The sequence below is a fragment of the Natrinema saccharevitans genome, from assembly GCF_001953745.1.
Taxonomy (GTDB): domain Archaea; phylum Halobacteriota; class Halobacteria; order Halobacteriales; family Natrialbaceae; genus Natrinema; species Natrinema saccharevitans.
In genome coordinates this window covers 1,836,500-1,890,648 of sequence record NZ_LWLN01000001.1, presented here as the reverse complement: position 1 = coordinate 1,890,648, position 54,149 = coordinate 1,836,500, and the positions used below count along the sequence as shown (strand labels likewise).

At 67.7% G+C, this 54,149-nt stretch carries 57 protein-coding genes and 1 tRNA gene (2 of these 58 running past the window's edge); 25 read left to right on the top strand and 33 right to left on the bottom strand.

Annotation, left to right across the window (positions count from 1 at the left end; translation table 11 throughout):
• The 4 genes from A6E15_RS09610 to A6E15_RS09595 all read right to left on the bottom strand — a co-directional run.
• A protein-coding gene (locus A6E15_RS09610; RefSeq protein WP_076145808.1) for a helix-turn-helix domain-containing protein crosses the window boundary here: on the bottom strand, positions 1-571 show its 5' portion. It extends 95 nt beyond the left edge of the window; 571 of the gene's 666 nt are visible here — the first part of the coding sequence; it begins with the start codon at positions 569-571; its stop codon lies beyond the left edge, outside the window.
• A gap of 132 nt (positions 572-703) precedes the next feature.
• The gene (locus tag A6E15_RS09605; RefSeq protein ID WP_076145806.1) at positions 704-1,636 is read right to left on the bottom strand and encodes an ABC transporter permease; all 933 of its coding nucleotides are present in this window, start codon (positions 1,634-1,636) and stop codon (positions 704-706) included.
• Entirely contained in the window at positions 1,633-2,586 is a 954-nt protein-coding gene (locus tag A6E15_RS09600; RefSeq protein ID WP_076145804.1) for an extracellular solute-binding protein, read from the bottom strand. The genes A6E15_RS09605 and A6E15_RS09600 overlap by 4 nt, the downstream gene beginning before the upstream one ends.
• A gap of 249 nt (positions 2,587-2,835) precedes the next feature.
• Positions 2,836-3,387, bottom strand: a complete 552-nt coding sequence (locus A6E15_RS09595; protein WP_076145802.1) for a molybdopterin-guanine dinucleotide biosynthesis protein B — start codon at positions 3,385-3,387, stop codon at positions 2,836-2,838.
• A gap of 276 nt (positions 3,388-3,663) precedes the next feature.
• On the opposite strand from A6E15_RS09595, the gene A6E15_RS09585 reads away from it, so the two are divergent.
• Positions 3,664-4,548: a universal stress protein gene (locus tag A6E15_RS09585; protein ID WP_076145798.1), complete on the top strand. Its 885-nt coding sequence runs from the start codon at positions 3,664-3,666 to the stop codon at positions 4,546-4,548.
• Positions 4,549-4,780: 232 nt separating this feature from the next.
• Here A6E15_RS09585 and A6E15_RS09580 read toward each other — a convergent pair.
• A tRNA-Lys gene (locus A6E15_RS09580) sits at positions 4,781-4,854 on the bottom strand.
• Positions 4,855-5,084: 230 nt separating this feature from the next.
• Between A6E15_RS09580 and A6E15_RS09575 the strand changes: the two genes are divergently transcribed.
• Positions 5,085-6,539 (top strand): DHH family phosphoesterase, encoded by a 1,455-nt coding sequence (locus tag A6E15_RS09575; RefSeq protein ID WP_076145796.1) that lies wholly within the window; start codon positions 5,085-5,087, stop codon positions 6,537-6,539.
• A gap of 22 nt (positions 6,540-6,561) precedes the next feature.
• Here A6E15_RS09575 and A6E15_RS09570 read toward each other — a convergent pair whose 3' ends face one another.
• From A6E15_RS09570 to A6E15_RS09525, 10 genes are all read right to left on the bottom strand, one after another.
• Positions 6,562-6,855 (bottom strand): PRC-barrel domain-containing protein, encoded by a 294-nt coding sequence (locus A6E15_RS09570; RefSeq protein ID WP_076148291.1) that lies wholly within the window; start codon positions 6,853-6,855, stop codon positions 6,562-6,564.
• Between the two features lie 90 nt (positions 6,856-6,945).
• Positions 6,946-7,716, bottom strand: coding sequence for an enoyl-CoA hydratase/isomerase family protein (locus tag A6E15_RS09565; RefSeq protein ID WP_076145794.1), 771 nt, complete (start codon positions 7,714-7,716; stop codon positions 6,946-6,948).
• Between the two features lie 87 nt (positions 7,717-7,803).
• Positions 7,804-8,946, bottom strand: a complete 1,143-nt coding sequence (locus A6E15_RS09560) for a phosphotransacetylase family protein (RefSeq protein WP_076145792.1) — start codon at positions 8,944-8,946, stop codon at positions 7,804-7,806.
• The gene (locus A6E15_RS09555) at positions 8,943-11,054 is read right to left on the bottom strand and encodes an acetate--CoA ligase family protein (RefSeq protein WP_076148289.1); all 2,112 of its coding nucleotides are present in this window, start codon (positions 11,052-11,054) and stop codon (positions 8,943-8,945) included. The genes A6E15_RS09560 and A6E15_RS09555 overlap by 4 nt, the downstream gene beginning before the upstream one ends.
• Before the next feature lie 543 nt (positions 11,055-11,597).
• Positions 11,598-12,617: a metal ABC transporter permease gene (locus A6E15_RS09550; RefSeq protein WP_076145790.1), complete on the bottom strand. Its 1,020-nt coding sequence runs from the start codon at positions 12,615-12,617 to the stop codon at positions 11,598-11,600.
• A gap of 2 nt (positions 12,618-12,619) precedes the next feature.
• Entirely contained in the window at positions 12,620-13,357 is a 738-nt protein-coding gene (locus A6E15_RS09545; RefSeq protein WP_076145788.1) for a metal ABC transporter ATP-binding protein, read from the bottom strand.
• Complete coding sequence (locus A6E15_RS09540; RefSeq protein ID WP_076145787.1) at positions 13,354-14,382, bottom strand: metal ABC transporter substrate-binding protein; 1,029 nt, start codon at positions 14,380-14,382, stop codon at positions 13,354-13,356. The genes A6E15_RS09545 and A6E15_RS09540 overlap by 4 nt, the downstream gene beginning before the upstream one ends.
• A gap of 237 nt (positions 14,383-14,619) precedes the next feature.
• Complete coding sequence (locus A6E15_RS09535) at positions 14,620-15,042, bottom strand: hypothetical protein (protein ID WP_076145786.1); 423 nt, start codon at positions 15,040-15,042, stop codon at positions 14,620-14,622.
• 279 nt (positions 15,043-15,321) lie between these two features.
• Complete coding sequence (locus tag A6E15_RS09530; protein WP_076145784.1) at positions 15,322-16,488, bottom strand: YhjD/YihY/BrkB family envelope integrity protein; 1,167 nt, start codon at positions 16,486-16,488, stop codon at positions 15,322-15,324.
• 62 nt (positions 16,489-16,550) lie between these two features.
• A complete protein-coding gene (locus A6E15_RS09525; RefSeq protein ID WP_076145783.1) occupies positions 16,551-17,510 on the bottom strand; it encodes a carbohydrate kinase family protein in 960 nt (319 codons plus the stop codon).
• 98 nt (positions 17,511-17,608) lie between these two features.
• Here A6E15_RS09525 and A6E15_RS09520 point away from each other — a divergent pair, with 98 nt between their 5' ends.
• The gene (locus A6E15_RS09520) at positions 17,609-18,739 is read left to right on the top strand and encodes a hypothetical protein (RefSeq protein WP_076145781.1); all 1,131 of its coding nucleotides are present in this window, start codon (positions 17,609-17,611) and stop codon (positions 18,737-18,739) included.
• A 59-nt stretch (positions 18,740-18,798) separates the two neighbouring features.
• On the opposite strand, the gene A6E15_RS09515 is transcribed toward A6E15_RS09520, so the two are convergent.
• The gene (locus A6E15_RS09515; protein WP_076145779.1) at positions 18,799-20,268 is read right to left on the bottom strand and encodes an aldehyde dehydrogenase family protein; all 1,470 of its coding nucleotides are present in this window, start codon (positions 20,266-20,268) and stop codon (positions 18,799-18,801) included.
• Between the two features lie 205 nt (positions 20,269-20,473).
• Here A6E15_RS09515 and dpsA point away from each other — a divergent pair, with 205 nt between their 5' ends.
• Positions 20,474-21,019, top strand: a complete 546-nt coding sequence (gene dpsA, locus A6E15_RS09510) for a DNA starvation/stationary phase protection protein DpsA (protein ID WP_076145778.1) — start codon at positions 20,474-20,476, stop codon at positions 21,017-21,019.
• Positions 21,020-21,131: 112 nt separating this feature from the next.
• Here dpsA and A6E15_RS20905 read toward each other — a convergent pair whose 3' ends face one another.
• Entirely contained in the window at positions 21,132-21,299 is a 168-nt protein-coding gene (locus tag A6E15_RS20905) for a hypothetical protein (RefSeq protein ID WP_175607232.1), read from the bottom strand.
• 186 nt (positions 21,300-21,485) lie between these two features.
• On the opposite strand from A6E15_RS20905, the gene A6E15_RS09505 reads away from it, so the two are divergent.
• From A6E15_RS09505 to A6E15_RS09495, 3 genes are all read left to right on the top strand, one after another.
• Positions 21,486-21,809: a hypothetical protein gene (locus A6E15_RS09505; protein WP_076145776.1), complete on the top strand. Its 324-nt coding sequence runs from the start codon at positions 21,486-21,488 to the stop codon at positions 21,807-21,809.
• Positions 21,810-21,868: 59 nt separating this feature from the next.
• On the top strand, positions 21,869-22,384 hold the full coding sequence (locus A6E15_RS09500; protein ID WP_076145774.1) for a macro domain-containing protein: 516 nt from the start codon (positions 21,869-21,871) through the stop codon (positions 22,382-22,384).
• A gap of 178 nt (positions 22,385-22,562) precedes the next feature.
• Positions 22,563-22,985, top strand: coding sequence for a universal stress protein (locus A6E15_RS09495; protein ID WP_076145773.1), 423 nt, complete (start codon positions 22,563-22,565; stop codon positions 22,983-22,985).
• Positions 22,986-23,086: 101 nt separating this feature from the next.
• Here A6E15_RS09495 and purM read toward each other — a convergent pair whose 3' ends face one another.
• From purM to A6E15_RS09480, 3 genes are all read right to left on the bottom strand, one after another.
• Positions 23,087-24,079: a phosphoribosylformylglycinamidine cyclo-ligase gene (purM, locus tag A6E15_RS09490; RefSeq protein WP_076145771.1), complete on the bottom strand. Its 993-nt coding sequence runs from the start codon at positions 24,077-24,079 to the stop codon at positions 23,087-23,089.
• 63 nt (positions 24,080-24,142) lie between these two features.
• Positions 24,143-24,772, bottom strand: a complete 630-nt coding sequence (locus A6E15_RS09485; RefSeq protein WP_076145769.1) for a zinc metalloprotease — start codon at positions 24,770-24,772, stop codon at positions 24,143-24,145.
• On the bottom strand, positions 24,769-26,541 hold the full coding sequence (locus tag A6E15_RS09480; RefSeq protein WP_076145768.1) for a TraB/GumN family protein: 1,773 nt from the start codon (positions 26,539-26,541) through the stop codon (positions 24,769-24,771). Before A6E15_RS09480 ends, A6E15_RS09485 begins: the two co-directional genes overlap by 4 nt.
• A 159-nt stretch (positions 26,542-26,700) precedes the next feature.
• Between A6E15_RS09480 and A6E15_RS09475 the strand changes: the two genes are divergently transcribed.
• Positions 26,701-27,150: an acyl-CoA thioesterase gene (locus A6E15_RS09475; RefSeq protein WP_076145766.1), complete on the top strand. Its 450-nt coding sequence runs from the start codon at positions 26,701-26,703 to the stop codon at positions 27,148-27,150.
• 129 nt (positions 27,151-27,279) lie between these two features.
• On the opposite strand, the gene A6E15_RS09470 is transcribed toward A6E15_RS09475, so the two are convergent.
• From A6E15_RS09470 to A6E15_RS09455, 4 genes are all read right to left on the bottom strand, one after another.
• Positions 27,280-27,507, bottom strand: coding sequence for a hypothetical protein (locus tag A6E15_RS09470; protein ID WP_076145763.1), 228 nt, complete (start codon positions 27,505-27,507; stop codon positions 27,280-27,282).
• Positions 27,508-27,558: 51 nt separating this feature from the next.
• Entirely contained in the window at positions 27,559-28,344 is a 786-nt protein-coding gene (locus tag A6E15_RS09465) for an HAD-IIA family hydrolase (RefSeq protein ID WP_076145762.1), read from the bottom strand.
• A 44-nt stretch (positions 28,345-28,388) separates the two neighbouring features.
• On the bottom strand, positions 28,389-28,793 hold the full coding sequence (locus tag A6E15_RS09460; protein WP_076145760.1) for an SHOCT domain-containing protein: 405 nt from the start codon (positions 28,791-28,793) through the stop codon (positions 28,389-28,391).
• A 93-nt stretch (positions 28,794-28,886) separates the two neighbouring features.
• The gene (locus A6E15_RS09455; protein WP_076145759.1) at positions 28,887-29,825 is read right to left on the bottom strand and encodes a hypothetical protein; all 939 of its coding nucleotides are present in this window, start codon (positions 29,823-29,825) and stop codon (positions 28,887-28,889) included.
• Between the two features lie 130 nt (positions 29,826-29,955).
• Between A6E15_RS09455 and A6E15_RS09450 the strand changes: the two genes are divergently transcribed.
• From A6E15_RS09450 to A6E15_RS09440, 3 genes are all read left to right on the top strand, one after another.
• Complete coding sequence (locus A6E15_RS09450; protein ID WP_076145757.1) at positions 29,956-30,384, top strand: hypothetical protein; 429 nt, start codon at positions 29,956-29,958, stop codon at positions 30,382-30,384.
• Between the two features lie 45 nt (positions 30,385-30,429).
• Positions 30,430-30,879, top strand: a complete 450-nt coding sequence (locus tag A6E15_RS09445; protein WP_076145756.1) for a hypothetical protein — start codon at positions 30,430-30,432, stop codon at positions 30,877-30,879.
• A gap of 93 nt (positions 30,880-30,972) precedes the next feature.
• Positions 30,973-31,440, top strand: a complete 468-nt coding sequence (locus tag A6E15_RS09440) for a hypothetical protein (protein WP_076145754.1) — start codon at positions 30,973-30,975, stop codon at positions 31,438-31,440.
• 42 nt (positions 31,441-31,482) lie between these two features.
• Here A6E15_RS09440 and A6E15_RS09435 read toward each other — a convergent pair whose 3' ends face one another.
• The gene (locus tag A6E15_RS09435; RefSeq protein ID WP_066298705.1) at positions 31,483-31,665 is read right to left on the bottom strand and encodes a DUF7501 family protein; all 183 of its coding nucleotides are present in this window, start codon (positions 31,663-31,665) and stop codon (positions 31,483-31,485) included.
• Positions 31,666-31,868: 203 nt separating this feature from the next.
• On the opposite strand from A6E15_RS09435, the gene A6E15_RS20355 reads away from it, so the two are divergent.
• A complete protein-coding gene (locus A6E15_RS20355; RefSeq protein ID WP_139326586.1) occupies positions 31,869-31,997 on the top strand; it encodes a rubrerythrin-like domain-containing protein in 129 nt (42 codons plus the stop codon).
• A gap of 55 nt (positions 31,998-32,052) precedes the next feature.
• Here the strand turns inward: A6E15_RS20355 and A6E15_RS09430 are convergent, their stop codons facing one another.
• On the bottom strand, positions 32,053-35,103 hold the full coding sequence (locus tag A6E15_RS09430; protein ID WP_076145753.1) for a disk-shape morphogenesis protein volactin: 3,051 nt from the start codon (positions 35,101-35,103) through the stop codon (positions 32,053-32,055).
• Positions 35,104-35,438: 335 nt separating this feature from the next.
• Between A6E15_RS09430 and A6E15_RS09425 the strand changes: the two genes are divergently transcribed.
• From A6E15_RS09425 to A6E15_RS09410, 4 genes are all read left to right on the top strand, one after another.
• Complete coding sequence (locus A6E15_RS09425; protein ID WP_076145751.1) at positions 35,439-36,950, top strand: phosphoenolpyruvate carboxykinase (ATP); 1,512 nt, start codon at positions 35,439-35,441, stop codon at positions 36,948-36,950.
• Positions 36,951-37,166: 216 nt separating this feature from the next.
• The gene (locus A6E15_RS09420; RefSeq protein WP_076145749.1) at positions 37,167-37,358 is read left to right on the top strand and encodes an HEWD family protein; all 192 of its coding nucleotides are present in this window, start codon (positions 37,167-37,169) and stop codon (positions 37,356-37,358) included.
• Positions 37,359-37,422: 64 nt separating this feature from the next.
• Positions 37,423-37,728, top strand: coding sequence for a divalent-cation tolerance protein CutA (gene cutA / locus A6E15_RS09415; protein WP_076145748.1), 306 nt, complete (start codon positions 37,423-37,425; stop codon positions 37,726-37,728).
• An 89-nt stretch (positions 37,729-37,817) separates the two neighbouring features.
• A complete protein-coding gene (locus A6E15_RS09410; RefSeq protein WP_006181600.1) occupies positions 37,818-38,306 on the top strand; it encodes a 50S ribosomal protein L11 in 489 nt (162 codons plus the stop codon).
• A gap of 169 nt (positions 38,307-38,475) precedes the next feature.
• On the opposite strand, the gene A6E15_RS09405 is transcribed toward A6E15_RS09410, so the two are convergent.
• Entirely contained in the window at positions 38,476-39,024 is a 549-nt protein-coding gene (locus A6E15_RS09405; RefSeq protein ID WP_076148287.1) for a hypothetical protein, read from the bottom strand.
• Between the two features lie 336 nt (positions 39,025-39,360).
• Here A6E15_RS09405 and A6E15_RS09400 point away from each other — a divergent pair, with 336 nt between their 5' ends.
• The 4 genes from A6E15_RS09400 to A6E15_RS09385 all read left to right on the top strand — a co-directional run bounded on the left by A6E15_RS09400 (position 39,361) and on the right by A6E15_RS09385 (position 42,794).
• On the top strand, positions 39,361-39,993 hold the full coding sequence (locus A6E15_RS09400) for a 50S ribosomal protein L1 (protein ID WP_076145746.1): 633 nt from the start codon (positions 39,361-39,363) through the stop codon (positions 39,991-39,993).
• Positions 39,994-41,037 (top strand): 50S ribosomal protein L10, encoded by a 1,044-nt coding sequence (locus A6E15_RS09395; RefSeq protein WP_076145744.1) that lies wholly within the window; start codon positions 39,994-39,996, stop codon positions 41,035-41,037. It begins immediately after the preceding gene.
• A gap of 18 nt (positions 41,038-41,055) precedes the next feature.
• Positions 41,056-41,400, top strand: coding sequence for a 50S ribosomal protein P1 (gene rpl12p / locus A6E15_RS09390; RefSeq protein ID WP_076145743.1), 345 nt, complete (start codon positions 41,056-41,058; stop codon positions 41,398-41,400).
• A 155-nt stretch (positions 41,401-41,555) separates the two neighbouring features.
• Positions 41,556-42,794 carry a tripartite tricarboxylate transporter permease gene (locus A6E15_RS09385; protein WP_076145741.1) on the top strand — a complete coding sequence of 413 codons (1,239 nt, stop codon included), beginning with the start codon at positions 41,556-41,558 and terminating at the stop codon, positions 42,792-42,794.
• Between the two features lie 24 nt (positions 42,795-42,818).
• Here the strand turns inward: A6E15_RS09385 and A6E15_RS09380 are convergent, their stop codons facing one another.
• Positions 42,819-43,673: a BtpA/SgcQ family protein gene (locus A6E15_RS09380; RefSeq protein ID WP_076145739.1), complete on the bottom strand. Its 855-nt coding sequence runs from the start codon at positions 43,671-43,673 to the stop codon at positions 42,819-42,821.
• A 116-nt stretch (positions 43,674-43,789) separates the two neighbouring features.
• On the opposite strand from A6E15_RS09380, the gene A6E15_RS09375 reads away from it, so the two are divergent.
• A complete protein-coding gene (locus A6E15_RS09375) occupies positions 43,790-44,908 on the top strand; it encodes an NADH:flavin oxidoreductase/NADH oxidase (RefSeq protein ID WP_076145738.1) in 1,119 nt (372 codons plus the stop codon).
• A gap of 30 nt (positions 44,909-44,938) precedes the next feature.
• On the opposite strand, the gene A6E15_RS09370 is transcribed toward A6E15_RS09375, so the two are convergent.
• The 3 genes from A6E15_RS09370 to A6E15_RS09360 all read right to left on the bottom strand — a co-directional run bounded on the left by A6E15_RS09370 (position 44,939) and on the right by A6E15_RS09360 (position 46,664).
• A complete protein-coding gene (locus A6E15_RS09370) occupies positions 44,939-45,727 on the bottom strand; it encodes an HpcH/HpaI aldolase family protein (protein WP_076148285.1) in 789 nt (262 codons plus the stop codon).
• A 78-nt stretch (positions 45,728-45,805) separates the two neighbouring features.
• Complete coding sequence (locus A6E15_RS09365) at positions 45,806-46,369, bottom strand: thioredoxin family protein (protein WP_076148283.1); 564 nt, start codon at positions 46,367-46,369, stop codon at positions 45,806-45,808.
• A gap of 70 nt (positions 46,370-46,439) precedes the next feature.
• Complete coding sequence (locus tag A6E15_RS09360) at positions 46,440-46,664, bottom strand: hypothetical protein (RefSeq protein WP_076145736.1); 225 nt, start codon at positions 46,662-46,664, stop codon at positions 46,440-46,442.
• A 117-nt stretch (positions 46,665-46,781) separates the two neighbouring features.
• Between A6E15_RS09360 and A6E15_RS09355 the strand changes: the two genes are divergently transcribed.
• The 4 genes from A6E15_RS09355 (at position 46,782) to A6E15_RS09340 (ending at position 51,310) form a co-directional block, all read left to right on the top strand.
• On the top strand, positions 46,782-47,387 hold the full coding sequence (locus tag A6E15_RS09355) for a hypothetical protein (protein WP_076145734.1): 606 nt from the start codon (positions 46,782-46,784) through the stop codon (positions 47,385-47,387).
• A gap of 70 nt (positions 47,388-47,457) precedes the next feature.
• Complete coding sequence (locus A6E15_RS09350; protein ID WP_076145733.1) at positions 47,458-47,943, top strand: Lrp/AsnC family transcriptional regulator; 486 nt, start codon at positions 47,458-47,460, stop codon at positions 47,941-47,943.
• A 2-nt stretch (positions 47,944-47,945) separates the two neighbouring features.
• Positions 47,946-49,103 carry a pyridoxal phosphate-dependent aminotransferase gene (locus tag A6E15_RS09345; RefSeq protein WP_076145731.1) on the top strand — a complete coding sequence of 386 codons (1,158 nt, stop codon included), beginning with the start codon at positions 47,946-47,948 and terminating at the stop codon, positions 49,101-49,103.
• A gap of 350 nt (positions 49,104-49,453) precedes the next feature.
• On the top strand, positions 49,454-51,310 hold the full coding sequence (locus tag A6E15_RS09340; protein WP_076145729.1) for a sensor histidine kinase: 1,857 nt from the start codon (positions 49,454-49,456) through the stop codon (positions 51,308-51,310).
• Positions 51,311-51,312: 2 nt separating this feature from the next.
• On the opposite strand, the gene A6E15_RS09335 is transcribed toward A6E15_RS09340, so the two are convergent.
• Together A6E15_RS09335 and purL are read right to left on the bottom strand one after the other, a co-directional pair.
• Positions 51,313-51,897, bottom strand: a complete 585-nt coding sequence (locus tag A6E15_RS09335; RefSeq protein WP_076148281.1) for a response regulator — start codon at positions 51,895-51,897, stop codon at positions 51,313-51,315.
• A gap of 124 nt (positions 51,898-52,021) precedes the next feature.
• A protein-coding gene (gene purL / locus A6E15_RS09330) for a phosphoribosylformylglycinamidine synthase subunit PurL (RefSeq protein ID WP_076145727.1) crosses the window boundary here: on the bottom strand, positions 52,022-54,149 show its 3' portion. Its footprint extends 17 nt past the window's final position; only the last 2,128 of its 2,145 coding nucleotides appear in the window; its start codon lies off the right edge, out of view — the gene reads right to left on this strand; it ends in the stop codon at positions 52,022-52,024.

Sequence of the window (54,149 nt, the reverse complement as noted above, 5' to 3'; positions counted from 1 at the left end):
ACAGGGCCTGGTGGGAGATGCCGAGTTCTTCGGAGAGTTCCTGCATCGAGACCTCGCGCGGGATCTCGAAGTAGCCGTGATCGATGGCCGCGACCAGCGTTTCGTACTGGCGGGCCGTCAGGCCACACTGGGAGTGGCTCTCCTCCGCGAGGTCGAACAGGCGGACGATCGTCGGCGTCACGTCGTCGTCGAGTCGGTCGTAGAGCGAACTCACGCTCTCGCGGTCGACGACGCGGATGCTGAGCAGCCACGTGCCGTCCGCGGCCGAGGCGCTCAGGACGGTGCCACCCTCCTCGAGGACGATCTCGAAGGGGTCGACGGTGTCCGGCTCGAACTCGATGTCGTAGAGCCAGCGGTCCTCGTCGCTGCTGATCAGGGAGTACCGACCGATCGCGTCGGCCTCCTCGAGCGCCGCTTCGATCTCGGACTGCGAGGGCCCCGCCAGCCAGAGCCCGTGTCCGCTCGAGGCGATTACCCGTTCCATCTCACACGTCAGGGAGGGGACGGCCTCGAACAGCTGACCGGTTCCGGTGCCGTCGGCCGGGATCTCGATGTCTGCGATGGATGTCATGAGTCTCGTTTCTCCGTACAGCGACGACGGCTATAACCCCACTTCCAAAGCACTTAGAAGCGGTTAGAGCGAATTACACGCGATCCGATCGTTTTCGTTCGAACTCGGCGGAAGCGCCGCCGTCGCCGTCGATCAACTCCGACGAGGGGTGCCGACCAGCAACTGCACGGCGACGACGACGATCACGGCGATCGCGAGCAAGGCGAGCGCGATCGGGACGATGGCGTCGATCCCGCGAGCGATGAAGGCGACGCGGATCCGGGTCGGCATCGTCCGCGGCGTGTACGCGACCATCATCGTCGCGCCGAACTCGCCGATCGCCCGGACGAACGTCAGGACGATCCCGGCGGCGATGGCGTTGCGTGCAAGCGGCAGCGAGACCAGCCGTATCGTCCGCAGTCGGCCGTATCCCATCGTTCGCGAGGCCTCCTCGAGGCGGGGGTCGACCCCGTCGAAGCCGGCGCGGGCGGTGACGACGAGAAACGGCGCGGCGACGAACGTCTGGGCGAGGACGACGCCGGCGACGCTGCCGGTCAGCGGCAACCCCACCGCCGCGGCGGCGGCCCCGATCGGCGTGTAGCGGCCGACGACGGTCAACAGCATGACGCCGCCGACGATCGGCGGGACGACGAGCGGCAACAGGACGAGTGCCTCGACCAGTCGCTTCCCGCGGAACGAGGCCCGCGAGAGGACGTAGGCCAGCGGCACGCCGAAGACGGTCGCGACGGCCGTCGAGACCGGTGCCGTCAGCAGCGACGTCGCGATCGCATCGCGGACCGCGGGATCGGCGAGCCCGGCGACGACGTCGACGCGCCGACTCCGGAACAGGAAGGCCGCGAATGGGACGACGAAGTACGCGAGCAACACCGTCCCGAGCAACGCGGGGACGGCCAGCCCGCCGGCGGTCCACGGTCGACGGACGCCGAACCAGCCGTGTCCGCCGCTCGAGACAGCCCGGCGCTCGCCGTCGTCGTTCGACGGATCCTCGGGCTCGCGGTCCGAAGCGGACCCGCGACCGCGATCGGGGACCGACGCCCGTTCGGGCTCGCGGCTCGAGGCGGTCACGGCGAGATCCCCTCCGGCGGATCGCCGTGGAACCGCGGCACGTCGTCGTCCACCCGCAGGCCGTGGTCGGTCAGCAGGGCCTCGTTCTCGAGCAAGAAGGAGACGAACGCCCGGCCGGCGTCCGGATCGTCGGCGTCGGCCGGGACCGTCGCGTTGTAGACGACGGGCGACCCCGTAACGGTGTGGCCGCGTTCGGTGGTGTAGCTCGCCTGCGCGTACCGGTCGGCGCGGGTGCGGCTCCCGAAGTTGTAGGCGTCGTCCAGCCGGCGGACGGCCGCGTCACGCTCGGTCGCCATGTTGCGGTAGGCGACGGCACAAGCTCGGTCACCGTTCTCGAGTCCGGCGAGCAGTCGAGGCTCGTCGGCGACGTGGGCGACGCGGTCGGCCATCGCCGCCCGGAACCCCTCGAGGCCGTGTTCGCGTTCGGCGAGTTCGAACAGGAGCAGCGCCCGGTAGCCAAGCGGGTCGACGTCGGGATCGCTGATCGCGATCTCGCCGTCGTCGGCGTCGGCGAAGACGTCGTACCACGGTTCGCCCGCCGCGAGCCGCTCGCCCAGCGTCGTCGTCGGCTCGTACGCGACGACGACCTCGTTGGCCGCGAACGTCGCGTCCCAGTCGACGTGGTCGGGATAGAGTCGGTCTCGGAGGAGGGCGACGTCGGCCCCGATCACGACATCGGGGTGTTTCGTCCCGTCGACGACCAGCCGCAACACGGCGTTCGTCCCGTAGTACTCGCCCGCGTAGCCGAACTCGGCGTCTGTCTCGAAGGCCGGGCCGACCCCGTTCTCGAACGCGGCTGCCAGGCTGCCCGCGGCGAGGACGCGGACCTCGTCGGCGGTGCCGAGACAGCCCGCCGTCCCGACCAGCCCCGCCGTCAACCCGCCCGCCGCGGCGAGTAGCGTCCGACGGCTCGTCGGGCCCGCCCCGTTGGTGTCGCCCTGACTTCGCATACGCTCCCTTCGAACACCACCGTAAACATAACTGGTTTCAGTTCTTATATTGTGGGAAAACAATCGAATATGGTTACGTGGCGTCGGCGAGCCGAACGGCGACGGCCGCTCGCGGCTTGCCGGTTCCGACCGCTTTACCGGACCGACACGCCAATCCGGTCTCTCGAATCGGCCGGATTCTCGCCGCTGTGTCCCGGGATACCTACAGGAGTTCGCAGTCGCGCCGGCACAGACTGACAGCGGTCCGTCTCAGTCCCCCGACTTGTTCGACCGCCGTCCACCAGTCGGTACCGCGAGCCCCGCGAGCGAGCGGATCGCCGCGAGGAGGTCGTCGATCGGGTCGTCGCCGCGGCCGACGACGGGCCCGCCGACCGCTTCCGGGTCGCGGTCCCCGACGAGAATCGTCGGCAGCGGCGCCGCGGCGAATCCCTCGACGATCACGGTGTCGTAACCCCGGTCGGCGAGGCGCTCGAGGGTCCGCGAGAGCGCCCGCAGTTCGGGGTCATCGGTCTCGAGCAGCGGTTCGTCACCGGTCGGTTCGGGTGGGTCCCGTTTCCCGCGGGTCGAGATATCGAAGGTGAGTTCCGGCGTGACCCCGACGACGGTTTCGGCACCGGCGCTCCGGTGGCGGTGGGTGTCCGTGCCGGGCGTGTCGATCTCGATGTCGTGGTGGATCGACTTGACCGTCGCGACGCGGCCGTCGGCGGCCAGTTCCGGAATCAGTTCCTGGACGAGCGACGTCTTGCCCGCGTCGCTCGGGCCCGCCAGACAGACGACCCGCAGCCTCGAGTCCTGACTCATACGTGTCCGTTTCGGACGGGGGTATAAGCCCCGTTTGGACCGGCTCCGGTTCAGTCCGTCCTCTCGCCGTCCCCGAGGTCGAACAGCCGGTTCGAGGCCTCGATAACCGCGTCGTCGCCGTCGCGGGCTCGCTTTCGCGGATCGCGCCGAGGTCGACGACCGTGACGGCCGTGACCGACTCGTGATTGGACGTCGTGTGCGTCTTTCTCCAGTATTGACCGTTCAACGTCGTATTCGACCCAAGGGTATTGGGACTCATGACACGAAGTAACACGCATGGGAAACGCAGACGAATCTCGACCGATACTGGTCGCGATCGGTAACCCCGACCACGCAGAGCAGTTGGTCCGAACAGCCGGCGATCTCGCCCGGGTAACGGATGGCCTCGTGCAGATCGTTTCCGTGATCGCCAAAGCCCGCAACTCAGCGTTTTCCCTGTATACCGATGAGACGATTATCGGGCAGTACTCGGGAACCAGTCAGGATATACTCGACAAAGCAACGACAGTCGCCCCTGACGATGTCACGGTAACGGGTGAGCTAATCGTCAGCCGATCGGTCGTTGATGGGATACTCACAGCCGTTGGGCAGACCGATGCACGCGCGCTCGTCGTGGGCTGGCAAGAGCGAAAACGCCGAACGGATGCCGTCCTCGGTACTACTATCGATCGACTCATCGAGCGGACACCGTGTGATCTCTATGTCGAACGAATCGGACAAGCGGCGAGCAGCGTCGATTCCGTTCTCCTGCCAGTGGCTGGCGGGCCTCACGTCCGTCCGGCAGCATCCGTAGCGAAGGCGATTGCTGCTCGCAACGATGCCGCCATACACCTCTTGTCAGTCGCCACTTCCGAGACGGACCTCGAGAGCGTACGCGAGTACATTGCAAGCGCACAACTGCAGCTCGAAGAAGCGCCCGGCCCCCAGGTTCGGACTGAGTCGGCGATTCACGGAGACGACGAGACGGTCGAGAGGATTATCGACGCCGCTAGTGATCACGACGTGATCGTTTTCGGAGCGACACGCCAGGGAACCTTGCACCGCCGTCTCGTTGGTTCGGTTCCGCGGACAGTCGTCCACCGAACTGACCGAACCGTACTTCTTGCCCGTGCTGGTGACGTTATCGACACTTCTGCGAACCGCTTCTTGCCGTGGGTTTGATAACGAAGCCGCCCGTTCCGACAGTGACGGCTTCTGTAGCTGACAGGTGACCGTATCAACCCGACGCCTGATTGCGATTAGTCCGTACTCCACGTCGCTAGCGCAGAAAGCGGGCCGGGCGCGATTTGAACACACGGTCGGACGTGCTCACTCCGTTGCGCGCGACCTCCCTGCGTTCAAGTCCCGACGGTTCCGTTACCTGTCGCTCACGGACTTGTTCGCGACAGGAAAGCGGGCCGGGCGCGATTTGAACACGCGACCGTCTGATTAAGAGTCAGACGCTCTGCCGGACTGAGCTACCGGCCCTGTACCTCCGACTTTCCGTCGGTCGTTAAAATACGTTTCCCTTGGTCGGTGCCATGGCAGTGATCCACGGGCGCACCACCTCGAGTCGTCCGGGTGGCTCTCGTACGGATGCGGTGTCCCGGTATCCGACAGGACGGTCGCAGGGACACCGGCACTGGCTGACAGCGGGCCGTCTCAGGACGTACCACTCTTCGGGAGGGTTAAGTGCGGTGGGTCCGACCACTCGGGCAATGAGTACGGGGGTTACGATCTCGTCCATCTCCGATTACGCTATCTTGGGTTGCGGAAGCGTGGGATACGCCGTGGCGGAGGAACTCGTCGAACAGGGCAAGGACGTGCTGATCATCGACCGCGACGAGAGCCGCGTCGAGTCGCTGCGCGATCAGGACTTAGACGCCCGCCGGGCCGACATCCGCGAGCCCGAGGCCGCGGAGTTGGTGGCCGACCGGGACGTGGTCCTCATTCTGGCCTCCGACGTCGAATCGAACAAACAGGCCGTCGAACACATCCGCGCGGCCGACGACAGCCAGTTCGTCGTCGCACGCGCGAGCGACCCCGTCTCCGGCGACGAACTCTCCGAACTCGGGGCCGACATCGTCATCAACCCCTCCTCTGTGATCGCCGAGTCCGCCCTGCGGGCACTCGAGTCGGGCGAACTCGAGTACAACGCGGGCAAGTTGGCCGACCTCGTCGAGGAGACGGCGACGCGGCTGGCGATCGTCACGCAGGACAGCCCCGACCCGGACTCGATCGCGTCGGCGGCGGCCCTGCAGGCGATCGCCGACCACCTTGGCATCGAGTCAGACATCATCTATCTGGGCGACGTGGGCCACCAGGAGAACCGCGCGTTCGTCAACCTGCTGGGGATCGATCTGGTCCAGTGGGACGAGATCGAGGACCACTCGGTCTACGACACCGTCGCCCTGGTCGATCACGGCACCGCGGGCGAGATGGAACTGCCCGTCGACATCGTCATCGACCACAACGAGTCCGAATCCGAATCGGAACCCGAGTTCGTCGACATCCGGCCGAACATGTCCTCGACGTCGACGATCATGACGAAGTACATTCAGGAGTTCGACATGAACGTCTCCGAGGAGGTCGCAACCGCCTTGCTCTACGGCATCCGCGCGGAGACCCTGGATTTCAAACGCGACACGACCCCCGCCGACCTGACCGCCGCGGCCTACCTCTACCCCTTCGCGAACCACGACACCTTAGAGCAGGTCGAGTCGCCGTCGATGTCCCCCGAAACCTTAGACGTCCTCGCGGAGGCGATCACCAACCGCGACGTCCAGGGGAGTCACCTCATCTCGAACGCCGGCATCGTCCGCGATCGCGAGGCGCTGACCCAAGCGGCCAGTCACCTGCTGAACCTCGAGGGCGTGACCACGACGGCGGTCTTCGGCATCGCCGACGAGACGATCTTCCTCGCCGGCCGCTCGAAGGATATCCGCATCAACATCGGGAAGGTACTCGACGACGCCTACGGCGAGATCGGCGAGACGGCGGGCCACTCGACCCAGGCCAGCGCGGAGATTCCGCTGGGCATCTTCACCGGGATCGAAATCTCGGAGGACACGCGCGATACGTTGCTCGAGCTGACCGAAGAGGCGGTCAAGCGGACGCTGTTCGACGCGATGGGCGTCGAGGGCGGGGGAAGCGAAGGCTCGAACGGAAGCTAAGCGCCGCGAAACGGAACCCCGATCAGGCCAGCAGTTCGTCTTCTTCCTCGTCGGGTTCGCGAACCCGTTCGACGACGTCGTTGATCAAGACGATGTCGCCGACCGAGCGGACCCAGCGGTAGGGAACGATGATGCCCTGCCCGGTTCGGGCTTCCTCGGCGAACAGTTCGCCGTTCAGGTTCGCAAGCGCGAGACCGGAGACGGCCTGGCCGTCGATGTTCAGGCGGAGATCCTCGACTTCGCCCACGAAGACGCCGTTGTTCGAGTAGACCTCGCGGCCGACGAGAGAGGTGATCTCTTGGGGTGTATCGTCCATGTCTGGCTCCATGCGGGGCGGACTCTTAATTCTTGGTCAGACGTGACAGTCACCGAGTCCAACGTGACCGACGGCGGCTCGAGCCTGCCGTCACTCGTAGTCGGGTTCCCGGCCCTCGCGGAAGGCGGCGACGGACTCGGCGAAGTCCGGATGGCGAACGCACTGTTCGTCGAGCGCGTGCCGATACGCCCGCCCGCGGGCGATCTCGTCGGCCCGGTGTCGAACCATCGCCCGCTTCGTCTGCGCGACCGCGTTCGGACTCCGCTCGGCGATCCGTCTCGCGACCTCGCGGACCGCGTCGTCGAGTCGGTCCGGGGCGACGACGCGACTGAAGAGATCGGTGTCGGCGACCGCCTCGGCCTCGAGGACGCCGCCGGTGAAACACAGCTCTCGGGCGAGTCCCTCGCCGAGTTCCTGACAGAGGCGCTCGAACGGCGGGACGATCCCCATTCGGATCTCGGCCGGACAGAGCGTCGCGTCGGTCGCGGTGATCCTGATATCACAGGCCATCGCGAGTTCGTAGCCGCCGCCGTAGGCCGGGCCGTTCACCCGTCCGATGATCGGGACCGACACGCCCTCCATGCGGGCGTAGAGCGCCGAGAAGGAGTCGAGGTAGTCGATCACGGCGTCGGGGTCGTCGGCTCGAGCGGCGAAGACGTCGACGTCGGCCCCAGCCGAGAACGTCCCGCCCGCGCCGGTGACGACGATCGATCGAACGGCGTCGTCCGCCGCGGTCGCCTCGATGCGATCCCCGAGGTCGGCGATGACGGCCGGTGACATCGCGTTGCCCGCGTCGGGGCGGTCGATCGCCACGGTCGCGTACCGATCCGCATCGTCGTGAGAAACGGTAACGTCAGTCATCCGTACGGGTCGACTGCGGCCAGCGACAAAAGCGAACCGTCCGAGCGGCCGCGACCGGCGGTGGGAGCGGTCCCGGCGGCTCCGGATTTACTCGAGGATCGAGTCGATGTCGGCGTGGTCCGACAGCAGTCGCTGCATGCGGTCGACGGTGTCGGCGGTGTGGGTCCGGCCGCTGCGGACGACGTCTTCCGCGCGCTCGACGGTGGTCAGCGTGTCCGTCCGGACCGACAGGATCGGGACACCCTTCTCCCGGGCCTGTCCCGTGATCGCGCCCGAGGGCCGATGGCCGCCGGTGAGGATGAGACAGCGGACGCCGGGGGCCTCGAGCGCCGCGGTGTGGATCTCGGCCCGGTCGCCGCCGGTGATGACGGCGGCGTCTCTCGTCCGGCGGAAGTGTCGCAGGGCGCTGTCTCCCCCCATCGCGCCGACGGTAAAGCGCTCGACGTAGTTCTCGGCCCCGTCCGCCACGAGCGTCTCGGCCCCGAGTTCGTCGGCCAGGTCCGCGACGGTCACGCCCGACAGTTCCCGTTCGCTCGGGAGGATGCCGTAGACCGGAATCCCCCGCCCCTCGAGGAACGGGACCACGTCCGTCTCGAGCCCGTCGTAGGCCGCGTCGGAGACGTCGTTGAAGACGACGCCGGCGAGTCGGTCGCCGAACCGGTCGGCGGCGGCGATGACGTCGTCGACGTCGGCCGGAATCTCGTAGGGGGCGACCAGCAGGACCCGGGCGTCGAGCAGTTCCGCCACGTCGGGGTCGGCGAGGTCGACGATGCCGCCGACGTCGTAGCGGCCGCCGCCCTCGACGAACAGTCGGTCGTGATCGGCCGATAGCGTCTCGAATGCCTCCGTCACGCGCTCGCGGAGTTCGGCGTCGTCCTCGCGGCCGCGGATCGCCTGCTCGATAAACGTCGGCGAGTAGACGACCGGCTCGAGGTCGTGGAGTTCGGCCTCTAACTCAAGCAGGTCGCGGGCGAGCAGCGGGTCCTCGTCTAGGGTCTTCCCGACGTTGCTCTGGAGGCGGGTTCCCTTCGGTTTCATGTAGCCGACGCTGTCGCCCGCGTCGGCCGCGAGTCGGGCCAACGCCAGCGTGATCGCCGTCTTGCCGGCGCTCTCCGCGAGGGAACTGACGAGCAGCGCGTCGGGGTCGCCGCGAACGGCGGCGGTCGCGTCGTCGGTGTCGGTGGTCGTCTCGTTGTCAGCGGTCGTGGGGTCGGGGTCTGGATCGGTCATGGGTCTGTCGTGTCGAGGTCGTCCGGATCGACGGTGAGCCGCAGGTCGATCGCCTGTACGCCATCGGGGCCCGCCACGAGCGGGTTGATATCGAGTTCGAGAATCGACGGGAAGTCGGTCACCAGCTGCGAGAGCCGCTGGATCGTCTCGACGACGCCGTCGACATCGGCCGGCTCGCGGCCGCGAGCGCCGCGCAACAGCGGCGCGGCCTGAATCTCGTCGACCATCTCGCGGGCCTCGCCCTCGCCGATCGGCGCGACTCGAACCGACGTGTCCTCGAGGATCTCGACGAAGATGCCGCCGAGTCCGAACAGGACGAGCGGGCCGAACTGCGGGTCGCGGTTCATCCCGACGATCGTCTCGGTCGACGCCTCGAGGTCGAGCAGCTCCTGGATCTGGACGCCGACGATCGTCGCGTCGGGCTGGTAGTTTCGCGCCCGCGAGACCACGTCCTCGTAGGTGTCGGCGACGTCCGCGTCGCTCACGCCGACCCTGACGCCGCCGATGTCGGACTTGTGAGAGATGTCGGGGCTGACGATCTTCATGACGACGTCGCCCTCGATCGACTCGGCGACCTCGCGGGCGCGATCCGGGTCGTCGACGATCTCGCCCTGTGGCGTCGGGATCCCGTAGGCCTCGAGCAAGTCCATCGACTCGACCCCGAGGCGGTTGTCGTCGCGGCGTTTCGTCCGAGCGAGGATCTCGCGGGCGCGCTCGCGGTCGACGTCGAACGTCGCCGGTTCGTCGATCGTCCGCTCGCGGATGTCCCGGAACCGCGCGAGCGCGTCGAGTCCCGAGACCGCACGCGAGGGGTCGAAGTAGTTCGGAATCCCGGATTCGCGCAGTCGCTCCTCGGCGTCGCGGGCCCGCTCGCCGCCCATCAGGCACGTGACGACCGGCGTGTCGTGGGTCTCGAGCTTCTCGATGACCGTCTCGGCCAGCTCGTCGTAGGAGAGGACGGCGGTCGGCGCGGCGACGACGACCGCGCTGCCGACGTTGGGGTCCTCGAGGGCGATCTCTAATGCCTCGCCGAATCGCTCGACGTCGGCGTCGCCGATCGCGTCGATCGGGTTGTAGACGTTGGCTTCGTCAGGCATCGCCGCGGCGAGTCGGTCGAACGTCCCGTCCGCGAAGTCGGCCATCTCGAGTGTCGAGTCGCCGACGGCGTCGGTGGTGAGGACGCCGGGGCCGCCGGCGTTGGTGACGACGGCGACGCCGTCGGACTCGGGTTCCGGCAGCCCGGCCAGCGCCCGCGCGGAGTCGAACAGTTCCTGCACCGAGCGGGCCCGGAGGACGCCGGCTTGCTCGAGGCCGGCCTCGTAGGCTCGTTCGCTGCCGGCGATCGCGCCGGTGTGTGAGGAGGCCGCCTGCGCGCCGGCGTCGGTGCGGCCGGACTTGACGAGGACGATCGGGGTGTCGGCGGTGACCTCGCGGGCGGCCTCGAGAAAGTCCTGCCCGTCGTCGATGTCCTCCAGGTAGCCGATGACGACGTCGGTGTTCGGATCCGACCCCCACTCGCGGACGAAGTCCGTCTCGTCGAGGACGGTCTTGTTGCCCAGCGAGACGACGTCACGGAAGCCGATCCCCTGTTCGTTGGCCCAGTCCAGCACGGCGGTGATGAACGCCCCGGACTGACTCATGAAGGAGATCGAGCCCTCGCGGGCGTCCTCGGGGCCGAAGGTGGCGTTCATTCCGTTCGCGGTGGCCATGATTCCGAGGCTATTCGGGCCGACGACGTTGAGATTGCGTTCGGCGGCGATCTCGCGCAGTCGCCGTTCGCGTTCGGCGCCCTCGCCGCCCGTCTCCGAGAAGCCGGCCGTGATGACGACGACGTTCTCGGTGCCGGCGTCGGCCACGTCCCGAATCGCCTCGATGACGATATCGGGCGGTACTACGACCACCGCCAGATCGATCGGCGGCGCGCTCGTCGCGTCCTCGTAACACTCGAGCCCGAGGACCGTCTCGCGCGAGGGGTTGACCGGAACGACCTCGCCGTCGAACCCGTCTCGCAGGTTCTCGAGGATCGCCCGACCGACCGCGCCCTCGCGGTCGGTCGCGCCGACCACGGCGACGGTCTCGGGATCGAAGAGTGCGGATAACCGTCCCATCGCTCGATGGTTGGCCGGGTAGCGTGTTAAGGATACGGCGTGTTCCCGCCGTCCGGTACCGCGCGTCGAAACGCCGCGCTCGAGGGGAGAGCGTCCCTCGGGGCGGTCGGAACCGGAGCCCCGATCGTCGCGGGACGACCGTCCGACCGCGGCGACCGTCGCCCCGAGCCAGTAACACAGCACCAGCCCGCCGTACAGCAGGAAATGAACCGGGCTGTCCGCCGTCACGACCGCCTCGAGCAACGCCATGCCGACCGCGTAGGCGATCACACTGCCGGCGACGAGATCGGCGAGCGGGACCGTGAGACGGACGGCGGCGACCGCGCCGCCCCCGCCGGCGAGCAACGCGACGAGCGCGAGGGTCAGTGGCTCGCCCAGCACGTCCGCGACTCGAGTCCAGTAGACGTCCCCGGGCGGCCAGAGGACGTAGCCGAGGGCGAACGCAAAGACCGCGCTCGCGAGGAGGTTCCACGAGCGGCGTCCCATACGCGATCGTCGACCCGAGAATACGTAGAGGCTGTGGCTGAGACCCACGCTCGAGACTCAGCGCGTCGAGATCGCAGCCGTCGAGCGACTCGAGGCGAGGATCGCGAGCAGGTAGCAGGCGATGGCGACGACGACGATCGAGCCGCCGGTGGGCAGCCCCTGCGAGATCGAGAGGGCGAAGCCGCCGACGACCGCGACCTGTCCGACGAGGATCGACAGGGTCAGCGTCTCGCGGAAGCTGTGGGCGACCTGCGTCGCGGCCGCGACGGGCACGACCAACATCGCGGCGACGAGGATCACGCCGAGGATCTGCATCGCGCCGACGACGACGACGGCCGTCATCACGATCAGCAAGGTGTTGTACCAGGTGACGTTGAGCCGCGCGACGCGGGCGGCCTGCTCGTCGAAGGTGATGAAAAGCAACTGTTTGTAGGTCGCGACGGTGACGAGGACGACGACGACGCTGATGACGGCCATCAGCCGCGCTCCCGAGGGGGTGACGACCGAGATGTTCCCGAAGAGATAGCCCTCGACGTTGAACCCGGTCATTCCGCGGCCGTAGCTGATGATGAGCGTCCCGACGGCGAAGCTCCCGGTCAGCATGATCGCGATCGGCACGTCGCCGTAGGTGTCGGTCCGCTCGGCCAGCCACTGGACGCCAAGCGCCCCGAGGATGCCGACGACCAAGGCGACGAGCATGAGCGAACCGCTCCAGCCGGTCATCGAACTCACCACGAGCCCGACGGCGACGCCGGCGAACGCAGTATGTGCCAGCGTCTCGCCGATCAGGGCCATCTCGCGGTGGACGAGATAGGTGCCGACAAGCGGCGCGACGACGCCGATCAGGATCCCCGTCGCGATCGAGCGCCACATGAAGGGATGGTAGAAGACGTTCGTCCCCAGGTAGTGATCGAGCCACCAGCCCGCGATCCGGGCCTGATCGTAGATCACGTTCACGACCGGATACGAGCGGAGCGCGTCGATCGCCAGCAGGCCGACCATCGCCACCGCGAGGACCGCGGTCAGGCCGATCCCGACGCGCTCGAGCCGTCGGCGAAGGGGAGAGCGAGTCGACATGGTCAGTGGTGGTGGTGAACGACCTGGCCGCTCGCGCCGTAGGCCTCGGTCAGGGCGTCGCTTTCGACGAACGATTCCGTGTCGCCGTGGTGGTAGAGTTCGGTGTTGATACAGGCGATCCGGCTCGCCCGATCGGTGACCACGCCGATGTCGTGTTCGATCAGGATGATCGTGATCCCCTCGTCGTTGAGCGACTCGAGCAGCTGGTAGAAGGCGTCGCGTGACTCGGCGTCGACGCCGACGGTGGGCTCGTCCAGCGCCAGCAGGTCGGCCTCGGAGGCCAGCGCCCGCGCGATGTAGGCCCGCTGGCGCTGGCCGCCCGAGAGCGCGTTGATCTGTCGGTCCGCGAGGTCGGTGATGCCGACCGTCTCGAGGGCGTCGTCGACGGCCGCGTGATCCGCGTCGGTCAGCCGGCCGTGGCCCGCGTGGGCGAACCGACCCATGGTGACGACCTCGCGGACGGTGACCGGCATCGAGCCGCCGCCGCTGGTCGCCTGTTGGGAGACGTAGCCGATCCGCTCGCCGTCCTCGAACGACGACACCGGCTCGCCGAACAGCTCGATCGAGCCGCTGTCGGGGCTGCGCAGCCCGAGCATGAGCTGCAGCAGGGTCGTCTTGCCCGAGCCGTTCGGGCCGATCAGTCCCAGGAAATCGCCGTCCGCGACCGTCAGCGAGACGTCGCGGACGGCCGGCTGCTCGCCGTAGGCGAAGGTCACGTTCTCGAGGTCGACGACGGTCACTGTGCGTCTAATACCTCTCTGAGCGCGGGGAGGTTTATTTCTTCCATTTGCTCGCGGTACCCCCAGCCCTCCTCCTCCCACGTCGAGAGGGTTCCCGAGAGGTGGCTCAACGGCATCGCGTCGGTCGCGTTGCTGTCCCGCAACAGCGTCTCGACGAGCTGGGGATACTCGTCGTCGGGCGCTTCGAAGGGGTCGTAGAGGACCGTCTCGATCCCCTCGTCGTCGATGAGCGAGATCGTCTCGGATATCTCCCCCGACGACGGCGATTCCTGGGGCGAGACGCCGACGGGCGTGTGCAGCTCGAACCCGTATCGATCCTGCAGATAGGTAAAGGAGTCGTGGCCGGCGAAGACGGCGGTCCGGCGGTCGGCCGACTCGAAGAGGTCCTGCAGTCGCTCGTCCAGCGACTCGAGGTCGTCGACGTACGCCGCGGCGTTTTCCTCGTAGGTGTCGGCGTTGTCCGGATCGGCGTCGGCCAGCCCGGTCGCGATCGTGTCGACGATCTCCCCCGCGATGACGGGGTCGAGCCAGACGTGGGGGTCGTAGTCGGTCTCGTCGTGATCGTGGCCGTCGTGGTCGTCGCTTCCGTTCTCGTCGTGATCGTTCCCCTCGTGCCCCCCGGTGTCGACCTCGTGGCCCCACCCGAGGAGTCGGTCTTCCAGTCCCTCGAGGCCGTCGATCACCGCGACGGTGTCGTAGTCGGACTCGAGCGTCGCCGCGAGGTCCTGGGCCCACGAGAACTCGGGCGTATCGAGGTAGACGAAGGCCCCAGTGTCGGCGACGTTTCGGGTGAGGTCCCCGCTCGGTTGCCAGCCGTGGCCGGCCTCACCGGTGCCGACCGGGTTCTCGAAGTCGATCGCGTCGCCGCTTACTCGCTCGGCCCAGTCCCAGAGGGTGAAGAAGGCCGCGTAACCGGCGTCGATCTCGGCGCTCGCCGGGTCGATATCGTCGAGACAGCCGGCGATCGCTCCCGTCGCGACCGTGCCGGCTCCCGCTTTCACCAGCGCGCGTCGTGTCAGCTTCATACCCGAACGTCGGTCCGTCGGGGTATAAGGGTTATTATCTCACTATCCTAGATTATTAACAATCGGCGTCGTTGACGGCGTCTGTTAGCAAATCGTGGTGGAATAGCGATCCGAGTTACTAGCGGCGAGTCGCGGACGGTGAGCGTCGCGTCGGTCAGACGGCCCGCTGTAAGTCATTTCCGGTGCGACCGCAGGCCGTGTCGCGGTCGCACCGGTACATCGGTACAGCAAACCGTATCACTCGAGCGAGACGGCGAGTTCGACCCCGTCGCGGCGGCGGTAGGCGGGCGGGTGGGCCGGCTCGGAATCGCGGACCACCTCGAAGGCGTCGAAGCGGATCACCAGTCGGCCGGGATCGATTGTCGCCCGGAGGACGGGGCCGCGGCTCGTCACGACGACGTAGGGCGGTCCCGCGACGGGGCGGGCCCGCAGTTCGTGGCCGGTCGCGTCGACGGCACCGGCGAGAACGCCGGGCAGGCGCTCGAGGATGCCGGTCTCCTCGAGCGCCCGGTGGAGCCCGTCGGTGACGGCGTCGACGTCGGTGGTCCGGGCGGTATCCCAGGGCTCGGCGACCGCGTCGGCACAGGCGTCGATCGCGCTGACGATCGACGCGTGGTCGCGCTGGACGTACCGCCGGGCGGCCCGGACTGGATGGGACACGGGTTTCGGTGGGGTGGGGAGCCACTAATGCGTCTCGACTCCGTTTTCGAATCTCGGATACGACTGGCTGAGTGGTGTTTTGGACCGGGAGCGTCGAGAACGGTGTCCTGCTATCGTGGCAACACGGAGAGACCACACCCTCCCCAGCCGATTCGCTCGCGCAATGTCATCGGCCACCCTCACTATCGTTCGGGCGGCCGACAGCGCGCGCCACCGCAATATGGATCTGTCAGTCCGGAGCGAGACGGAAATTACCTCGGAACTGTGTGCCTATCAGTCCTATTCGCTCCGGTCCTCGAGGACGCCGACGTTCAGCGTTCGGACTCGCGAAAGCACGCCGCGCAGTCGCCCCCGCCACGACGAGCTGCGGCTGGACGCGAGTTCGCGCCGGAGCCGTTCGTTTTCCTCGGTGAGGGCGCGGTTTTCGGTCTCGAGGGAGTCGACCCGCGACTCGAGGTCGTCGACGCGGTCCTCGAGCCGGTAGCGACGGCTGCGCTGGGCCTCGCGGTCGTTCCGTAACTGATCGCGTTCCCGCCGCAACTCGGCCAGTCGCGCCTCGAGGCGCTCGCGTTCGCGCCGGCCGTCGTCGACGAACGGCTCGCGCTCGGCGTCCTCGGGGATGCCCTCGAGCGACTCGTCCTCGCTCTCGTCGGGATCGATGTCGATGTGGCCGGAGTGTGTCGCGTTGACGACGGCCCCGACCAGCAGGATCAGCCCGCCGAAGTACAGCCACGTGAGCAAGAGCAGGATCGCGCCGATCGGGCCGGCCGAGTCGGAACTGCTCGAGACCGCGACGTAGACCTGAAAGAGCGACTGGAGAAGCGCCCAGCCGACCGCGGCGACGACGACGCCCGGCAGCACCTGGCGGACGGAGAGGTCGGCGTCGGGAAAGCGGTAGTACATCGGGAGGAACGCGATCGTCAGCCCGACGACGAGCAACAGCGGGTTCAACAGTCCGAGGAAGGGGATCGTCGGGAAGAAGGCAAAGGCGATCGTCGTCAGGGCCGCGGCGACCAGCGCGACGCCGACCGCGCCGAAGACGACGGCCCCGTCCTGGAGCTGATCGACCAGCGAGTTCTCGTCGGTCGTGGCGTAAATCTCCGAGAAGGCGGTGTCCAACCCGCGGAAGATTTTCAGCGACCCCCACAGGAGCGCGACGAGTCCGATGATCGAAGTCCCGACGCTGCCGGTGTCGCCCTCGATCCCCTCCTCGAGCAGTACCTGGCCACTCTCGGGGAGAAAGCCCTCGGTGACCGACGACACCTGCTGGGCGAGCCCCTCGCCGCCGACGAACGCGACGAGGAAGAACACGAGGATCAGCAGCGGGAGCAGCGAGATGAAGGCCTGATACGCGATACTGGCCGCCATGAACGTCACGTTCTTCTCGCTGATCCCCGTCACGACCGACTTCGCGAACGGGACCGCGCCGCGGACGTTGATACCCATACGCGTTCGTCCGACGCAGTTCCGGATACCACTCCGGCTTGCAACCACACGGGCCCAGCGCGTCACTCTCCCTCGAGCAGCGCCGCGACCTCGTCGCGGGTCGGCAGCGCGGTCATTCCGCCTCGGCCGGTGGTCGCCCGCGCTCCGACCGCGTTCGCGAACGCCACTGCGTTCTCGAGGTCGTCGCCGTCTCGCAGGGCGGTGATCGCCCCGGCGACGAAGGCGTCGCCCGCGCCCGTGGTGTCGACGGCCTCGACCGCGAATCCCGGATGCTCGACCGTCGCCGCCGGCCACGGTGCGTCCGCGCCCGCGACCGCAACCGCGCCCTCGCTGCCGCGGGTGACGAACGCGGTGTGGACCGCCCCCACCTCGACCGCGGCTCGAGCGAGCGCCGTCGCGGACTCGCCCTCGAACCCGAGCGCCTCGAGTTCCGAGACCGTCGCGAGACAGACGTCGACGTGTGCGAGCGCGTCCCCGACCACGCTCGCGACCGTTCCCTCGTCGGGCCACAGTTCCGGCCGCAGGTTCGGATCGGACGAGACGGTGCAGTCGGCGGCCGCGGCCCGCTCGAGCAGGTCGAGCGTCGCCTCACGCGCGGAACCGCTCGAAAGGGTCACGCCGCCGGCGTGGACCCACTCGCAGTCCGCGAGCGTCGCGTCGTCGATCCGCCCCGGCTCCAGGCGGGTATCCGCGGTCCCGTCCCGGTAGAAGGTGAACTCGCGGTCGCCGATCTCGTCGTGAGTCACGAACGCGAGGGTCGTCTTCGCCCCGGAGTCCCGCTCGACGAACCGGTCGGGAATCCCGTAGTCGGCCAGCGTCCGCTCGAGATACCGACCGAACGGGTCATCGCCGACGCGGGTCCAGAACAGCGGTGGCTCCTCGAGGCGGACGAGCGCGACGGCGACGTTCGCCGGCGCACCGCCGGGGCGGCGTTCGAAGCCGGGGACGTCCTCGAGCGACCCCGCTCGCTCGGGGACGAAATCGATGAGCGTTTCGCCGGCGACGAGGACGTCGTGGGGCATGCCCGCGTCTTCATCCGCAACGGCGTAATTCCTTCGCCGTTCGTCGGCGGGATCGGGATAGTTATATATGCCAATGATTTCAAATCGCAGCCATTAGTATGGAACGCACTCACCGACGGAAACTACTCGCGACGACCGGCGCGGGACTCGCAGCGTTCGGTGCCGGGTGTCTCGGCAGGTTCGGCGGCGAAGACGACGAGAGCGACGACGCCGAGTCGCCGACCGAGGACGGCGACTCGACCGTGACGCCGCTCGAGCGATGGGTTCCGACGTCGGGAAGCGAGGAACTGCTGTTTCACTACCGCGATCTCACCGCGCTCGAGACCTACGAGGACGCCCTGCAGGCGTCCGTAATCGAGGCCGTGCCGACGCTCCCGGACGGCGACAGCGCCGCGGTGGTCGAAGCGGCCGCCGACGGGACGGACGCGATCGACTCCGTTCTCCGGTTCGGCTCGGAGGGCGTCGTCGGCAACGTCGTCGTCGACGGCTCGTTCGACCCCGACGCGCTCGAGACGGACGGCAGTTCGTCGGTCGGCGAGTTCGAGACCTTCGGGCGCGACGATGTCTCGGTCGCCGTCTCCGAGGAGACGATCGTCGTGAGCCCGGCCGACGGCGCGGCCCTCGAGGCGATCCTCGCGGCCGGTATCGAGGGGGCCGATCGCCGGATCGATTCGCACGGGAACTTCGCGCAGTTGGTCGACCGAGTCGGCGACAGCACGTTCCTGTGGGGCGAATACGAGGGACGCGACGATGGTGTCGGAGCCGTCTTCTCGTGGGAACTCGGTGCCGAGCGGGCGGCGTATTCGGGGATCGCCGTCTACGCCGACGCCGACGGGACGGACGAGTTCGAGGACGCGATGGCGGATCGGTCCGCCGACCTGACGGTCGAAACGGACGGCAACGTCGGCGTCGCGACGAGAGTCGTCCCGGTCGAGGAGTACGAGTATCGGGACTTGTTCGCCGAACGCGGAAGCCAGCCGACGGAGCCGTACGCGGGGGTCAGTCTCGATACCGACCGGAAGCCGAACGCTGTCGTCGTGATGTATCACTCGAGCGGCACCGCCGATCGGGTCGAGGTGCGCGACGAGAGCGGGGTTCGCGTCGAGTTGACCGAGGTCGGCCAGGCCGAGACGATCGAGTACGAGTCCGGGACGTCGGCGACGATTACCGTCGTCGCAGTCAGCGGCGACGAGGAGAGCGTCCTCATGACTGAAACCGTCTCGTTCTGAGAGGCGGCGGGCGCTTGAGGCGGGGACGGAACGGACAGAAACCGATAGCGGCCGGTCGACTACAGTACGATGCTCTTCTCGCGCATCATCGCGTGGATCGAGGCGTCGATCCCCTCGCGGCCGATTCCCGAGTCCTTGTTGCCGCCGAAGGGGACGTCGCCCAGCCCGTGGCTCGGCGCGCCGTTGATCCGGACCGCGCCGGCGTCGATGCGCTCGGCCATCCGCATCGCGCGCTCGTAGTCGCCGGTGAAGACCGCGGCGTCGAGCGCGAGGTCGGAGCCGTTCGCGATCTCGAGGGCCTCGGCTTCGTCCTCGAAGGTCGTGATCGCGGCGATGGGACCGAACTGTTCCTCGTCGACGAGGCGGGCGTCGCGGGGCACGTTCGCGAGCAGCGTCGGTTCGAAGAACTGATCGGCCAGTTCGTCCGGGACGCCGTCGGGCGCGCGGCGGCTGCCCCCGCGGACGATCTCCGCACCCTTCTCGACGGCGTCGTCGACGAGTTCGGCGACCCAGTCGGCCTGGTCCTCGCTGATGAGCGGGCCGACGGCGGTGTCCTCGTCGAAGAGGTCGCCGGCCTGCCAGGCGTCCATCTGGCCGTCGATCAGGTCGACGAGGTCGTCGTGGATCGACTCGTGGGCCAGCACCCGCGAGATCGCCGAGCAGCGCTGGCCGGCGTACTTGAACGAGCCCTTGGCGCAGTCGCCCGCGACGTCGGTCAAATCGGCGTCGTCGAAGACGACGGCGGGGGCGTTGCCGCCCAGTTCCATGTGGAGGTTGATCATGCCGCTCTCGCGGGCGACGTGTTTGCCCGCGCCCGAGGAGCCGGTCATCGCGATCGCGTTGATGCGGTCGTCGCCGGCCAGCAGGTCGCCGATCTCGCTCGCTTCGCCGGGGACGAAGTTGAACGCGCCGTCGGGGATCCCGTCGACGCCGGCGATGACGTCGGCGAGGATCGCCGCCGACACCGGCGTCTTGCTGGCGGGCTTGAGCAGGACGCTGTTGCCGGCCGCGATCGCGGGCGCGACCTGCAGGGCCGTCGTCGCCAGCGGATAGTTGTAGGGGGTGATACACAGCACCGCACCGATCGGCTCGTGTTTGACGATCGCCTGCCAGCCCTCGTGGCCCGCCGTCGAGCCCTCGCGGTACTCGCCCTTGCTGACGACGGTGCGCGCTTCCTCGGCCGCCCGGTCGAACCGCTCGGCCGCCTGCTCGACCTCGCCGCGGGCCGACGAGATCGGCTTGCCCGCCTCGCGGACGATCACTTCCGCGAGTTCCTCCTCGCGCTCGCGGAGCCGCTCGGCGATCGATTCACACCACTCGGCGCGCTCGACGACCGTCGTCTCCCGCATGCGCGGTTTGATCTCGTGGGCGGCCTCGAGCGCCGTTCGGACGTGGGCCGGCCCCGCGGCCGCCACCCGTGCGAACGTCCCGCCGGCGGCGAGGTCCGATACCGACAGCGCGTTCTCGGTTTCGATCCACTCACCGTCGACGTAGAGCCGCTCCCGCCGCTGTGCGATTCCGGTTGCCATACGCGTCCCTTCGCTCCCCCCACTGAAAATGTTTACTCAGCCTCGAAAAAATAGAGGCGCGCTTGACGGTCTCGTTCGGCGACAGGTCCCGCGTCCCACAGAGGGAAATACAGTGGCCGAATCAAAAACTGTTTTTTAGGTATACCAAAGAAATGTTTTCTCAAGGGAAGTCTTTAAGTGGAAAGCGCACGTACCTCGGAGTAGGATGAGTACCCAAAAGACCGTTCGCCAGTCGGCCGACACCGTCGAGGAGAACGAGCTTCGCCTCGAGCAGGAGAAGGCCGAACAGATCGTCGACGCACTGAACACGGAGCTGGCAAACGCCTACGTCCTCTACCACCAGCTCAAAAAGCACCACTGGACCGTCGAGGGTGCGGAGTTCCTCCCGCTCCACGAGTTCCTCGAGGAGGCCTACGAGAACGTCGAGGAGGGCGCTGACATCATCGCCGAGCGTGCGCAAGCGCTGGGCGGCGTCCCCGTCTCTGGGCCAGCGAACCAGGAAGAGCGCGCCACCGTCGAGTTCGAGGGCGAGGACGTCTACGACGTCCGCACGATGTTCGAGAACGACCTCGAGATGTACGGCGACATCATCGAGTCGACGCGCGACAGCATCGAACTCGCGGAGAACTTCGGTGACCACGCCACCGCCGAGATCCTCCGCGAGATCCTCGTCGACCTCGAGGAGGACGGCCACCACTTCGAACACTACCTCGAAGACGACACGCTGGTCCTCGAGGAAGCGACGCACTGACGACGGCACATCGTGGCGGCGGTTATCGGACTGCGAACCGGTTTTTCCGAGAGGAAAACGGCGGAGAGCGATCGGTAGGTGATGCCTCAGTCGGTCCCGGGCGTCGCCGAACTCACCGCTCGAGGTCGACGGTCAGATCGGTCGCGATCCAGCCGTCGCTGTTGTCGCGTTCGGTAAAAACGGTCTTCCCGGGGCGGGTCTCGTGGCTCGTCACGACCGCCGCCGGTTCCTCGCGGTCCTCGTCGCGTTCGGGCTCTTCCCTGCGGGCGGGTACGTCCATCACGAGGAGTTAGGTGAGCCTAAATCTAAAAAGGTTTTGGTCAGCCTAAGACATCGGAAGTGGGAGGCCGGTCTCGATGCGACCGAGACGCCGACACTGGGGCAATCTTCTACTGATTCTCATTGCCAACGGCACTGTCAAGCCGAGATAGTATCATTTTTCACGGTCGGGTGATACGATTGGTGTATGAGCTTACACGGGGATCGATCACAGGGGGCACGGGGCCGGCGCGGTCGCGAGTTAATCGCTCACCTGTTCGACGTCGATACCGGCCGGGTCGAGTCACTGAGTTGGCCGCTCGGCAACCGCGTCACCGTCGAGGCCGACGCGGAGCGGCTCTTCGCGCTCGATCACCGCCGGTCCGCACGAACGGTGACGGCGTTCTCGGTCACGAACTACACCTGTGTCGTCCGGCTGCGCTCCCCGGTCGGCCGCGAGAAGTTCTACGGGATCGCGGACGCCGACCTCCCGACCGATCCGGTGGACCCGGACTGGATCCGGACCGACTGACTCGAGTCCGCCCCGCGACTACGGTCAGTTTCATTGCGCTCGATCCGAAACGCCCGAATATGGAGTACGAGGTCGTTCGGGGTGACATCGCCGCACAGTCGGCCGACGCCGTGGTCAACGCCGCCGGGACGAGCCTCCGGATGGGATCGGGCGTCGCCGGCGCGCTCCGGCGCGGCGCGGGCGAGGAGATCAACGAGGCCGCCACGGCGAAGGGCCCGATCGACCTCGGCGCGGTCGCGGTCACAGACGCCTACGACCTCGCAGCCGATTACGTCATTCACGCCGCGGCAATGCCCCACTACGGAGACGGGCAGGCGACCGCCGAAAGCATCCGAGCGGCGACGCGAAATAGCCTCGAGACGGCCGACGAACTGGGCTGTCGCTCGCTCGTGATCCCGGCGCTTGGCTGTGGCGTCGCCGGCTTCGACCTCGCCGACGGGGCCGCGATCATCGGCGCGGAACTCGAGCGCTACGATCCCGACTCGCTCGCGGACGTCCGGTTCATCGCCTACAGCGACGCGGAGTACGAGACGGTTCGGGCGGTGACGGCCGCGGGGAGCGACGCGGACCGGTGACGGACGCAATCGACCGGCCGCGGACGGCGAGCGCCCGGAGGGTACCGCTCGGTCGAGTCACCGCACGGGAAGCGACGACGATCGGGAGGATGGGGACGTCGGGAATGGTTTCGACGCACTGAGAACGGCTGCTAGTTTTACCACCGCTGGCGTCGACCCCTAATACGGGTGACAACTGATGTACGACACGATCCTCATCCCGACCGACGGGAGCGAACAGGCGAACCGCGGAGTCGAGCAGGGGCTGAGCCTCGCCGACACCTACGACGCGGACGTCGTGCTTCTCTACGTCGTCGACGAACGCCGGCACGGACGGACGCCGGCGCTGGGAAGCACCGAGGTCGAACACGCAAAAATCGAAGACGACGCCGTCGAAATGCTCGAGGAGATCGCAGAGCGGGCCCGCGAGCTGGGGCTCGACGTCGACCGCGAGTGTCACCGCGGACTTCCCTGGGAAGAGATCACGTCCCTCGCGGAACAGCGGGACACCGATCTGATCGTGATGGGGCGACGCGGGGCGACTAACGACCGGAGAACGCCGCTCGGGAGCGTCGCCGACCGGGTGATGAGACACACCGACATCCCCGTCCAGGCCGTCTGACCGTCCAGTTCGCCCCCGTCGGTCACCGGTTTCGTGTCGTCCGCGCCGCGTTCGGCCGCCGGTCGGAGCCACAGCCCTGTTTTTCGAACGGGCCGTCCGGTTCAGGACAGCGAGCAGCCGCGGATCTCGACGCCGTCGCCGTCTCCGACGTGGCCGATGACCCGTCCGTCGGTCTCGGCGACGAGATCGGCGGCCCGATCCTCGGGAACCGCGACGACGAATCCGGTACCCATGTTGAACGTGCGGTGCATCTCCTCGTCGGTGACGTTGCCCTCGTCCTGAACGAACTCGAAGATCGGCTGGGCCGGCAGCGGGTCGTCGACGACGTACTCGAACTCGCCCATCCGCAGCAGGTTCGTCCAGCCGCCGCCGGTGACGTGGGCCGCCGCCCGGACCCCGCACTCGCGCATCGGCTCGAGCAGGTCCGTGTAGATCCGGGTCGGCCGCAGCAGTTCCTCGCCGATCGTCTTCTCGGGGTCCAGCGGGAACGCGTCGGTGTACTCGTGGCCGCGGGTGACGGCCTCGCGGGCCAGCGTCAACCCGTTCGAGTGGATGCCGTTCGAGGGGAACCCGACGAGCGCGTCGCCGGCCTCGGCCTCCCCGTCGAAGATCTCGTCTTTGTCCGCGAGGCCGGCACAGGTGCCCGCCAGATCGAACCCCTTGACGACCTCCGGCATGACGGCCGTCTCGCCGCCGAGCATCGTGAGGTCGGCCCGCTCGAGCCCCACGGCCAGCCCCTCGCCGATCCCGTTGGTCAGGTCCTCGTCGGGCTCGTCGATCGCCAGGTAGTCGACGAACGCGACGGGCTCGACGCCCGCGGCCACGAGGTCGTTGACGTTCATCGCGATGCAGTCGATGCCGATCGTCGAGAAGTCCTCGACGGCCTCGGCGACCAGCAGCTTGGTCCCGACGCCGTCGGTCGCCAGCGCCAGGTACCGGTCGCCGATGTCGATCATCCCGGCGTACTCGGTCCGCAGGCCGCTCCCGAAGGCCTCGAGCAGGGCGGCGGTCGCGTCCTCGCTGGCCGCGATGTCGACGCCCGTCTCGGCGTAGGTGAGCCCCTCGTCGTCCGCGTCGTCGGCTGAGTCGGTCATGTCTCAACGACCTCCCGGGGCGAGCAAAAGGTCACCGGTCCGCTCGAGCGAGCCGCCGGCGGCTCAGAACAGCCCGACGTAGAAGATGATAAACGCCGCCAGCAACACGCTGGGAACGAACACCAGCGCGAAGACGCCCTTGTGCCACTCGAGGACGGATTTGCCGTCGAGCGGGCCGAAAGGGATCATGTTGAACGCGGCGAGAACGACGTTGATCCCGACGCCCATCTGGCCGATCATTCCGAGGTAGCTCGGAAAGACCATCAACGGGAGAAAGAGCAGCGCGAGCAGGAGGTTCGTCACCGGTCCGGCGAGCGCGATGAGCCCGTTCTCCCGCTGAGTCACTCGCCCACGGTGGTAGACGGCCCCGGGTGCGGCGAAGAGGAAGCCGACGAGCGCGCCCATGAGAGCCAGAAATAGCATCTGGTAGTCGGCCCGGAACTCGGCGATCTGTCCATGTTCGATCGCGACGACCTTGTGAGCGATCTCGTGGAGCAAGAACGCGACGCCGACCGTGACGAGACTCAACACGACCATGACGACGAACTCGCTCGGACTTTCCCCGAGGTGTACTTTGACGTAAAGCAGCGCAAAGGCGACGCTGAGGGTGAGCCACGCGATCGCGAGATCGCGCAGTTCTCGATCACTGAAGGTGAGTTCGCGCCCGGAGCCGGTCCGCGTTCGGTGGTTCATAGCAGCCCCCGGAGCAGCTCGAGGCTGTTTCTCGCCCCTTCGAACAGTTCGCCCATCAGCGCGTCGACGCCGCCGATCTCGGGGCCGGCTAGCCACGGCAACACGACGAAGGGGAACAGGAAGGTCGCGATCATGCTCCCGACGTTCGTCAGCGCGACGATCATGATCAGCCGGAACAGCGGCACGTCGAACATCGCGGCCATCGCCTCGTCGATCGGCCGCTCGGTGTCGTCGACGATCTCGTTGAGCGTCTGGATGTCGCGGACGTTGACCGGCCGGTGTCTGAGTTCGACGTAGCCCGCGAACCAGCCCGGCGCGAGCAGCGGGTTGATGCTCGTCAGCCACGCGACCGCGCCGCCGACGCCCGCGCTGGTCCAGCGCGCGCCGGCCAGCCGCGCCAGGGTGAAGGCGAAGATCCCGTTGAACAGGAACCAGGCGGCGAACACCTTCAGCAGGAAGACGTTCCTGACGCCGGCCATGATGAGCAGGAAGAAGAACGCGAGGAAGCCGACCATGACGAGATAGCCGAGGATCTTCAGCGGCGAGAACCGCCGACTCGAGGCGGTCCCCGAGATCGACTCCCGCGAGGGGATACCCGCCGGGTTCTCGAGGTGGCGTTCGATGCCGGCCCTGTGACCGGCACCGACGACCGCGAGGACGTCGTACCCCTGCTCGCGGAGTTCGTGGAGGTGCGAGGCGATGTAGGCGTCGCGCTCGTCGATCAGGGCGTTCGCGCCGCTGGGGCTGAACTGCCGGAACTCCTCCATCATGGCGGCGACGACGTCGCCGTCGGTCATCTCCTCGATGTCGATCTCGTCGATCTCCTCGACGTCGGCGCCGGCCGCGTCGAGGAAGAGGCCGACGACCGCCCCGATCGAGACGCCGACGCCGAGTCCCGCCAGCATCCCGGTACTTCCGCGAACCGCGTAGATACCGGCGCTCTCGACGCTCGCCGCCGAGAAGGGGCCGACGAAGGTGTCGGTCGCGACCAGCCCGAGACAGGCGACGCTCCCGAGGGCGATTCCCCCGAGGACCCGTAGCGAGAACCCCGAGAGGAGCCCGCCGGTGTACTCTTCGGCCGACTCGAGCGGCGGGAGGACGAGCAGGCCGGCGACGGCACCGACTAAGGCGCCGATGGCGACACCGCCGGCGTACTGCAGCGTCGCGGCGTCGGTGACGCCGACCAGCAGGAGGTCGCCGAACCCGAGCAGCGGGGCGACGAACGCGGCGACCAGAAAGCCGACGAGCAGGCCGCCGATCGCGCCGAACGTCAGCCCGAGCGTCCGGGGATCGGTGATGCCGAGCGCGAGGCCGCCGACCATCTTCAGTTTCTCCGTGAACGTGAGCCTGCTCCAGAACCGCTGGATCGTCACCTGAATGTCGCGATCGACCAGGGCGACGCCGCTGCCGTGCTCCTCGGCGGCCTCGATCGCCGCCCGCATGTCGGCCCCGGGCTCGATGTCGAACTGGTCGCCCAGCCGCGACTGGACGTACGAGAGCATCCAGTAGGCCAGAAACTGAAAGACGGTGTTGCCCGAGAGCAGGTCCTCGGCCTCGACGTCGTCGGGCGTGCCGCCCTGCATCTGGTTGTACCGGCCTTCGTCAAGTTCCACGGCGACCACGTCCGGTCGCTCGCGCTCGATGGTGTCCCGTACCTCGTCGACGCTCGCCTGCGAGACGTGTGCCGTCCCGAGAACCTGGATGGAGCCACGCTCGCGGTCGGGTGGCTCGGGCGGCTCCGGCACGTCGGCCTCGCCTGCATCGCTCATTACTCGCCCCAACTCGGCGGCGACTTTTACCAGTATCGGACCGCGAACCCCTGTAAAATATCTACGATGAGCGGCTCCGAGACCGGCGAGGTGTCGCTCGAGTCGGCTCGCGGCCCAGCAAAAGCAAGACTGATTGTCGCCGTGGGAAAACGTCCGTCGATGACTGACCTCGTGGAGACGGTGGTCGAGAACCGGGAGATGGTCCAGCCGAACCACGCCAATATGTTGGACGTCGCCCACGGCGGCAACGTCATGAAGTGGATGGACGAAGTCGGTGCGATGTCGGCGATGCGGTTCTCGGGCGAGATGTGTGTCACCGCCCGCGTCAATCAGATGAACTTCGAGCGGCCGATCCCGGTCGGCGACACCGCCTACATCACCGCCTACGTCTACGACGCCGGGTCCTCGAGCGTGAAGGTCCGGCTGATCGCCGAGCGCGAGAACCTCCAGACCCGCGAGCGCGAACGGACCACCGAATCGTACTTCGTCTACGTCGCGATCGACGACGACAACACGCCGACGATCGTCCCCGAGTTGACCGTCAGCACCGAGGAGGGCGAACGGCTCCGGCAGGAGGCACTCGCGGACGATCTGGGCCGGGCCGATTGAGCCGGGCGACGGAGCCGGTCTCGGTTCTCCGCACGATCGTCTCTCACGCGCTGACAGCACCGTTCGCGGTCCGGCGCGAACGAAAAACGGGTCCGTTGTCGGCCCCGAAACGGGACCGGCTCGGTCGGGTTACTCCTCGCTGCCGTCGGTCGACCGCGGGTCGAGTTCGCCGAGATCCTCGAGGGTCCCCTCGAGCGTGCCGCGGGTGTCGGCGACGGTCGCGCCGACGAGCCCGCCGATCGCACCGCCCGTACTCGCGGCGTTGCGGCTGAACAGTCCGCCGATCGCCGCGCCGACGGCCGCACCGATGGCCGCGTATCGAGCGCGCAACAACACCGCTTTGATTCGTTCTTTCATATGTCGTACATGGATACTGTTACGGATAAATATGTCTCCTGAGAATCCCGTTCAGAGAAGCGTCTCGACGGCGGCCAGCGACTCGAGGACGTGGTCGGGTTCGGCGTCGGCCCCCACGTCGGCGAGGTCCGACCGATCGGTGACGCCGGTGAGGACGAGCGCGGTCTCCATCCCCGCGCGATTTCCCAGCGCGATGTCGGTATCGAGCCGGTCGCCGACGACAAGCGTGTTCCGGGGGTCGGCCTCGAGCCGGTCCATGGCGGCCGCGGCCGCGACCGACGAGGGCTTCCCGAGGATCGCGTCGGGCTCGCGGCCGGCGACGGCCTCCATCGCGGCGATGATCGCGCCCGACCCCGGAATCTCGCCGTCGTCGATCGGAACCGTCGCGTCCGGATCGGTGCCGTAAAAGGGGACGTCGCCCTCGAGCGCCCGCAGGGCCGACCAGAGGGTGCCGTAGGAGAAGGTCTCGTCGAACGATCCCAGGACGACCTCGGCCTCGTCGGGCTCGGTCGTCAGCGCGACGGCCGCGTCCGCGAGGATCGACTCGAGTCGCTCGCTGCCAACGAGATAGACCCGTTGGTCGGGATGGGTCGCGGCGAGGTACTCCGCCGAGACCGTCGCGGAGGTGAGGACGGTCCCGGGATCGACGTCGATCCCGTGGGGCGCGAGTTTCTCGCGGTAGTGATCGCTTCCCCGGGTGGGGTTGTTCGAGAAGAGCAGTCGCGAACAGCCCGCGGCCTCGATCGCGCGCAAGCCGTCGGTCGCGCCGGGGAGCAACGCCTCGCCCCGGACCATCGTCCCGTCGACGTCGAGAATCGCCGCCTCGTAGTCGGTCATCGGCCGTCCCTAGGACCGGCCGGCGATTGAGTGTTGGGATGGCCTCACCGCTCGCGCTCGAGGGACAACTCCTCGGTCTCGACGCCGGCGTCGGTCGCTCGTTCGTCGGCCTCGAGCAGTCGATCCAGCTTCGCCTCGAACTCGGCGTCGGAGAGTTCGCCGGCGGCGTATCGCTCCTGTAAGGTCGTCACTGGATCGATTTCAGTGGCGGCCGCCTCGGATTCGGCGGCCGAGGCGGACGATTCGGCATCGGCGGACTCGTCGCTGCCGCCCTCGGCGAGATACCACAGGAGCAGTCCCCCGAGGACGATCACGGCGGTGGCCAGAATGGCGTAGATCGGCCCCGCCAACAGCAACAGGGCGATGATCAACACGTCGGCCAGGACGAACTTCATGGCGAACAGTTCGACGAGGGAGTACTCCCGACCGCCGGCGGTCCCGCTGGCCATACGCGCTAGTTGTGTGGCGGCTGAAATAACTGTAGGGGACCGCGATCGCCGGCCGACCGCGACCGGCGGAACCGACCGGCAGACAGCCCTCGATCAGCCCGCCCGGACCTGATCGAAGGACCCGTCGCTGGTGTCGTATCCGTCGCCGTTCTCGACGTAGTGGAGGACGGTCGAGTACCCGTTGTCGTCCCAGGCGCTCGAGGCGGCCTCGCGGGCCTCGGCGAAGTTCCAGGGCGGGCCGTCGTGGAGGACGGGGTCCTTGTGCGCCTGGCCGGCGACCGCGATGTTCTCCTCCTCGTACTGGGGGAGGTCGTACGCGCGGACGTGGTACTGAGTCGTCGGCGTCGACAGCCCCTTGACGATGTGTTCGTCCTGTTTCGTGACGTAGGGCAGGGACGCGTCCTCGTCCATGATGACGTATCTGTCACCGGGGCTGCCGGCGTACAGCGACGTCCACCCCCACGACTCCATCTGCGAGTTGATCGACGCGGCGTCGCGATCGAGGTCGCGGTTCCAGCCGACGTTGATCGGGCCGGTCGCCTCGCCCAGGTCCTCCTCCTGTGGGTTGTCCACGTCGGAGTTGTAGACGTACAGCGGTCCGGTGTAGTCCGGGATCGACGCCGTCCCGACCGCCGCGTCCGCGCTTCCCGCGTCCCGCTGTTTTGTCTCGAGCCGACCGAACTCCCGGAAGCGGCCGATCACTGCCGTGTCGCGATAGTTCAGGGTGAACGCGCGATCGGGATCGGTGTACTCGTCGGGGACGGCACGTCGGTGGATCGTTCCCTCGTCGTAGACCAGCGTCGCCTTGCCGTAGCGGTCCCGAAGCTCGGAGCTGACGAATCGCTGTTCGTGTTCGAAGTAGTCGCCGTCCGGTCGGTACTTGTGGATGCGGCGACCGGAGACGGTCACCGGTCCCGCGCCGTCGTCGCTCGCGGCGCTTCCCACGCCGGCGAGTCCGGCGAGCAAACCGCTGCTCGCGATCGATGCGAGGAACCCGCGTCGCCCGAATCGTGTCGGGTCTGTGTCGTCCATGATCCGAATTATCTTTCAAGGATACTATAACGTAATTTTATAATATCGGTCCGTACCGGACGGCCTGTCAGCGTCTCTCACAGAGGAGTATTGAGGTAGTACTATTCGCCTGGCGGCCGTCGTCCGCCCCGTGACATCGGCCGTCCTCTCGATACTACTCGGCAGCGACCGTTTCCAGTTCGTCGCGCTCCGCTGGACGCTGCTCGCACTCGCCGGCGGCACGATCGCCGGCGGACTGCGTCTGGCCTACGCGACCGGAACCGTCGACGCGAGCGGATACCACGCGCTGTCGGAACTCGCTCTGTACGCGATTCCCGCCCTCGGATTCCTCGTTGCAGCCGGAACGGGGTATGTGGGCCAGGGCCTGCCGCGGGGGATGCTGTTCGGTCTCGCCGCCCCCGTCGGTGCGGTGCTGGCCCTGCTGGCGTCGGCGGCCGTCGGCGTCTCCCGGTTCGACTCGGACCCCCGGACGTGGCTCGTCGCGACCGTCGCCGTCGGCCTCGCGGTCGGGTTACTCGGCTGGGGAACCGGTCGACTGCTCGGAACGGTCTGGGGGTAGTCGACGCCGGGGAATCCTTATCCGGATACTCGACGTAGGTCCGGGATGTCACTCGATGTCGAGGTCCCCGATCCGCCGTCGCTTCACGGCTCCCAGCACCTCGGCGACTACGACGCCGTCGAGGAACCCGACGAGCGAACCGGGGACAACGTCCGGCGCGAGGCGCTCGCCGACTTCCTCGAGGCGGGCGTCTGGGTGGACGCCTTCGACGAGTGGGCGCGGGAGCCGTCCCTGACCGACCGGGAGTTTCGACTCGGTCGGGAGTACGACCTGCTCGACGCGTTCGACTTCGACTGGAACCAGTCGGCCGAAGACGTCGGCTACCGCACGCCGTCGGTGCCGCCGGACGCGGTCGCCGATCACGCCGATTTCGACGACGTGGCCGTCGAGACTATCGAGGAGGAGTTGGAGTCGCTGGGGTGGATCGTCAGCGAGGTACTGGAGACCGACTACATCCACCGCGACGGCGAGGAGTTCGGCTATACCTGGCAGTAGCGACCGACCGCGTGGCCGCGGGCTCGGTCGCTTCCCGGTTCGAAACCGACCGCGGTGGGAATTCTTATCCGGGAACCCGACCTACGGCCGGGTATGACACTCGAGGTCGAGCCCCCCGAGCCGCCGGAACTGGAGTTCGTCGACCCCAACGAGTACGACGACGCGACCATCAGCGCCGACGGCGAGGAGATCGACTACCGCCGCGAGGAGCTGCAGGCGTTCCTCGAGGAGGGGGCCTGGACGGAAGCGTTCGACGAGTGGCGGGCCGACACCGATCTCGAGGACCGGGAGTACGAGATCGCGCGGGACCTCGATCTCTTTGCCGGCTTCGATTTCTTCTGGGACGACTTCGCCGACCGCGTGGGGTATCACGCACCCGGCATTCCCGAGGACTGGCAAGCCCGTGAGTACCACCCCGAACTCGACACCTGGGGGACCGTCTCCTCGATCAACGCCGAACTCACCGAGTTCGGCCAGATCGTCTCGGTCACGCTCAAAGAGGAGTACGTCGACTGGGAGGCCGAGTACGAACCGCCCGAGGACCTGCCGGACTTCGACTGAGTCCGGCCGGCGACGACCGACGCTCGAGTCGGTCGGTGGTTCCTACCCGGACCATTCGCCGGCGAGGTCGCCGGCGATGTTCTGTCGCCACTGTTCGAACCCCTCCTCGCAATCGTTTTTCTCGTCGATGTGATCGACGAAGCCGGCGCCGGGCGACGCGAGTTCGTCTCCGCAGAACGGGCACGTGACAGGGTCGGACCAGTCCGTCGTCGTGTTCACAGCCATTGGTACCGGAGTCTATCAGGAACTATCATATAAGTCCCGTCCGTTAGGATCTATTACAATTTGTATGTCATATTATGCCATTAGTAGACGGAGCGGCAGTACGAAGCCGCGCCGGCTCCGGGCCGCGGTCCGTCGTCCCATCGGACGCACCCGACGCGTTTACAACACCAAGAGTTAACTCGACTCATGAAGTATGATATCACATGGCAGTCAAGGAGCAACGCGAGTACGAGTGCGTCGACTGCGGGCGGCGAGAAACGGTCGGCGACGCGCTCGTCAGCACCTGTCCGCACTGCGGGGGCGAGATGCGTAACGTCGAGTTGATTCGGTAGGTGCTAACTTCCCGACGGTTCCGCCGATCTCGAGCGCCCGATAGCGGACGGGCCGTCAGCGAGCGAGCGTCACCGCGACGCCGACCAACAGGAGGCCGAGGACGACGGCACCGGCCCCGACGGCGGTCTCACCGGTGAGGGCGGCGACGCCGCCCGCGACGACGCCCGCGCCGCCACCGCCCGCAGCGACCGCGGTCGAAAGGGCCACACCGGCGGTCGTCTCCTCGCGGACGGCCGCGAGGTCCGTCCGGAGCGACTCGAGATCGTCGATTCGGTCCGCCCGTTCGTCGACATCGTCGAGTCGCGCGTCGATGGAGTCGACTCGCTCCTCGAGATCGGACAGTCCCGCCGAAACCGTCCCGAATCGCTCGTCCAACGAGTCGAGGTCGTTCTCGACCGACCCCAGGTCATCCTCGAGCGCCCCCGTCTCGTCTTCGACCGCACGGACATCGTTTCCGAGCGTCGCCACCTCGTCCTCGAGCGAGTCGACCGCCGACGCCGGCGGCATCGAATCGACGGACTCGGCGAGGTCGTCGTATGCCGCGCGCACCGACTCGAGACGCTCGGCGGTCGCGGACACCTCGTCCTCGAGGGCCGACAGGTCTTCCTCGCTGGCGGCGTCGTCGATCCGCTCCGTGAGGGTTTCGAGGTCGCCGCCGGTTTCCTCGAGGGCGGATTCGACCGTCTCGAGCGTCGCCGAAACGTCCGCGAGGCGGTCGTCGTGGTCGGCCAGCCGTCGGTCGGCATCGTCGACCTCGTCCTCGAGCGCCGACACCGTCTCGGTCAGCGATTCGGTTTCGGACTCGAGGTCGTCCAGTCGTTCATCGATCACCTCGAGGTCGGCGTCGATCGCGTCGACGTCGTCGGCCACCGCCTCGGTCCCGTCGGCGGTTTCGCTCACCGACTCCCGCACCGACGCGAGCGTCTCCGCCGTGACAGCCTCCTCGTCGAGTCGGCCGACGGTCGCCTCGAGTTCCGAGAGGTCCGCGGCGATCTCGTCGGTCGCGGTGTCGATCCGGCCCTCGAGGTCCGACTCCGCCCGGCCGATCCGCGTCTCGAGGTCGTCTTCGAGCGACTCGAGGGCGTCCGACAGCGCCGCGAGGTCGTCGGCGAGCCCTTCGACTCGCTCGTCGGTCGCCACCGTTTCCTCGAGGTTCGCGAGGGCATCCCGGGCGTCGTCGAGGTCACGCTCGAGCCCCTCTGTCCGGTCGTCCAGCCGCTCGCGAACGGTCTCGATGTCGGCCTCGACGGCCGCGATCCCCTCGTCGATCGCGGTCTCGATCTCGTCGACCCGCGCGTCGGTCCGCTCGGACCGCTCCTCGAGTCGGCCCGAGACGCCGTCGATCCGGGTACGCAGTTCCTCGAGCCGTCCCGAGACCCCCTCGAGTCGGGTCTCGGCGCGGTCGGTCGCCGTTTCGAGGTCGTCGAGGGCCGCCGTCAGCTCCGCGGTCGTCTCCTCGAGGGCCTCGAGATCGGCCTCGGTCGCCGCCGTCCCCTCGAGGACCTCGAGGTCGTCTCGAAGGTCGTCGAGGCCGTCCTCGGCCGTTTCCGCCCGCTCGGATACCGCGTCGAGGTCGCTCCCGAGGTCGTCCAGTCGCTTCTCGATGGCGGCCCGCTCGTCGGCCGCGGTCGCGTCCAGTTCCGCCAGTTCGTCGTCGACGCCGTCGACGTCCGCTTCGAGGGCCGCGAGGGCGTCCGACAGCGCCTCGAGATCGCCGTCGAGTCGTTCGACGTCGTCCGAGACGTCCGCGACGGCCGACTCGTCCGCGTGGGTCTCGCTCTCGTCTGCGAGGTCGGCCAGCTCGTCGGCGAACGACTCGAGGCGCTCGTCGAGTTCGTCGACCGCGTCGGCCGGCGCGGTCCGCTCCTCGACGTACTCGAGGTCCTCGATCAGTCCCTCGACGTCCGCCCGGACCGACTCGATCTCCGCGTCGCGGTCGGCGAGCCGATCGAACAACTGGTCGATGGCGTCGTCGCTGGGATCGGTGCGTGACGGCTCGTCGAACGCGAGTTCGGTCGGCCCGCCGGCGGTCGTCGACTCCGCGCCATCCTCCGGGTCGTCGGTAGCGGCGCTCGGGGTAGTGACGGCATCCCCATCGTCGCCGCCGGCCGCCGGGTCGTCCCACGTGATCGCCTCGTAGGCATCGACGTCGTCGTTCGCTGCCGCGAGGGCACCACTGGCGGCGCTTTCCGCGGGCGCGTCGGCGAGCCGGACGCCGCGGACCGAAAACGGGAGCGCGGCCGCGTCGAACCGGCCGCCGAACAGGTACTCGACGCCCTCGGCCGCACCCGTCCCCGCGATGGCGATCGGGACGGATAGCCCCTCCTGAACGTCGCTCTCGTCGGCTTCCGCGCGGATCGCCTCGATCAGCGCCGCGATCAGGCCGTCGAACGCCTCGGCGAGCGCGCTCTCGATCCCGCCGGCGGCCGCGTCCGGATCGAGCGTGAACTCCTCGAGGACGCCGGCGACCTGTGACGCCGCGTGGCCCGTTTCGGCGGCCGCCCGTTCGACGAGCCACTCCCGGCCCTTCGCGAGCGAGCAGGTCATCGCCGGGACGCCGTAGTACGCGAGCGTCGCGTTCGTGGTCCGGGACCCGATGTGGATCCCAAGCCCGGTGTAGTTGTCGCCGGCCAGTTGGTCGTAGATCACCGCGAACCCCGTGCTGATCGGCGTCGCCTCGAGGCCGCGATCGGCCAGCACGGTCTCGACTGCCTCGCGATGCGCATCGGTCGAGACCGCGGCCTCGATCAGCGGCCCCGGCGTCGTATAACAGAGGCGTCCGTCGGACGCCCCCTCGAGTAGGTCGCCGACGACGGCGTCCAGTGCGGGCGTCGCGTACGCCGTCGTCTCCGCCGCGAGGACGCCGCCGTCGAACACCGACCGTGGCTCCTCGTCGGTCTCGTCGGCGATCGTCCGGGCGACGTCGCCGACCACGTACGTCGTTCCGTCCGCACGTATCGTGCGTTCCTCGGGGACCCCCATCGTCTCGAGGGCGGCGTCGTCGACCGGAACGACGATCGGCGGGACCGCGTCGATCCCCTCCCCTCCGTCCGCGTCGGTAGCGGCCCGTACCGTCCCCGGGCCGATGTCGAGACCGTATGCCATGCCCCCGGCAACTTCGACCACCCTATTGGAAGTTTGCCCCCCAGTACCAGATGTGAAAATCGGCGTTGTCGGCTCCCGTCGGTCGCCGCCACGACGGCAACGGCGACTACTGCCACTACCGACGGAACATCGGCCCGATTAGATTTATTTCTGACTCGAGTACTCATTGGAACATACCAGAAAAGAGACTGTTTCGAAACAAGTAATGAGACCGTTACACACGGCCGTCTCCGGGCTAGAAACCGCCATACGTCATTCGGTAACTGGGTAAGTCCTGACACACGAAGACGAAAATCCTTCACGTTTATGCATCAGGAAGATGGTGACTTAGGTATATGTCTGAAACCGGGACGGAGTCCCGTCCGCTGGTCCGACAGCTTCCGGATCCAACCACAGCGTCGAACGTCCGGTACAACCCGTCGCTCGAGGAACTACGCGAACTCGCCGACCACGAGGAGACGACCACCGAGTTCGGGTCGCCGTCCTACGTCAGCGAGTACCGCTCGCGGAGCGCCGATCGGACGAAAAACGCCGTCGACGACGAGTTCGACGAGCGCGATCACCAACTGATCGACGACGCCGTCGACCGCACCGACGAGATCGAGTTCGTCTGCGTCGATCGACTGATGGGCCGCCATCCCGAGGCGTCGTTTTGCTGTCGGCTCTTCGTCCCCGTCGAACACGCCCGCATCGCCTACGCGTGGGCGAATCTGTTCGAGCCCGCCGACGGCCGGGACCCGGACCTCTATACGGTCCAGCTCCCCGACTACGACGAGACCGCCATCCGCGTGCTTCCCGACACCGGTTTCACCGCCGTGTTAGGCAGCGACTACACCGGCGAAGCCAAGAAGTCGTTCCTCCGGCTGTTCATGTACCGGATCAAACAGCAGGGCGGCCTCGGACTCCACGCGGGGAGCAAACGGGTCCGCGTCCGCGACGCCGACGGCGACCTCCGGACCGTCGGGCAGGTCTTCATGGGGCTGTCCGCGACCGGCAAGTCGACGCTTACCTCCCACGGCTGCTGGCTCGAGGACCCCGAGGACGCCTCGATGCTGCAGGACGACGTCTGCGGCCTCCTCTCTGACGGCTCCGTCGCCGGCAGCGAAGGCCAGGGCCTGTTCATCAAGACGATCGGTCTCGGCGAGGACGAACAGCCCGAACTCTACGAGGCCGCGACCGACGAGTCGGCGATCCTCGAGAACGTCGCCGTCGACGAGGACGGCACCGTCGACTTCGACGAGGACCGCTACACCTCGAACTCCCGTGCGATCATCCAGCGCGACCAACTCGAGAGCGCCGACGAGGAGATCGACCTCGGCAGCATGGATCAGGCCTTCTTCATCACCCGAAACCCCCTGATGCCGCCGGTCGCCAAGCTCGACGAGGAGCAGGCGGCCGTCGCCTTCATGCTCGGCGAGTCGATCGAGACCAGCGCGGGCGACCCCTCCCGCGCCGGCGAGTCGATCCGCGTCGTCGGGACCAACCCCTTCATCGTCGGCCCGGAGGGCGAGGAGGGCAACATCTTCCACGAACTGATCGACATCCTCGACGTCGACTGCTACGTCATCAACACGGGCTATCTCGGCGACAAGTCCAAGGACATCGGCGTCACCGAGTCGGTGACGATCCTCACCGAGGCGGCCCGCGGCACCATCGAGTGGACCCACGACGAGCGGATGGGCCTGACCGTCCCCGAGTCGATACCGGAACTCGACGTCGAGGACTACTACGTCCCCGATCACGTCGACGACTACGAGGACGCACTCGCCGACCTACGCGCCGAGCGCCGCGAGTACCTCGAGCAGTTCGACGAACTCCGCGAGGAGATCAAAGACGCCGTCTACTGATCGCCGGTTCCGGTATCGAACCGGTCACAACCGACTTCTCCCGGACTTCTGACTGAGACGATCCCCTGTCCGTCATTGCCGGTGGGACCGCGACTGTCCTGCGCTCTCTCCGGTAAATCGGTACGACAAACCGTATGACGCTCGATTTTCGAGCGGTGAGACAGCACTTGCCGCGCACGGATACCGTTATATGTGTCGAGTTCCCACGGACCGATAATGAGCGCACAGGTACGGAAACCGACCGCGAGAGTCTGTGAAGAATGCGGGCGAGTCGAACGATGGGACGAGACCCTCGAGGCCTGGCAACTCGCCCTCGAGGATGGCGAGAAACAGGTCGGCAACCCACACTGCATCCACGAGTGGGACATCAACGGCACGTTCAATCCGGTCGACGGCGACGAGGAGTAGCCCGACCGACGGCGGCGTCTCCCGTGACGGGACGCTTTTTGCCGCCTCGAGCGTAGCCTCGGACATGCCGACCGTCTACGTCACAGCGCCGCTCGAAGCGGCCGATGAGATCGCCGAGGCGCTCGTCGCGGAACGCCTCGCAGCCTGCGTCAACCGACTCGAGTCGACCTCGACGTACCGCTGGAAGGGGACAGTTCATCGCGACGAGGAGGTCGTCCTGCTCGCGAAGACCACCGACGACGCCTACGACGCCCTCGTCGACCGCGTCCTCGAACTCCACCCCTACGACGTCCCCTGTATCGAACGCTTCGACGAGGGCGACGTCCTCGAGTCGTTCGCGACGTGGCGGGCCGACAGCGTCGAGCAGTGACGAACGACCGGTCTCGCACGTGAGTCGGTCACAGACCATGACTGCACGAATTAGCAACCCTTAAAACTCGCGCACGGGTTGTGACGGATATGGCTGGAACCATCGAAGTGCTCGTTCCGGGTGGCCAGGCCAATCCTGGCCCGCCGCTCGGTCCCGAGCTCGGACCGACCCCCGTCGACGTGCAGGCCGTCGTACAGGAGATCAACGACCAGACCGAAGCGTTCGACGGGACCGAAGTCCCCGTCACCGTCGACTACGACGACGACGGCTCCTTCGAGATCGACGTCGGCGTTCCGCCGACGGCCGAACTCGTCAAGGACGAAGCCGGCTTCGAGACCGGCAGCGGCGAGCCACAGAAGGACTTCGTCGCCGACCTCTCGGTCGATCAGGTCAAACAGATCGCCGAGCAGAAACACCCCGATCTGCTGGCCTACGACCTCCGCAACGCGGCCAAGGAAGTCGTCGGTACCTGCGCCTCGATGGGCGTCACCATCGAGGGCAACGACGCTCGAGAGTTCAAGGAACGCGTCGACGACGGCGAGTACGACGACGTACTCGTCGACGAAGCGGCGGCGTAATCACGGACGGACCGAGTTTCTCGTTTTACGATACCGCGTGCGTAGCCGCGCACGAACCGGTGCGGACTCGCAGCACCGTGTTCTCCCGCTGGCACGTGTTCACGCGAGGACAGCGGGCCGTCGGAACGATGTGGAGAACGCGAAGCGTCGGCGGGGACAGCGGGCCGATTCAGATCTTGTTCGCGGGCGGGACGGTCCGGTCGTCGGGGCGGGCTGCACCGACGCCACCCACCAGTACGCGGACGCTCGCACCCATGCCGAGCGCACCGGCGAGGGCGGCGACGGTGACGGTCGCCGGAAACACCAGGCCGGCGATCCCGTGGACGAGCCCGCCGACCAGAATGCCTGTCCAGAGGCGGTCACGGCCGACCATCGCGGCCGCGTTGCGCCCGAGCGTGGTGAACCCGATCGCGATCGCGGCCGGCAGGACCGTCACCCCGAGAATAACGAGCGGGATGCCAAAGAAGGTCCCAACGCTCGTGTCGACGATGAGATACCCCGTCCCCGCGAGCCCGGCCACGACGAGCAGGCTCGGCAGTCCGAGGCAGATCGAGATGACCGGACTGCGTCGGGCCTTCGCGACCGCCTGCGTCCCGAAGTTCTGGAGCAGTCCCAGCACGACCATCGCGACGAGGACTGTCCCCACGAACTGGATCCCCGCGCGCAAGAGCGGGTCGAGCGATCGATACGCCTCGAGTTCACCGCCGACCGCCGGCATGGCGATCGAGCCGAGTATTGCCGGCCCCATACTAATATATAAGTCTAATGGCCACATGGACGAATGGTATACGACAACGCATAATAGAACTTTCGGTGAAATCGACTGTAATGATCGCCTACTGAACTGATAGCTGCGCTAACGGAAGGGGGTTCCGTGACCCGTTCGGCGGCTCCCGATCCGATCACGGGGCGGAAACCGGCGCGTTCGGCCCTGACGCGAGCGCGCTGGTAGTTCGACGGGTTTAAGTTTGGCATCGCACTTGGTTCAAGAGAGACAGGCATCGCCTGTTTCACTGACCCGTAGGAGCAGTCCTGCGTACTACGGAGGTGAACGATGGCAGATTCGGATATTGAAACAGCAGTAGCCCGCGCACTCGAGGACTCGCCGGACCGGAACTTTACCGAGACGGTGGACCTCGCGATCAATCTGCGCGACTTAGACCTGAACGAACCGTCGAACCGCGTTGACGAGTCGATCGTCCTGCCGGCCGGAACCGGCCAGGAGACCCGCATCGTCGTCATCGCCGAGGGAGAGACAGCAGTCCGCGCCGAAGAGGCGGCGGACGACGTTCTCTCGGCCGATGATGTCGCGGATCTGGACGACGACGAGGCCAAGGATATGGCCGACGAGACGGACTTCTTCATCGCCGAAGAGGCGATGATGCAAGACATCGCCCGGCACCTGGGTACCATTCTCGGTCCCCGGGGGAAGATGCCGGACCCGCTCTCGCCCGACGACGACGTCGTCGAAACCGTCAACCGGCTCAAAAACACCGTGCAGCTTCGCTCCGGCGACCGACGAACCTTCCACACCCTCGTCGGCGCCGAAGACATGGACGCCGAGTCGATCGCCGACAACATCGACGTCATCCTGCGACGCCTGCACGCCGACCTCGAGAAGGGCCCCCAGAACATCGACGCCGTCTACGTCAAGACGACGATGGGGCCGTCCGTGGAGGTGGCCTAAATGAGCGCACAGGCCGAACGCAAGACCGAGAACCTTCCCCAGTGGAAGAAAGAGGAAGTCGCGGAGCTCGAGGAGATCATCGAGCGCTACGACAGCGTCGGCATCGTCGGTATCGCCGGCATCCCCTCGAAACAGCTTCAGGACATGCGTCGCGACCTGTACGGCACGGCCCAGTTGCGGGTCAGCCGTAACACGCTGCAGGCCCGCGCGCTGGAAGACGCCGGCCTCGGCGACCTCGTCGAACACGTCGAGGGCCAGGTCGGTATCGTCGGCACGAACGAGAACCCGTTCTCGCTGTACAAGGAACTCGAGGCGTCGAAGACGCCGGCACCGATCAACGAGGGCGAGGTCGCGCCGAACGACATCGTGATCCCCGAAGGGGACACCGGTGTCGATCCGGGGCCGTTCGTCGGCGACCTCCAGAGCATCGGCGCGAACGCGCGCATCGAGGACGGCTCGATTCAGGTTATGGAGGACTCGACGGTCTTAGAGGCCGGCGAGGAAGTCTCCGCGGATCTGGCCAACGTCCTCAACGAACTCGGGATCGAGCCCAAGGAAGTCGGGCTCGACCTGCGCGCCGTCGTCGCCGACGGCGTTCGCTTCGACCCCGAGGACCTCGACATCGACGTCGAGGCCTACGAGAGCGACGTGTCGACGGCCGCCGCCCGCGCACGGAACCTCGCGGTCAACGCGAGCTTCCCGACCGCGAGCACGGCCCCGACGCTCATCGCCAAGGCCACGGGCGAGGCCAAGAGCCTCGGCCTGCAGGCCGCCATCGAGGACGAAGAGCTGATGCCCGACCTCGTCAGCAAGGCCGACGCACAGCTGCGTGCGCTCGCGGCCCAGATCGACGACGAGGATGCCCTGCCGGAGGAACTGCAGGACGTCGACGCGGCCGCCCAGCCGGCGGCCGCCGACGAGGGCGACGCTGACGACGAATCGACAGACGATCAGACGGACGAGACCGAGGCCGACGACGCCGACGACGGTGACGACGAAGACGACGGCGACGGCGCGGCCGGTCTCGGCGAGATGTTCGGATAACTAACGGAGGACCCAACAATGGAATACGTATACGCTGCACTCATCCTGAACGAATCGGGCGAAGAGATCAACGAAGACAACCTGACGAACGTACTCGACGCCGCGGGCGTCGACGTCGAGGAGTCCCGCGTCAAGGCCCTCGTCGCCGCGCTCGAGGACGTCGACATCGACGAGGCAGTCTCCGAAGCCGCAGCCGTCCCCGCCGGCGGGGCCGCCGCGGGCGGCGCTGCAGGTGCCGAGGAAGCCGACGACGAGGGCGACGACGAGGAAGAGGCCGAAGAGACCAGCGACGTGCCGGACACGACGGACGACGACGATGACGACGAGGCCGACGGCGAGGGTCTCGGCGAACTCTTCGGATAACGTTCCCGTCGGTTCGGTTCCGACGAGTTGCAATCCCGAATTTTCTTTCGACTCGAGATCGAGTGGCGACGCCGTCGCGGTGACCGTGCTGACGAGGACTCGAGCGGCAGGTCTGACCCGAGACCATTTACGTGAAGCCGCGGCCAGAGCCGGAGATGCCCGCCCCGATCGAAGTCGTGAGCGAGCCGGCAGTAACCCTCCAGTTGCTGGGCTGGGTACTGGCAGGCTCCCTACTGGGATGTTGTAGCGGGCTGGTCCCCGGTCTCCACGCCAACAACTTCGCGTTCCTGCTGGCCGGCGTCGTGCCGTCGGTCCCCGGGCCGCCGCTGTTCGTCGGCTGTGCGATGCTCGCGGCCGGCGTCGTCCACACCTTCCTGAACGCCGTCCCCGCGATGGCCCTCGGCGTTCCCGACGCGGAGATGGCGGTCACCGCGCTCCCCGGCCATCGGCTGGTCCTCGAGGGCCGGGGCTACGAGGCGATCCGACTCTCCGCGCTGGGCAGCCTCCTCGCCGTCCTCGCGGCGGTCCCGCTCGCGCTTCCCGTGACCGCGGTCGTAACGGCGGCGTATCCGACGGTCCGGACCCACCTCTCGCTGGTCCTCGCGATGGTGGCGGTGGCGCTGATCGCCTCGGAACCCACCCGGCGCGGTCGGATCGGCGGTCTCGTCTCCTTCGCGCTGGCGACCGCCCTCGGCGCGGTCGCGCTGAACCTCTCGCCGGACGCTCCGCTCGAGGCCGGCGGGACCCTCGCACCGCTTTTCGCCGGGCTGTTCGGCGCGCCGGTGTTGATCGACGCCGTCCGCGGGGGCGGCGTGCCGCGACAGGAAGGAACGACGGTCACGACTTCGCGGCGGTTCGTCGGGGCGACGGCGGTCGCCGGCGCGCTCGCGGGTGCCGTGGTCGGCTACCTGCCGGGGATCTCGGCCGCCATCGCCGCCGTGGCCGTGTTAGCTGTCGTGCCGAACGGGGCCAGCGACCGCGGCTACGTCGTCGCGACCAGCGGCGTCGACACCTCGAACACCATCTTCGCGCTCTTTGCACTGGTCGCCATCGGCCAGCCCCGGACCGGCGTGCTTGTCGCTTTCGAGGGGACCGCCGCGCCGCTCGAGCTCCCGATCCTGCTCGCGGCCGTCGTCCTCGCGGGACTGGGCGGGTTCGTCGCCGTGATCGTGCTGGGGGACGCCTACCTCGACGCCGTCGGGCAGCTGTCGTACTGGAAGATTTCGGTCGCCGTCCTCGCCGCGTTGCTCGCGCTCTCGTACCTGTTTACCGGCATCCTCGGGATCGCGATCTTCGCCGTCGCGACGGCGATCGGGATGGTCCCGGTTCGCGTGCGGTGTCGACGCGTCCACCTGATGGGCGTCCTGATCGGCCCGCTGATGCTGGGGCTCTGACCCGACTCGCGACCCGCGTGTCCCTCAGTCGTCGCTCGAGGCCGCGTCCCGGACCGCGCCAACGAGTTCGTCGACCCGATCTCTGGAGACCGGGTTCGTCGTCTCGCCACCCCGTTTGAGCGCGGTACCGACGATGACGCCGTCGGCCCCCGCCGCGAGGCAGTCGCCGACCGTCTCGCTCGTGACGCCGCTGCCGACGAACACCGGGACGGGCCCGGCCGCGGCATCGGCGAGCGCGTCGCCGACGCGCTCGATGTCCGCGAGCGGCGTTTCGACCCCGGTCCCGGGCCCGGAGACGATCACGCCGTCGGCCTGCCCGCGTTCGACGGTCTCGAGCGCAGCGCGTTCGATGTCGCGCTCGCCGACCGGACTCGCGTGTTTGACGTGGACGTCCGCGAGGAGCGAGACGTCGGCCTCGATTCGCTCCCGAAGGCGGAGCGTCTCGTGGGCCCGCCCCTCGAGGACGCCCTGGTCGGTCGCTGCGCTACCGATATGAACGTTGACGCGGACGAACGCGGCGTCGGCGGCCGCGGCGACCGACAGCGCCGCCACGGCGTCGTTTCGGAGGACGTTGATCCCGACCGGGACGTCGACGGCGTCGGTGACGGCCGTCGCGATCGCGGTCAGCTCCGCGACGACGTGTTTCGGCACGTCGTCGGGATGGAACGGGGCGTCCCCGAAGTTCTCGACGATGAGCCCGTCAGCACCGCCGGCCTCGAGCCGGCGGGCGTCCTCGAGCGCGCGGGTACGGATGGCATCGCGGTGGTCCTCGTCCCCGTCGCCGAATCCCGGTGCGCCGGGCAGCGGCGGGAGGTGGACCACGCCGATTACCGGGCGAGACGCGTCGAACCGGTCCGCGATGGCGGCTGCAGTCTCCATGTCGGTGCTGGGACCGCAACGCCCATACCGGTACCGCGTTCGGCCGGGCCGACGCGAGCCGGCAAGCCCCGCTCCCTCCGCGGCCGTTTTCCTTCTGCCGCGGATACGACCGGTCGATGACCGATTTGCTCGCCGGACTGTCGTTGCGCGATCTCGAGACGCGGAACCGAATCGCCGTCTCGCCGATGTGTCAGTACTCCTGTGACCCCGACGGACTACCGACGGAGTGGCACCGCGTCCACCTCGGGAGCCGGGCCGTCGGCGGGGCCGGCATCGTCATGACCGAGGCGACCGCGGTCTCCCCCGAGGGGCGGATCACGCCCCACGATCTGGGCATCTGGAGCGACGACCACGCCGAGGCCCTCGAGCCGATCACGGAGTTCATCCGGGATCAGGGCGGCGTGCCGGCGATCCAGCTCGCCCACGCGGGCCACAAAGCGAGCAAGGAGCGTCCGTGGGAGGGTCACGTCCCGCTCCAGCCCGACGAAACGGGACCCTCCGGAGCGGCGGGCTGGGAGGTACTCACGCCGTCGCCCGACGCCTATCCCCCCTTCGACGGCGACCGGCCGGCGATGCGGAAGGCCGACGCCGAGGACATCGAGGGCGTGATCGACGCCTACCGCGCGGCGGCCGAACGGTCGCTCGCGGCCGGGTTCGAGATCGCCGAGGTCCACGCGGCCCACGGCTACCTGCTCCACGAGTTCCTCTCGCCGGTCACGAACCGCCGCGAGGACGACTACGGCGGGAGCTTCGAGAACCGGACCCGGCTGGTCCGCGAAGTCGTCGACGCCGTCCGCGAGGTCTGGCCCGACGACAAGCCGGTCTTCGTCCGGATTTCGGGGACCGACTGGCTCGACGATCGGGAGTCGTGGGATCTCGAGCAGTCGGTTCGGCTGGCCGACGACCTCGCCGATCTCGGCGTCGATCTGGTCGACGTCAGCTCCGGCGGGCTCCACCCCGCCCAGTCGATTTCGGGCGGTCCGAACTTTCAGGTGCCGTTGGCCGAGCAGGTCCGGGAGGGGGCAGACGTCGCCGTCGGCGCGGTCGGCGGCGTCACCGAGCCAGAACAGGCCGACGCCCTGATCCGCAACGACCGGGCCGACCTCGTCCTCGTCGGCCGGGAATTCCTGCGGGACCCGTACTTCGGGCTCCGCGCGACCGGCGACCTCGAGCGCGATCCCGACGCGGTCGCCGAGGAGTGGCCGGTCCAGTACCGGCGGGCCGTCCAGCGGTGACGCAGTCGCGATCGGTGAACGGTCCGTCGATCACGAACCGTCGTAGCCGTCGAGCCACCCCGTAACCGCCGACTGCAACGCGCCGGTCGTCGTCCCGACGTTCAGTAGCTGATACCCGTTCTCCGCCTTCTCGTTGACATCGTCCATCCCGAAACCGAGCCCGCCGATCGGGACGTCCGCCTCGACGGCGGCCGACCGGATCCGCTCGATGGCCTCCTCGACCTCGGGGTGATCGAGTTCGCCCGGATACCCCAGCGAGACCGAGAGGTCCAGCGGCCCGATGAAGACGAAGCCGAGTTTCGGCACCGCGAGGATGTCCTCGAGGTCCTCGAGCGCCGACTGCGTCTCGACCGTGACGCCGACGACGACCGACTCGTCCTCGCTCGCCACGTAGTTGTCGGCCAGCCCCCAGCGGCGTGCCCGCGGACTGGCGAGCCCGCGGCCGCCGGGGTCGCCCTCGTACTCGAACCGGCCGGCCCGGACCGCCGTCTCGAGTTCCTCGCTGCTTCCGACTCTGGGGAGGAAGACGTTCCGCACGCCGGCGTCGAGGGCCTTCCGCACGAGCGCGGGATCGGTGCCCGGAACGCGGACGAGGAGTTCGGTGTCCGTGCCGTCGGCCGCCCGAAGCAGTTCTTCCAGCCGACCGCCGTCGAAGGGACTGGGGCCGCCGTGTTCGAGGTCGATCCAGACGAAGTCGACGCCGAGCACGGCGTAGAGTTCGACGACCGACGGGCTGTACGTGTTCTCGAGGACGCCCAGCGCCACGTCGCCGGACTCGAGCGTCTCCCGAAGCGCGTTGGGTCGCGGGTGCTGACTCACACCCTCGAGCCACACCGGCCGTCGACTAAAGGCTGGGGACGAACGGGCGGCAGTGGGTCGGTCGCCGGTTAGTGCCGTTCAGTCGTCTTTCCACTTGATCGAACAGCCCCGGGAGGGCTGCCACTCGAGGTCGACGTCCTCGCCGGCCAGCACGGCGTCGATCGCCTCGCGGATCTGGAAGCGGCTCGGCTCGTCGTCGGGGTTGGGCGCGTCGTCGAGGCGGCCGTCATAGGCGAGCCTGAACGCGCCGTCGTCGCGTTCGAACAGGAACGGATCGGGCGTACAGACCGCGCCGTAGGCCCGCGCGACGTCCTGGCTCTCGTCACGGAGGTACGCGTCGTACTCGATTTTCCCCTCGTCGACGAACGCCCGCATTTTCTCGAAGGAGTCGTCGGGGTACTCCTCGGCGTCGTTGGGGTTGATCCCGACGACCGAGACGTCGTCGTACTCGGCGGCCAGCTCGTTCAGGAGGTCGAACTTCGCCTGCGCGTACGGGCAGTGGTTGCACGTGAACACGACCAGCAGCGCCTCGTCGTCGGCGAAGCGCTCGAGCGAGTAGGTCTCGCCGTCGACGCCCTCGAGTTCGAACTCGGGGGCGGGGTCGCCGGCCTCGAGATCCGACTCGGACTCTTTGAGAACCATACTCGTCGGTTCGGCCCGTTCGGCCTTAATCGTCACGTTCGGAGTGGTCGGGTCGTGACCGACACGCGCCCTAGCCGAACAGCTCCGCGAACTCGAGGAGCAAGCCGGGGACGACCAGCAGGGCGATTCCGCCGGCGATCAGGGCGAGCGGGACGATCAGGGTGATATCGGTCAGCAGCCAGAGCCCGAGGCCGCCCAGGATCGCCAGCAGGCCGACCAGTCGGAGCAGCCAGACGACAGCACCCTCGAGTTCCGAATCGGCGACGACGTCGGCGAGTTCGAGTACCTCGTCCATAGCCGTTCGGGGCTGGCTCCCGGAGCCACTTAATTCCGGTGCACTTCCGATCGATCCGATCCCTCGAGTTCCACGCAACGACTTACATATTTGTACCCCGGGCCGCATCGACTGGGTATGAAGACGCTCGAGGTCACCGACGAACAGTACGCGTTCATCCAGCACCTCCGCGAGGAGATCGCCGAATCGGTCGTCGGCAAGTACGGCTTCGTCCGCGAGCAGGACGCGGTCCAGTTCCTGATCGACAACTTGGACGAGGAGATCGAACTCGAAGCCGACGGCGAGTTCGACTCCTCGGCGACCGACGACGTCGCGGCCTCGGTCGGGGCCGCAATCGAGGGCGAGGCGGATCCCCACGACCTCGAGGAAGTCTCCTACGTCGAGGGCGAGGCCACGGGGACCGACGAGGTCGTGGACGACGCGGACGGGGACGAGGACCTCGAGTCCGAGTCGGACGATCCTGCGGAACTGGCCGACGACGATGCGAGCGACGCGGACGACGGGAGTCACGCCGGCGAAGGCGATGGGACCGACGGCGACGGCTCCGCTGACGACGACGATATGTTAGACGAGATGATGAGCCTGCTCGAGACCCACGACGACAAGTGGGAGGAGGCGGATTCGGCGGATTACCGCTACAGCGTCGACCTGCCGGACGGCTCGACCGAGCAGGTCCAGACCAAAGACGACGTGCGGGCGCTGCTGTTCAAGAACTACCGGTAGCCGAGTCCCGAACGATCGTTCACGAACGAACAACGTTAGACCTTTACTCGCGCTCGCGCTTGCAGCCAGTATGAGCGAACGCGAGGTGCTCGAGTCCCTTCGTGAGAACGCGCGGTACTCCGCGGCCGATATCGCGCGAATGACCGACCTCGAGGAAGCCGAGGTCGAGGCCACCATCGAGGAACTCGAGGCGGCAGGCGTCGTCCGCGGGTACCAGGCGGTCGTCGACTGGGACAAGCTCGCCGACGAGCGCGTCCGGGCCGAGGTCGAGTTGAACGTCACGCTCGACCGCGAGACCGGCTACGACGACATCGCAGAGCGCCTCGCACGGTTTCCGGAGGTCAAAGCCCTCCGGCTGATCAGCGGCGACTACGACTTCGACATGGAGGTCGAGGGCGACTCCATCCGCGAGGTCTCGCAGTTCATCAGCGAAAAGGTCGCGCCGGTCCCCGAGATCACCCAGACAGTCACCCACTACGTGATGACCTCCTACAAGGAGAACGGGATCGAACTCGGTGACGGCGAGGACGACGACCGGCTTTCCTTCTCGCCCTGACCATGAGCTTCGAACTGTCAGACCGGGTGCAGGCGGTTCCGCCGTCGGGCATCCGCCGGTTCTTCGAGATCGCCGACGAGCGCGACGAGGTCATCTCGCTGGGCGTGGGCGAACCCGACTTCGCGACCCCGTGGGCGGCCCGCGACGCCGCCATCGCCTCGCTCGAGCAGGGCAAGACCTCCTACACCGCCAACCGCGGGAAGACCGACCTCCGCGAGGCGATCGCCGACTACGTCGCCGACCGGTTCGACCTGGGCTACGACCCCGACGAGGAGATCATCGTCACCGCCGGGGCCAGCGAGGCGGTCGATCTCGCTTTCCGGGCGTTCGTCGATCCCGGCGACACGGTCGCGATCGCCCAGCCCTCCTACATCTCCTACGAGCCCGGCGTGATCTTCGCCGGCGGCGAAGTGCTGCCGGTACCGACGAGAGAGGAAGACGACTTCCGACTCACAGTCGAGGGCCTCGAGGAAGCGGGTGCCGACGAGGCCGACGTCCTCGTCCTCTGTTACCCGAACAATCCGACCGGCGCGATCATGCCCGCCGAGGACCTCGAGCCGATCGCCGAGTTCGCCCGCGAACACGATCTGCTGGTCCTCTCGGACGAGATCTACGCCGAGTTGACCTACGACGGTGAGCACACCTCGATCGCGACGTTCGAGGGGATGCGCGAGCGCACCATCGTCTTCAACGGCTTCTCGAAGGCCCACGCGATGACCGGCCTCCGACTGGGCTATGCGCTCGGCCCGGCCGACGCCATCGGCGCGATGAACAAGATTCACCAGTACACGATGTTGTCGGCCCCGACGACCGCCCAGTACGCCGCCCTCGAGGCGCTGGACTCCTGCGAGGACGACGTGCAGGAGATGGTCGATCAGTACGACCGCCGACGGCAGTTCGTCCTCTCGCGATTCAGGGAGATCGGGATGGACGTCTTCGAGGCCAAGGGCGCGTTCTACTGCTTCCCCGAGGTCCCCGAGAGCTTCACCGCCGAGGAGTTCGCCGAAGAGGTCCTGCGCGAACAGGGCGTGGCCGTCGTCCCCGGCGACGTCTTCGGGACCGGCGGCGAGGGTCACCTGCGGATCTCCTACGCGACCGGCCTCGAGGACCTCCGGGAGGCGCTGAACCGGATCGAGGCCTTCGTCGCCGACAACGCCTGAGACGTCGAGGTGACCGCCCGCGAGCAACGAGACGGACCGCGAGGACGGTCACGCCGCCGAGGAAAAGCCGGCGTCGATCGCGGAGATCGACCATGGCGTCGGTCCTCTCCGATCGAACAGCGTAACCCCCTTGCCGAGCCGGATCGGATACCCGACCCCCGTCCGATTCCCGCGCCATGACTATGCGAACAACCCACACACCGGCGCTCGGCCACGACACTGAAATAGGGGGTTTACTAACGATCCAGTAACTATCCGTCGATGATTCCAACGGTTGCGAGCGACGATCGATTCGGGCTCGAGGGCGGGGCTACACCGCCGGAACGGGCGTGGGGTGGCCAGCTGTGACGATGCGCCCCGTTCCGATCGTCGATCGCGTCACCGACGCCTTCTTCGCCCTCGATACGAGCTTTCGGTTCACCTATCTCAACGAGCGGGCGGAGACGTTGCTGAAACGCTCTCGAGAGGACCTGATCGGACGCGTCATGTGGGACGAGTTCCCCCAGACCGTCGAGACGCAGTTCCCCGAGGGCTTTCACCGCGCGATGGACGAACAGGTACCGGTCTCTTTCGAAATCTATCACGCCCCCCTCGAGACGTGGTTCGAGGCGCGGGCGTATCCCTCCGAGACGGGCCTCTCAGTGTTCATGCGCGACGTCAGCGAGCGGAAGGCCCAGGAGACGACGCTCGCGCAACACGCCGCGGTCGTCGAGGCGATCCGCGACGCCGTCGTCACGCTCGATCGCAATCGCGAGATCATCACCGTCAACGGCGCGACCGAGTCGGTGCTGGGCGCGGGCCGCTCGACGCTCGTCGGCGAACACGTCGAGACCCTGACCGAAGCGGCGGGGATCGACGACGACGACGCCGTCGAGATCGGGCGGGCGATCACCGACGTCGATGTCGGTAACGCCACCCGTCGCCAGCTCGAGTTGCCCTACGTCGGGCCCGGCGGCGACGACCGGATGGGCGAGTTCCGGTTCGTTCCCGTCGAGGACAACGCCGCGACGGTCGCCGCGATCGTCCGGGACATCACCGACCAACACGAGTACGACCGCGTCGTCACGTCGCTGCACGAGGTCACCCGGTGGCTGCTCGAGTCCGACGATCCCGAGGAGATCTGTGCGATCGCCGTCCACGCCGGCAGCGACCTGCTCGATCTCCCTATCAGCGGCGTCTGGCTGCTCGAGGAGGAGCAGGGCTACCTCGAGCCGGTCGCCGGCACCGCGGGGGCCCACGACGAGTTCGGCGGCCTCCCGCGGTTCAACCCCGGCGAGGGGTTGGTCTGGGAGGTCTTCGAAGGCGGCGAGGTCGAACTGTTCGACGACCTCGACGGGACCGACGGGCTCTACAACCCCGAGACGCCGCTTCGCTCGGAGATCATCGCCCCGATCGGGACCCACGGGGTCCTCATGACCGGCTCGTACGACCCCCACTGGTTCGACGAAACCGACGTCGATCTCATCTCGACGCTCGTCGAGAACACTCGCGCCGCCCTCGATCGAGCGGACCGGGAACGGGTCCTGCGGGATCGGACGGCCGAACTCGAGCGCCAGACCGAACGCCTCGAGGCCGTCGCCGAGATCCTCTCGAACGACCTCCAGAACCAACTCGAGGCCGTCGCCGACGCCCTCGCGGACGACGGAGCCGACGAGTGGGAGTTTCCCCTGGCGGAAGATACCGTCGAGACGACACTCGACCGGGCCGAACGGCTCGTCGACGACGTCCGGGAGTTCGCCCGCAACGCCTCCGCGGTCGGCCCGCGAAGTCGACTCCGCCTCGAGTCGACTATCGACGACGCGCTCGCCGACTCCCGGCTGGACCCGGATAACGTCGTCGTGGACGCGCCGGCGGCGCTCCGTGCCGACCCCGACCGGTTCGTCCACCTCCTCCAGACGGCCTTCGACAGCGCGGTCGCCCGGGCGGACGGCGACGTGACGGTCCAGATCGGACTGGTCGGGTTCGAAGACGGCGGCAGCCGCGGGTTCTTCCTCCTCGACGACGCCGCGGAGATCCCACCGAACGCACACGATCGGGTCCTCGATCCGACCGCCGACGACGACACCGCGATCGACGGCCTCGGTCTCGCACTCGTCCGGGCGATCGCCGAGGCCCACGACTGGACGTGTACGGTCACCAACGGCGACAACGGCGGTACCCGGATCGAAATCCGGGAGGTAACGACACTCGAGCGAAACCTCGAGTGACCCTATTCCGTTTCGAACGACTCGCCCGCGATGTCCCGGCAGAGCTGTCGGTAGCCGCCCTGCTCTAAGAGTTCCTGCATCGTGTCGTTGACCCGGACCCGGAGGACGGCCAGTCGGTCCTCGAGTTCGGCGTACTCCTGACTCGACTGGCGTTCGGCCGCGGTCTTTTGTTCGTCCAACAGCGCCTTCTTCGAGGCCAGCGCGAAGAACTCCTGAAGCTGCTCGTCGTAGGTCGAGCGAAGCAGCAACTGATCGATCACGTCGACGAGTTCCTCGCCCGAGACCGGCTTGACGAGGTAGTCGTCGAACCCCATCTCGACGATGTCGAAGTCCGGCTCCACGGCCGTCACCATCGCGACCCGGCAATCGAGGCTCCGCTCTCGGATAGTGTCGAGGACGGTATCGCCCGAGAGTCCCGGCATCCGCCGATCGAGCAACACGACGTCGATCGTCTCGTCGATCGAATCGAGCGCCTCGGTACCATCGTAGGCCGTCCGGACGCGACACTCCTCCGCGAGCCAGGCGGCATAGAGGTCGGCGAGGTCGGGCTCGTCTTCGACGATCAGGACGGATGGGGTATCTGACATCGACGTTCCTTCGGTTGGGCCGTTCGCGGGGAATTTGTGCCGAACGAACATCAATATACCGGACAGTAACGGTAGTGAGACGGCCGTCGATCGGTGCGGCCGGCCGATCGGCACGACTCGATCGTCACTCGAGGCCGCGTTCGATCGTCGCGCGCCGCTCCCGGATCTCGGCGGCGTCGGTCTCGATCGTCCGGTCGCCGAGGTCGACGGACAGCGTCCCGTCGTCGGTCGCCGCACCGAGTTCGACGACGGGGGCGACCCCGTCGAACGCCTCGCGGACCGCCTCGACGGACTCGGTCTGGATCAGCGCGCGACCCGGCTGCTCGTGGAACAGTTCGCCGGCGGGGTCGTCGCCCGGCAGCGACACCTCGAGGCCGGCGTCGTCGGTGACCATCTCGGCGAGGGAAACGGCGAGCCCGCCGTGGCTGACGTCGTGAACCGCGAGCGTCGCGTCGTCGTCGGCCACCGCGGCGAGGGTCTCGATCAGGGCCGCGGGGTCGTCGGGCAGTTCGGGGAACCGATCGCTGCCCCCGAATTGCGCGAGGTACTCGGAGCCGCCCAGCCGGACGTCGTCGGCGAGACCGAGGTCGCCGACTAACACCAGTTCGCCCTCGGGCGCGGCCGACAGCGGCGGCGCGTCGTAGCCCTCCTTCGCCCCGACCAGCGCCAGCGTCGGCGTCGGCGGGATCGGGCCGGCGACGGAGTCGTTGTACAGCGAGACGTTGCCCCCGACGACCGGCGCCGACAGCGTCTCGCACATCTCCGCGAGGCCGTCGACGATCCCCTCGAATCCGCCGTAGACGTCCGGCTTCTCGGGGTTACCGCCGTTGAGACAGTCGACCGCGGCCAGCGGCGTCGCGCCCTTGGCCGCGACGTTGGTCGCGTTCTCGAGCGCGATCGCGCGGGCCCCCTTGTAGGGTGCGACGGCGGTCCAGTTTGGCGCGGCGCCCGACGAGAGCGCGAGGCCCTGCTCGGCTTCCCTGACCGCGATGATCGCGGCGTCGTCGCCCGGTCCCACGCTCGTTCGCGCGCCGACCTCGTGGTCGTACTGCCGGTAGACCCACCGCTTCGAGGCGGTGTTCGGGCTCGCGACGACGGCGTCGAACGCCTCCGCGAGGTCGACATCGGGCAGGTCGGTCGCGGGCGGCTCGGGATCCTCGCTCCCGAGGTCGTTCATCGGCGCGCCCTCGCCGAGGAAGTAGGCGTCGACGTCGACGACCGTCTCGCCCTCGAAGGTGCAGGTGTAGTTGCCGTCGGTGACCTCGCCGATGACGGAGCAACCGAGATCGAACCGCTCGGCGATCTCGCGGACGCGCTCGACGTTCTCGGGTTCGACCTCGTAGCACATCCGTTCCTGAGACTCGGCGAGCAGGATCTCCAGGGCGTTCATGTTCGGCTCGCGCTGGTGAACTCGCTCGAGTTCGATGCGGGCGCCGAGGTCCGCTTTGGCGACCATCTCGCTCGAGGCCCCGCCGAGGCCGGCGGCACCGAGGTCGCGAGCGGACTCGATCAGGCCCTCGTCGACGAGCGCCTCGTTGGCCTCGATCAGCAGTTTCTCCGCGTAGGGATCGCCGACCTGAACCGCGGGCCGGTCTTCGGTTTCGGCGTCCTCCGCCAAGTCCTCGCTGGCGAAGCTCGCGCCGCCGAGCCCGTCGCGGCCGGTGGCGTTGCCGACGAGGACGAGTTTGTTACCCGGTTCCTGCGCTTCGGCGGTGACGAGCCGATCTTCGTTCGTCAGGCCGACGCAGGCGACGTTGACCAGCGGGTTCCCCTCGTAGTCGGGGTGGAAGTCGACGCTGCCGGCGACGGTGGGGACGCCGATGCAGTTCCCGTAGTGGCTGATCCCTTCGACGACGCCCTCGAAGAGGTACTTCGAGTGGTCGTCGTCGAACTCGCCGAAGTACAGCGAGTCCGCCAGCGCGATGGGGTAGGCCCCCATCGAGAGCGTGTCGCGGACGATACCGCCGACGCCGGTCGCCGCGCCGTCGAACGGATCGACGTAGGAGGGGTGGTTGTGGCTCTCGATGCCCATCGTGATGTACGTCGCGTCCTCGCCCTCCTCGCCGGGCAACGCGACGACCGCCGCGTCGTCGCCCGGCCCGACGACGACCTGCTCTCCCTCGCTGTCGAAGGCCGACAGCAGCGGTCGCGAGGAGCGGTACGCGCAGTGTTCGCTCCAGAGGTTCTCGAACAGCGCCGCCTCCGCCCGGGTGGGCTCTCGGTCTAACTCGGAGACGACGAGTTCGCGGTCC

What these genes read in the sequence shown, in the direction of transcription:
- A6E15_RS09600 (WP_076145804.1), bottom strand. Translation starts at nt 2,586, where the DNA reads ATGCGAAGTCAGGGCGACACCAACGGGGCGGGCCCGACGAGCCGTCGG.
- A6E15_RS09595 (WP_076145802.1), bottom strand. Translation starts at nt 3,387, where the DNA reads ATGAGTCAGGACTCGAGGCTGCGGGTCGTCTGTCTGGCGGGCCCGAGC.
- A6E15_RS09585 (WP_076145798.1), top strand. Translation starts at nt 3,664, where the DNA reads ATGGGAAACGCAGACGAATCTCGACCGATACTGGTCGCGATCGGTAAC.
- A6E15_RS09575 (WP_076145796.1), top strand. Translation starts at nt 5,085, where the DNA reads ATGAGTACGGGGGTTACGATCTCGTCCATCTCCGATTACGCTATCTTG.
- A6E15_RS09570 (WP_076148291.1), bottom strand. Translation starts at nt 6,855, where the DNA reads ATGGACGATACACCCCAAGAGATCACCTCTCTCGTCGGCCGCGAGGTC.
- A6E15_RS09565 (WP_076145794.1), bottom strand. Translation starts at nt 7,716, where the DNA reads ATGACTGACGTTACCGTTTCTCACGACGATGCGGATCGGTACGCGACC.
- A6E15_RS09560 (WP_076145792.1), bottom strand. Translation starts at nt 8,946, where the DNA reads ATGACCGATCCAGACCCCGACCCCACGACCGCTGACAACGAGACGACC.
- A6E15_RS09555 (WP_076148289.1), bottom strand. Translation starts at nt 11,054, where the DNA reads ATGGGACGGTTATCCGCACTCTTCGATCCCGAGACCGTCGCCGTGGTC.
- A6E15_RS09550 (WP_076145790.1), bottom strand. Translation starts at nt 12,617, where the DNA reads ATGTCGACTCGCTCTCCCCTTCGCCGACGGCTCGAGCGCGTCGGGATC.
- A6E15_RS09540 (WP_076145787.1), bottom strand. Translation starts at nt 14,382, where the DNA reads ATGAAGCTGACACGACGCGCGCTGGTGAAAGCGGGAGCCGGCACGGTC.
- A6E15_RS09530 (WP_076145784.1), bottom strand. Translation starts at nt 16,488, where the DNA reads ATGGGTATCAACGTCCGCGGCGCGGTCCCGTTCGCGAAGTCGGTCGTG.
- A6E15_RS09525 (WP_076145783.1), bottom strand. Translation starts at nt 17,510, where the DNA reads ATGCCCCACGACGTCCTCGTCGCCGGCGAAACGCTCATCGATTTCGTC.
- A6E15_RS09520 (WP_076145781.1), top strand. Translation starts at nt 17,609, where the DNA reads ATGGAACGCACTCACCGACGGAAACTACTCGCGACGACCGGCGCGGGA.
- A6E15_RS09515 (WP_076145779.1), bottom strand. Translation starts at nt 20,268, where the DNA reads ATGGCAACCGGAATCGCACAGCGGCGGGAGCGGCTCTACGTCGACGGT.
- dpsA (WP_076145778.1), top strand. Translation starts at nt 20,474, where the DNA reads ATGAGTACCCAAAAGACCGTTCGCCAGTCGGCCGACACCGTCGAGGAG.
- A6E15_RS20905 (WP_175607232.1), bottom strand. Translation starts at nt 21,299, where the DNA reads ATGGACGTACCCGCCCGCAGGGAAGAGCCCGAACGCGACGAGGACCGC.
- A6E15_RS09505 (WP_076145776.1), top strand. Translation starts at nt 21,486, where the DNA reads ATGAGCTTACACGGGGATCGATCACAGGGGGCACGGGGCCGGCGCGGT.
- A6E15_RS09500 (WP_076145774.1), top strand. Translation starts at nt 21,869, where the DNA reads ATGGAGTACGAGGTCGTTCGGGGTGACATCGCCGCACAGTCGGCCGAC.
- A6E15_RS09495 (WP_076145773.1), top strand. Translation starts at nt 22,563, where the DNA reads ATGTACGACACGATCCTCATCCCGACCGACGGGAGCGAACAGGCGAAC.
- purM (WP_076145771.1), bottom strand. Translation starts at nt 24,079, where the DNA reads ATGACCGACTCAGCCGACGACGCGGACGACGAGGGGCTCACCTACGCC.
- A6E15_RS09485 (WP_076145769.1), bottom strand. Translation starts at nt 24,772, where the DNA reads ATGAACCACCGAACGCGGACCGGCTCCGGGCGCGAACTCACCTTCAGT.
- A6E15_RS09480 (WP_076145768.1), bottom strand. Translation starts at nt 26,541, where the DNA reads ATGAGCGATGCAGGCGAGGCCGACGTGCCGGAGCCGCCCGAGCCACCC.
- A6E15_RS09475 (WP_076145766.1), top strand. Translation starts at nt 26,701, where the DNA reads ATGACTGACCTCGTGGAGACGGTGGTCGAGAACCGGGAGATGGTCCAG.
- A6E15_RS09470 (WP_076145763.1), bottom strand. Translation starts at nt 27,507, where the DNA reads ATGAAAGAACGAATCAAAGCGGTGTTGTTGCGCGCTCGATACGCGGCC.
- A6E15_RS09465 (WP_076145762.1), bottom strand. Translation starts at nt 28,344, where the DNA reads ATGACCGACTACGAGGCGGCGATTCTCGACGTCGACGGGACGATGGTC.
- A6E15_RS09460 (WP_076145760.1), bottom strand. Translation starts at nt 28,793, where the DNA reads ATGGCCAGCGGGACCGCCGGCGGTCGGGAGTACTCCCTCGTCGAACTG.
- A6E15_RS09455 (WP_076145759.1), bottom strand. Translation starts at nt 29,825, where the DNA reads ATGGACGACACAGACCCGACACGATTCGGGCGACGCGGGTTCCTCGCA.
- A6E15_RS09445 (WP_076145756.1), top strand. Translation starts at nt 30,430, where the DNA reads ATGTCACTCGATGTCGAGGTCCCCGATCCGCCGTCGCTTCACGGCTCC.
- A6E15_RS09440 (WP_076145754.1), top strand. Translation starts at nt 30,973, where the DNA reads ATGACACTCGAGGTCGAGCCCCCCGAGCCGCCGGAACTGGAGTTCGTC.
- A6E15_RS09435 (WP_066298705.1), bottom strand. Translation starts at nt 31,665, where the DNA reads ATGGCTGTGAACACGACGACGGACTGGTCCGACCCTGTCACGTGCCCG.
- A6E15_RS20355 (WP_139326586.1), top strand. Translation starts at nt 31,869, where the DNA reads ATGGCAGTCAAGGAGCAACGCGAGTACGAGTGCGTCGACTGCGGGCGG.
- A6E15_RS09430 (WP_076145753.1), bottom strand. Translation starts at nt 35,103, where the DNA reads ATGGCATACGGTCTCGACATCGGCCCGGGGACGGTACGGGCCGCTACC.
- A6E15_RS09425 (WP_076145751.1), top strand. Translation starts at nt 35,439, where the DNA reads ATGTCTGAAACCGGGACGGAGTCCCGTCCGCTGGTCCGACAGCTTCCG.
- A6E15_RS09420 (WP_076145749.1), top strand. Translation starts at nt 37,167, where the DNA reads ATGAGCGCACAGGTACGGAAACCGACCGCGAGAGTCTGTGAAGAATGC.
- cutA (WP_076145748.1), top strand. Translation starts at nt 37,423, where the DNA reads ATGCCGACCGTCTACGTCACAGCGCCGCTCGAAGCGGCCGATGAGATC.
- A6E15_RS09410 (WP_006181600.1), top strand. Translation starts at nt 37,818, where the DNA reads ATGGCTGGAACCATCGAAGTGCTCGTTCCGGGTGGCCAGGCCAATCCT.
- A6E15_RS09405 (WP_076148287.1), bottom strand. Translation starts at nt 39,024, where the DNA reads ATGCCGGCGGTCGGCGGTGAACTCGAGGCGTATCGATCGCTCGACCCG.
- A6E15_RS09400 (WP_076145746.1), top strand. Translation starts at nt 39,361, where the DNA reads ATGGCAGATTCGGATATTGAAACAGCAGTAGCCCGCGCACTCGAGGAC.
- A6E15_RS09395 (WP_076145744.1), top strand. Translation starts at nt 39,994, where the DNA reads ATGAGCGCACAGGCCGAACGCAAGACCGAGAACCTTCCCCAGTGGAAG.
- rpl12p (WP_076145743.1), top strand. Translation starts at nt 41,056, where the DNA reads ATGGAATACGTATACGCTGCACTCATCCTGAACGAATCGGGCGAAGAG.
- A6E15_RS09385 (WP_076145741.1), top strand. Translation starts at nt 41,556, where the DNA reads ATGCCCGCCCCGATCGAAGTCGTGAGCGAGCCGGCAGTAACCCTCCAG.
- A6E15_RS09380 (WP_076145739.1), bottom strand. Translation starts at nt 43,673, where the DNA reads ATGGAGACTGCAGCCGCCATCGCGGACCGGTTCGACGCGTCTCGCCCG.
- A6E15_RS09375 (WP_076145738.1), top strand. Translation starts at nt 43,790, where the DNA reads ATGACCGATTTGCTCGCCGGACTGTCGTTGCGCGATCTCGAGACGCGG.
- A6E15_RS09365 (WP_076148283.1), bottom strand. Translation starts at nt 46,369, where the DNA reads ATGGTTCTCAAAGAGTCCGAGTCGGATCTCGAGGCCGGCGACCCCGCC.
- A6E15_RS09360 (WP_076145736.1), bottom strand. Translation starts at nt 46,664, where the DNA reads ATGGACGAGGTACTCGAACTCGCCGACGTCGTCGCCGATTCGGAACTC.
- A6E15_RS09355 (WP_076145734.1), top strand. Translation starts at nt 46,782, where the DNA reads ATGAAGACGCTCGAGGTCACCGACGAACAGTACGCGTTCATCCAGCAC.
- A6E15_RS09350 (WP_076145733.1), top strand. Translation starts at nt 47,458, where the DNA reads ATGAGCGAACGCGAGGTGCTCGAGTCCCTTCGTGAGAACGCGCGGTAC.
- A6E15_RS09345 (WP_076145731.1), top strand. Translation starts at nt 47,946, where the DNA reads ATGAGCTTCGAACTGTCAGACCGGGTGCAGGCGGTTCCGCCGTCGGGC.
- A6E15_RS09340 (WP_076145729.1), top strand. Translation starts at nt 49,454, where the DNA reads ATGCGCCCCGTTCCGATCGTCGATCGCGTCACCGACGCCTTCTTCGCC.
- A6E15_RS09335 (WP_076148281.1), bottom strand. Translation starts at nt 51,897, where the DNA reads ATGTCAGATACCCCATCCGTCCTGATCGTCGAAGACGAGCCCGACCTC.